The 55,944-nt window shown below is 65.3% G+C and carries 50 protein-coding genes (1 of these 50 running past the window's edge); 28 read left to right on the plus strand and 22 right to left on the minus strand.

Annotated features, from left to right (window positions below; genetic code table 11):
- Both cyoC and cyoD read left to right on the plus strand, forming a co-directional pair.
- Positions 1 to 51, plus strand: the 3' end of a protein-coding gene (gene cyoC, locus U5760_RS23725) for a cytochrome o ubiquinol oxidase subunit III (protein WP_322014734.1). 561 nt of this gene lie to the left of the window's left edge; the window shows 51 of its 612 coding nt (coding positions 562-612); the start codon falls outside the window, past its left edge; the stop codon is at positions 49 to 51.
- Positions 52 to 381 (plus strand): cytochrome o ubiquinol oxidase subunit IV, encoded by a 330-nt coding sequence (gene cyoD, locus U5760_RS23730; RefSeq protein WP_322014735.1) that lies wholly within the window; start codon positions 52 to 54, stop codon positions 379 to 381.
- A 134-nt stretch (positions 382 to 515) separates the two neighbouring features.
- Here the strand turns inward: cyoD and U5760_RS23735 are convergent, their stop codons facing one another.
- Entirely contained in the window at positions 516 to 1,166 is a 651-nt protein-coding gene (locus U5760_RS23735) for an SGNH/GDSL hydrolase family protein (protein WP_322014736.1), read from the minus strand.
- A 135-nt stretch (positions 1,167 to 1,301) separates the two neighbouring features.
- Here U5760_RS23735 and U5760_RS23740 point away from each other — a divergent pair, with 135 nt between their 5' ends.
- The 4 genes from U5760_RS23740 to U5760_RS23755 all read left to right on the plus strand — a co-directional run bounded on the left by U5760_RS23740 (position 1,302) and on the right by U5760_RS23755 (position 4,462).
- A complete protein-coding gene (locus tag U5760_RS23740; protein ID WP_322014737.1) occupies positions 1,302 to 1,904 on the plus strand; it encodes a TetR/AcrR family transcriptional regulator in 603 nt (200 codons plus the stop codon).
- Positions 1,905 to 2,085: 181 nt separating this feature from the next.
- Positions 2,086 to 2,769: a type 1 glutamine amidotransferase domain-containing protein gene (locus U5760_RS23745; RefSeq protein WP_322014738.1), complete on the plus strand. Its 684-nt coding sequence runs from the start codon at positions 2,086 to 2,088 to the stop codon at positions 2,767 to 2,769.
- Positions 2,770 to 3,017: 248 nt separating this feature from the next.
- Positions 3,018 to 4,115, plus strand: a complete 1,098-nt coding sequence (locus tag U5760_RS23750) for an NADH:flavin oxidoreductase/NADH oxidase (protein ID WP_322014739.1) — start codon at positions 3,018 to 3,020, stop codon at positions 4,113 to 4,115.
- Positions 4,116 to 4,156: 41 nt separating this feature from the next.
- Entirely contained in the window at positions 4,157 to 4,462 is a 306-nt protein-coding gene (locus U5760_RS23755; protein ID WP_322014740.1) for a putative quinol monooxygenase, read from the plus strand.
- 110 nt (positions 4,463 to 4,572) lie between these two features.
- Here U5760_RS23755 and adhP read toward each other — a convergent pair whose 3' ends face one another.
- A complete protein-coding gene (adhP, locus tag U5760_RS23760; RefSeq protein ID WP_322014741.1) occupies positions 4,573 to 5,601 on the minus strand; it encodes an alcohol dehydrogenase AdhP in 1,029 nt (342 codons plus the stop codon).
- 298 nt (positions 5,602 to 5,899) lie between these two features.
- Here adhP and U5760_RS23765 point away from each other — a divergent pair, with 298 nt between their 5' ends.
- The 4 genes from U5760_RS23765 to U5760_RS23780 all read left to right on the plus strand — a co-directional run bounded on the left by U5760_RS23765 (position 5,900) and on the right by U5760_RS23780 (position 15,827).
- Positions 5,900 to 8,275, plus strand: a complete 2,376-nt coding sequence (locus U5760_RS23765) for a tetratricopeptide repeat protein (RefSeq protein ID WP_322014742.1) — start codon at positions 5,900 to 5,902, stop codon at positions 8,273 to 8,275.
- 222 nt (positions 8,276 to 8,497) lie between these two features.
- On the plus strand, positions 8,498 to 14,410 hold the full coding sequence (gene uvrA, locus U5760_RS23770; protein ID WP_322014743.1) for an excinuclease ABC subunit UvrA: 5,913 nt from the start codon (positions 8,498 to 8,500) through the stop codon (positions 14,408 to 14,410).
- A gap of 307 nt (positions 14,411 to 14,717) precedes the next feature.
- Positions 14,718 to 14,948 carry an H-NS histone family protein gene (locus U5760_RS23775; protein ID WP_322014744.1) on the plus strand — a complete coding sequence of 77 codons (231 nt, stop codon included), beginning with the start codon at positions 14,718 to 14,720 and terminating at the stop codon, positions 14,946 to 14,948.
- A 300-nt stretch (positions 14,949 to 15,248) separates the two neighbouring features.
- The gene (locus U5760_RS23780; protein ID WP_322014817.1) at positions 15,249 to 15,827 is read left to right on the plus strand and encodes an NnrU family protein; all 579 of its coding nucleotides are present in this window, start codon (positions 15,249 to 15,251) and stop codon (positions 15,825 to 15,827) included.
- 158 nt (positions 15,828 to 15,985) lie between these two features.
- Here the strand turns inward: U5760_RS23780 and pcaG are convergent, their stop codons facing one another.
- Together pcaG and pcaH are read right to left on the minus strand one after the other, a co-directional pair.
- Entirely contained in the window at positions 15,986 to 16,573 is a 588-nt protein-coding gene (gene pcaG / locus U5760_RS23785; RefSeq protein ID WP_322014745.1) for a protocatechuate 3,4-dioxygenase subunit alpha, read from the minus strand.
- A 3-nt stretch (positions 16,574 to 16,576) separates the two neighbouring features.
- Positions 16,577 to 17,281 carry a protocatechuate 3,4-dioxygenase subunit beta gene (gene pcaH / locus U5760_RS23790; RefSeq protein ID WP_322014746.1) on the minus strand — a complete coding sequence of 235 codons (705 nt, stop codon included), beginning with the start codon at positions 17,279 to 17,281 and terminating at the stop codon, positions 16,577 to 16,579.
- A gap of 125 nt (positions 17,282 to 17,406) precedes the next feature.
- On the opposite strand from pcaH, the gene pcaQ reads away from it, so the two are divergent.
- The gene (pcaQ, locus tag U5760_RS23795; protein WP_322014747.1) at positions 17,407 to 18,435 is read left to right on the plus strand and encodes a pca operon transcription factor PcaQ; all 1,029 of its coding nucleotides are present in this window, start codon (positions 17,407 to 17,409) and stop codon (positions 18,433 to 18,435) included.
- 22 nt (positions 18,436 to 18,457) lie between these two features.
- On the opposite strand, the gene U5760_RS23800 is transcribed toward pcaQ, so the two are convergent.
- A complete protein-coding gene (locus U5760_RS23800; RefSeq protein ID WP_322014748.1) occupies positions 18,458 to 19,123 on the minus strand; it encodes an XRE family transcriptional regulator in 666 nt (221 codons plus the stop codon).
- A gap of 350 nt (positions 19,124 to 19,473) precedes the next feature.
- Here U5760_RS23800 and U5760_RS23805 point away from each other — a divergent pair, with 350 nt between their 5' ends.
- Both U5760_RS23805 and U5760_RS23810 read left to right on the plus strand, forming a co-directional pair.
- The gene (locus tag U5760_RS23805) at positions 19,474 to 19,677 is read left to right on the plus strand and encodes a DUF6900 domain-containing protein (protein ID WP_322014749.1); all 204 of its coding nucleotides are present in this window, start codon (positions 19,474 to 19,476) and stop codon (positions 19,675 to 19,677) included.
- 252 nt (positions 19,678 to 19,929) lie between these two features.
- A complete protein-coding gene (locus tag U5760_RS23810) occupies positions 19,930 to 21,429 on the plus strand; it encodes an aldehyde dehydrogenase family protein (RefSeq protein ID WP_322014750.1) in 1,500 nt (499 codons plus the stop codon).
- Positions 21,430 to 21,484: 55 nt separating this feature from the next.
- Here the strand turns inward: U5760_RS23810 and U5760_RS23815 are convergent, their stop codons facing one another.
- The 3 genes from U5760_RS23815 to U5760_RS23825 form a co-directional block, all read right to left on the minus strand.
- Positions 21,485 to 21,994 (minus strand): metal-dependent hydrolase, encoded by a 510-nt coding sequence (locus tag U5760_RS23815; protein ID WP_322014751.1) that lies wholly within the window; start codon positions 21,992 to 21,994, stop codon positions 21,485 to 21,487.
- A 149-nt stretch (positions 21,995 to 22,143) separates the two neighbouring features.
- A complete protein-coding gene (locus U5760_RS23820) occupies positions 22,144 to 22,500 on the minus strand; it encodes a sugar ABC transporter ATPase (protein WP_322014752.1) in 357 nt (118 codons plus the stop codon).
- 211 nt (positions 22,501 to 22,711) lie between these two features.
- On the minus strand, positions 22,712 to 23,875 hold the full coding sequence (locus U5760_RS23825) for a porin (protein ID WP_322014753.1): 1,164 nt from the start codon (positions 23,873 to 23,875) through the stop codon (positions 22,712 to 22,714).
- 704 nt (positions 23,876 to 24,579) lie between these two features.
- Between U5760_RS23825 and U5760_RS23830 the strand changes: the two genes are divergently transcribed.
- Positions 24,580 to 25,089 (plus strand): hypothetical protein, encoded by a 510-nt coding sequence (locus U5760_RS23830; RefSeq protein ID WP_322014754.1) that lies wholly within the window; start codon positions 24,580 to 24,582, stop codon positions 25,087 to 25,089.
- Between the two features lie 28 nt (positions 25,090 to 25,117).
- On the opposite strand, the gene U5760_RS23835 is transcribed toward U5760_RS23830, so the two are convergent.
- A complete protein-coding gene (locus U5760_RS23835; protein WP_322014755.1) occupies positions 25,118 to 25,561 on the minus strand; it encodes a hypothetical protein in 444 nt (147 codons plus the stop codon).
- A 237-nt stretch (positions 25,562 to 25,798) separates the two neighbouring features.
- On the opposite strand from U5760_RS23835, the gene U5760_RS23840 reads away from it, so the two are divergent.
- The 6 genes from U5760_RS23840 to ggt all read left to right on the plus strand — a co-directional run bounded on the left by U5760_RS23840 (position 25,799) and on the right by ggt (position 32,567).
- Positions 25,799 to 26,506, plus strand: a complete 708-nt coding sequence (locus U5760_RS23840; RefSeq protein WP_322014756.1) for a CDP-alcohol phosphatidyltransferase family protein — start codon at positions 25,799 to 25,801, stop codon at positions 26,504 to 26,506.
- Positions 26,503 to 27,345: a 2OG-Fe(II) oxygenase gene (locus U5760_RS23845; protein WP_322014757.1), complete on the plus strand. Its 843-nt coding sequence runs from the start codon at positions 26,503 to 26,505 to the stop codon at positions 27,343 to 27,345. The genes U5760_RS23840 and U5760_RS23845 overlap by 4 nt, the downstream gene beginning before the upstream one ends.
- Positions 27,342 to 28,352: a flippase-like domain-containing protein gene (locus U5760_RS23850; RefSeq protein ID WP_322014758.1), complete on the plus strand. Its 1,011-nt coding sequence runs from the start codon at positions 27,342 to 27,344 to the stop codon at positions 28,350 to 28,352. The genes U5760_RS23845 and U5760_RS23850 overlap by 4 nt, the downstream gene beginning before the upstream one ends.
- Before the next feature lie 52 nt (positions 28,353 to 28,404).
- Positions 28,405 to 29,184, plus strand: a complete 780-nt coding sequence (locus U5760_RS23855; RefSeq protein WP_322014759.1) for a phosphocholine cytidylyltransferase family protein — start codon at positions 28,405 to 28,407, stop codon at positions 29,182 to 29,184.
- Between the two features lie 116 nt (positions 29,185 to 29,300).
- Positions 29,301 to 30,704 (plus strand): MFS transporter, encoded by a 1,404-nt coding sequence (locus U5760_RS23860; RefSeq protein ID WP_322014761.1) that lies wholly within the window; start codon positions 29,301 to 29,303, stop codon positions 30,702 to 30,704.
- A 135-nt stretch (positions 30,705 to 30,839) separates the two neighbouring features.
- Positions 30,840 to 32,567 carry a gamma-glutamyltransferase gene (gene ggt / locus U5760_RS23865; protein ID WP_322014762.1) on the plus strand — a complete coding sequence of 576 codons (1,728 nt, stop codon included), beginning with the start codon at positions 30,840 to 30,842 and terminating at the stop codon, positions 32,565 to 32,567.
- A 56-nt stretch (positions 32,568 to 32,623) separates the two neighbouring features.
- Here ggt and U5760_RS23870 read toward each other — a convergent pair whose 3' ends face one another.
- The 3 genes from U5760_RS23870 to U5760_RS23880 form a co-directional block, all read right to left on the minus strand.
- Positions 32,624 to 32,821 (minus strand): hypothetical protein, encoded by a 198-nt coding sequence (locus U5760_RS23870; protein ID WP_322014818.1) that lies wholly within the window; start codon positions 32,819 to 32,821, stop codon positions 32,624 to 32,626.
- A 30-nt stretch (positions 32,822 to 32,851) separates the two neighbouring features.
- A complete protein-coding gene (locus U5760_RS23875) occupies positions 32,852 to 34,558 on the minus strand; it encodes an FAD-dependent oxidoreductase (RefSeq protein WP_322014763.1) in 1,707 nt (568 codons plus the stop codon).
- Between the two features lie 192 nt (positions 34,559 to 34,750).
- Positions 34,751 to 35,569: a helix-turn-helix transcriptional regulator gene (locus tag U5760_RS23880; protein ID WP_322014764.1), complete on the minus strand. Its 819-nt coding sequence runs from the start codon at positions 35,567 to 35,569 to the stop codon at positions 34,751 to 34,753.
- A gap of 262 nt (positions 35,570 to 35,831) precedes the next feature.
- Between U5760_RS23880 and U5760_RS23885 the strand changes: the two genes are divergently transcribed.
- Complete coding sequence (locus U5760_RS23885; RefSeq protein WP_322014765.1) at positions 35,832 to 36,857, plus strand: VTT domain-containing protein; 1,026 nt, start codon at positions 35,832 to 35,834, stop codon at positions 36,855 to 36,857.
- Positions 36,858 to 36,911: 54 nt separating this feature from the next.
- Here U5760_RS23885 and U5760_RS23890 read toward each other — a convergent pair whose 3' ends face one another.
- Entirely contained in the window at positions 36,912 to 38,339 is a 1,428-nt protein-coding gene (locus U5760_RS23890; RefSeq protein WP_322014766.1) for a DHA2 family efflux MFS transporter permease subunit, read from the minus strand.
- Between the two features lie 316 nt (positions 38,340 to 38,655).
- Here U5760_RS23890 and U5760_RS23895 point away from each other — a divergent pair, with 316 nt between their 5' ends.
- On the plus strand, positions 38,656 to 39,681 hold the full coding sequence (locus U5760_RS23895; RefSeq protein ID WP_322014767.1) for an aldo/keto reductase: 1,026 nt from the start codon (positions 38,656 to 38,658) through the stop codon (positions 39,679 to 39,681).
- Between the two features lie 83 nt (positions 39,682 to 39,764).
- Here the strand turns inward: U5760_RS23895 and U5760_RS23900 are convergent, their stop codons facing one another.
- The 7 genes from U5760_RS23900 to U5760_RS23930 all read right to left on the minus strand — a co-directional run bounded on the left by U5760_RS23900 (position 39,765) and on the right by U5760_RS23930 (position 46,730).
- Positions 39,765 to 39,944, minus strand: coding sequence for a hypothetical protein (locus tag U5760_RS23900; protein WP_028224313.1), 180 nt, complete (start codon positions 39,942 to 39,944; stop codon positions 39,765 to 39,767).
- Between the two features lie 557 nt (positions 39,945 to 40,501).
- Positions 40,502 to 41,209, minus strand: a complete 708-nt coding sequence (locus U5760_RS23905) for a carbonic anhydrase (RefSeq protein ID WP_322014768.1) — start codon at positions 41,207 to 41,209, stop codon at positions 40,502 to 40,504.
- Between the two features lie 289 nt (positions 41,210 to 41,498).
- Positions 41,499 to 42,338: an ABC transporter ATP-binding protein gene (locus U5760_RS23910; RefSeq protein WP_322014769.1), complete on the minus strand. Its 840-nt coding sequence runs from the start codon at positions 42,336 to 42,338 to the stop codon at positions 41,499 to 41,501.
- A gap of 42 nt (positions 42,339 to 42,380) precedes the next feature.
- Positions 42,381 to 43,214, minus strand: a complete 834-nt coding sequence (locus U5760_RS23915; RefSeq protein WP_322014770.1) for an ABC transporter permease — start codon at positions 43,212 to 43,214, stop codon at positions 42,381 to 42,383.
- Between the two features lie 40 nt (positions 43,215 to 43,254).
- Positions 43,255 to 44,112: an ABC transporter permease gene (locus tag U5760_RS23920; RefSeq protein ID WP_322014771.1), complete on the minus strand. Its 858-nt coding sequence runs from the start codon at positions 44,110 to 44,112 to the stop codon at positions 43,255 to 43,257.
- Between the two features lie 19 nt (positions 44,113 to 44,131).
- Entirely contained in the window at positions 44,132 to 45,208 is a 1,077-nt protein-coding gene (locus U5760_RS23925) for an ABC transporter substrate-binding protein (protein ID WP_322014772.1), read from the minus strand.
- Between the two features lie 277 nt (positions 45,209 to 45,485).
- Positions 45,486 to 46,730, minus strand: a complete 1,245-nt coding sequence (locus U5760_RS23930; RefSeq protein WP_322014773.1) for an MFS transporter — start codon at positions 46,728 to 46,730, stop codon at positions 45,486 to 45,488.
- Positions 46,731 to 46,843: 113 nt separating this feature from the next.
- On the opposite strand from U5760_RS23930, the gene U5760_RS23935 reads away from it, so the two are divergent.
- Together U5760_RS23935 and U5760_RS23940 are read left to right on the plus strand one after the other, a co-directional pair.
- The gene (locus U5760_RS23935) at positions 46,844 to 47,725 is read left to right on the plus strand and encodes a LysR substrate-binding domain-containing protein (RefSeq protein WP_322014774.1); all 882 of its coding nucleotides are present in this window, start codon (positions 46,844 to 46,846) and stop codon (positions 47,723 to 47,725) included.
- Between the two features lie 676 nt (positions 47,726 to 48,401).
- Positions 48,402 to 48,797, plus strand: coding sequence for a BON domain-containing protein (locus tag U5760_RS23940; protein WP_322014775.1), 396 nt, complete (start codon positions 48,402 to 48,404; stop codon positions 48,795 to 48,797).
- 115 nt (positions 48,798 to 48,912) lie between these two features.
- Here U5760_RS23940 and U5760_RS23945 read toward each other — a convergent pair whose 3' ends face one another.
- On the minus strand, positions 48,913 to 49,866 hold the full coding sequence (locus U5760_RS23945) for a LysR family transcriptional regulator (RefSeq protein WP_322014776.1): 954 nt from the start codon (positions 49,864 to 49,866) through the stop codon (positions 48,913 to 48,915).
- Between the two features lie 127 nt (positions 49,867 to 49,993).
- Between U5760_RS23945 and U5760_RS23950 the strand changes: the two genes are divergently transcribed.
- The 3 genes from U5760_RS23950 (at position 49,994) to mmsB (ending at position 53,849) form a co-directional block, all read left to right on the plus strand.
- A complete protein-coding gene (locus tag U5760_RS23950) occupies positions 49,994 to 51,307 on the plus strand; it encodes an MFS transporter (RefSeq protein ID WP_322014777.1) in 1,314 nt (437 codons plus the stop codon).
- A 106-nt stretch (positions 51,308 to 51,413) separates the two neighbouring features.
- Positions 51,414 to 52,940, plus strand: a complete 1,527-nt coding sequence (locus tag U5760_RS23955; RefSeq protein ID WP_322014778.1) for a CoA-acylating methylmalonate-semialdehyde dehydrogenase — start codon at positions 51,414 to 51,416, stop codon at positions 52,938 to 52,940.
- An 18-nt stretch (positions 52,941 to 52,958) separates the two neighbouring features.
- Positions 52,959 to 53,849: a 3-hydroxyisobutyrate dehydrogenase gene (gene mmsB / locus U5760_RS23960; protein ID WP_322014779.1), complete on the plus strand. Its 891-nt coding sequence runs from the start codon at positions 52,959 to 52,961 to the stop codon at positions 53,847 to 53,849.
- 77 nt (positions 53,850 to 53,926) lie between these two features.
- Here the strand turns inward: mmsB and U5760_RS23965 are convergent, their stop codons facing one another.
- A complete protein-coding gene (locus U5760_RS23965) occupies positions 53,927 to 54,982 on the minus strand; it encodes a phytoene/squalene synthase family protein (protein WP_322014780.1) in 1,056 nt (351 codons plus the stop codon).
- Positions 54,983 to 55,055: 73 nt separating this feature from the next.
- Between U5760_RS23965 and U5760_RS23970 the strand changes: the two genes are divergently transcribed.
- On the plus strand, positions 55,056 to 55,772 hold the full coding sequence (locus tag U5760_RS23970) for a hypothetical protein (RefSeq protein ID WP_322014781.1): 717 nt from the start codon (positions 55,056 to 55,058) through the stop codon (positions 55,770 to 55,772).
- Positions 55,773 to 55,944 lie beyond the last annotated feature (172 nt).

Here is a 55,944-nt window from a genome sequence, read left to right on the forward strand (position 1 = left end):
ATCGTCTGGATCTGCGTGTTCTCCTTTGTTTATCTTGCGAGCGTGATCTAAATGAGTGCTCATCCCATCCACGAAGAAGAAAGCCACGGCAGCTTCGGCGGCTATCTGGCCGGTTTCATCCTGGCGGTGGTGCTCACGGCCGCTTCGTTCTGGCTCGTCCTGCATGGCGGCTTCCCGCGTGAAACCGCGCTGCTCGGCCTCGCCGTGCTGGCCGCGGTGCAGATCGTGGTCCACCTCGTGTTCTTCCTGCACATGAACACGTCGTCGGGCCAGCGCTGGAACGTGACCGCGTTCGGCTTTACCGTGATGACGGTGCTGATCGTGATCGTCGGCACGCTGTGGGTCATGCACAACGTCAGCATGAACATGATGTCGCGTTAAGCGTCATCGCTTTCGTTCGTGCGCCACGCTTCGCGGCGCGCACGAACGGCAAACGCCGCCGGCCTTCCAGGTCGGCGGCGTTTTTCATTTGCGTCGCGGTTTCGCTTTGGAAAACGGGAAAACTTGTGTGCTGCTCAGGCGCCGAAGCGCTGGCGGACGACTTCGGCTACGGCCTTGCCGAGGTGGTGATGCTGGTCGGCCTCGTAATGGACGCCATCGGTAGGGCTGACCTTGACGATGTCGCCTGCGTCGAGGAACGCCGAACCGTACTTCACCGCTACGCGCTCGTAGAGCGGGGCGAGCAGCCGCGACTTGGCGGCGCCGCCCGTGAAGATCTCGCCCAGAAAACCCACTTCGTCGATCGGTACGGGCGCCATCAGCAGCACGTGCGGGGTCGCGCCGCCGGGGCCCGCATGACAGGCGACGACCGTTTCGAGTAGCACGTCGACCGAGTTGGCGATGTCGGCGGGCGTGACGGCAAAGCGCGCCTTGAGGTCGTTGGTGCCGAGCATGAGGACGACCACATCAACGGGCAGCTGGCTTTCGAGGCAGGGGCGCAGATAGGCGAGCCCGTTCTTGTGACGGCCTTCGATGGGGTCGTCGTGGACCGTGGTGCGCGCGGGCAGGCCTTCCTCGACCACGGTCCAGCCGTCGCCGAGCGCCGTGCGCAAGACGCCTGGCCAGCGGTCGGCCGGGCCGAAGCGTTCGAGCACGCCGGGCAGGTTCAGCGGCTTGGTGCCGTGCGTGTTGGAGTCGCCATAACAAAGCAGGGTGCGGGTCGCCATGTGTGTCCTCTCGTGCGAATGAGTTTCCGATGCGAAATCCCGGCGGCACACGTCGACGCCGGGCGCTGCAATGCCACTACCGATCATGGGAGATTACTAGACGACTGGTCTAATCGGTCTGTAACATGCCAATCCATGAATGCAACGCCTGCCGTCGAAGTGCGGCAACACATCCTCGACACGGCCATGCCCATTTTGCTGGGCAAGGGCTTCTCGGCGGTCGGCCTCAACGAAATCCTGGCGGCGGCCGGCGTTCCCAAGGGCTCGTTCTATCATTATTTCGGCTCGAAGGAGGCGTTCGGCGAAGCGCTGCTCACGTCTTACTTCACCGACTACATCGAGCGGCTGGACGACCTGCTGGTACGCCAGCCGGGCACGGCAGCCGAGAAACTGATGCGCTACTGGGACGACTGGCGCTCCACGCAATGCGCCGACGATCCGGCCGGCAAGTGCCTGGCGGTGAAGCTGGGCGCCGAGGTGTGCGATTTGTCCGAGCCGATGCGCGTGGTTTTGCAGCACGGCACCGAGCAGATCGTGGCGCGGCTTGCCGCGTGCATCGAGGCGGGACACGAGGATGGGTCGCTTGCCGGTGCGAGCGACGCGGCGGGGACGGCGGCGACGCTCTACGAGTTGTGGCTGGGCGCCACGTTGCTGGAAAAGATCCGGCGCGATGGCCGGCCGCTCGAGGCCGCCATGGTGACGACGCGCCGCCTGCTAGGCCTGCCGCCGGCAGCATGAGGTAAGACAAGCGCAAGGGCGCGCCGCCGGCTGCCTCGCGTTCCGGGCGCACCTTCGCAGCACGGGCCTGCATGTATCGATACACTAGACGACCGGTCTAATAGGTTGCGAATCGACCTGTGACGGACCGGTTCCCACGACGGCGCGCGAGCGCCGGGATGCCATCGAGAAAGGAATTCCGATGAAGGTACTGATCGTTTTGACCTCGCATGAGGACCTCGGCAACACGGGCAAGAAGACGGGCTTCTGGCTCGAGGAGTTCGCGGCGCCGTACTACGCGCTGCGCGATGCCGGGGCACAGTTGACGCTCGCCTCGCCCAAGGGCGGCCAGCCGCCGCTCGACCCGAAGAGCGATGATCCGTCCGCGCAGACCGATGCCACGCGCCGCTTCGCAGCCGATGCGGCCGCGCGCGCGGAGCTTGCCGATACGAAACGCCTGGCCGATGTGGATGCCGGCGACTTCGACGCGGTGTTCTACCCGGGCGGCCACGGTCCGCTATGGGATCTGGCCGAAGATCCCGCCTCGATCGCCCTGATCGAGAAGACGATCGCGGCCGGCAAGCCGGTTGCGGCCGTGTGCCATGCGCCGGGGGTGCTGCGGCATGTGAAGGGCGCGGACGGCAAGCCGCTCGTCGCCGAGAAGTCGGTGACCGGCTTTTCCAATGCGGAAGAAGCAGCCGTGGGCCTCACCGAGGTCGTGCCGTTCCTCGTCGAGGACATGCTGAAGGCGAGCGGCGGCCGCTATACGAAGGCCGCCGACTGGCAGCCGCATGTGGCTGTCGATGGCCTGCTGATCACGGGGCAGAATCCGGCCTCGTCCGAGCCGGTGGCCGAGGCGTTGCTCAAGGCGCTGCGTCGCGCCTGACGTCTGTCTGGACTGACTGCGCGCGGCGAAGGGCCGCGGCTTGCAGCCTTCGGTGCGCGCAGCAGTCCAACCTGAGTCCCGTCCGGCGAGACGTCTTGTCTCGCCCTTATCTCCGATTCGCTTTGGCAACACGCCGCGACCGTCGCGGCGCGGCGCAGCCGCATTGCGTTGCCGATCCGGAATCCCGTTTCTTAACCGGGCATGGGCGTCGCGAAGGCCGCGGCCCGTGCCAACCCGGAGAGCAGTAGATGTCTGCATTGTTCGAACCGTTCAAACTCAAGGATGTATCCCTGCGCAATCGCATCGCTGTGCCGCCGATGTGCCAGTACATGGCCGTCGATGGCGTGATCAACGACTGGCACCACGTCCATCTCGCGCAGATCGCGCGCGGCGGCGCGGGCCTCGTGATCGTCGAAGCCACTGCCGTCTCGCCTGAAGGCCGCATCACGCCGGGCTGCACGGGCTTGTGGAACGACGCGCAGGCGCAGGCCTTCGCGCCGGCCGTTGCGGCCATCAAGGCCGCCGGCGCCGTGCCCGGCATCCAGATCGCGCACGCGGGCCGCAAGGCCAGCGCGAATCGTCCGTGGGAAGGCGACGACCATATTCCCGAGGGCGATCCGCGCGGCTGGCAGACGATCGCCCCGTCGGCGATTCCGTTTGGCGCCCATCTGCCGAAGGTGCCGAAGGCGATGACGCTGGACGACATTGCCCGCGTACGCGAGGACTTCGTCGCGGCGGCGAAGCGCGCGCTCGACGCGGGCTTCGAGTGGCTCGAACTCCACTTTGCCCACGGCTACCTCGGGCAGAGCTTCTTCTCGCCGCACTCGAACCAGCGCGACGACGCTTACGGCGGCAGCCTCGAAAACCGCAGCCGTTTCCTGCTGGAAACGCTGGCCGCCGTGCGCAAGGTCTGGCCGGAGCATCTGCCGCTGACTGCGCGCTTCGGCGTGATCGAATACGATGGCCGCGATGAAGAGACGCTGGCCGAGTCGATCGAACTCGCTAAGGGTTTCAAGCGGGAAGGGCTCGACATGCTGAGCGTGAGCGTGGGCTTCTCCACGCCCACTGCGCAGATTCCGTGGGCGCCCGCGTTTCTCGCGCCGATCGCCCAGAAGGTGCGCCGCGCGACCGGGCTGCCTGTGGCCTCGGCATGGGGCATCGATACGCCGGCGCTGGCCGAGCGCTCGGTGGCCACCGAGCAGCTGGATCTGGTGATGGTGGGCCGCGCGCATCTCGCGAATCCGCACTGGCCGTATTACGCGGCCCGCGAGCTGGGTGTGGAGCGCGCCGCGTGGACGTTGCCGGCGCCGTACGCGCACTGGCTGGAACGCTACAAGGTGGCTTGAGTTTGCCGATCGGAAAATACGTTGACTACAAGGAGTGAACGATGAGTGTGTACCTGATTGCGAGCCTCGCGCCGAGGCCTGAGCATGTCGCGGAACTCGAAGCCGCATTGCGCGAGCTGGTCGCCGCTTCGCGCAACGAACCGGGCAACCTGCGCTATGACCTGCTGCGCCGCGCCGACGGCCAGCCGGGTTTCCACGTGTACGAGATCTATGCGGACGACGCGGCTGTCGAAGCACATCGCCAGAGCGCGCACTATGCCGCCTTCGGCGCGAAGGTAAAGGCCAACGACTGGCTTGCCGGGGCACCCGACATCCTGGTGCTGAAGGGCGCCGACGTCGCCGCCTGACCGGGCGGCGGCATCATTCGGCCCGCCTGTTCGCGGGCTATCCCCAACCACAAGGGCTCGCCGCAGCGAGCCCTTGTGGTTTCCGATCGGCAAGAATCTCCGCTTTGACGTTAGCTGGCCATGTCGAGCACGACCCGGCCCTCTATCGCGCCGCGTTCCATGCGCGCGAATATGTCGTTGATGTTCTCCAGCTTGTCCGTGCTGACCGTCGCCTTGACCTTGCCTTCCGCCGCGAACATCAGCGACTCTTCGAGGTCGAGCCGCGTGCCGACGATCGACCCACGCACCGTGATGCCGCTCAGCACCATGTCGAAGATCGACAGTGGAAAGTCGCCGGGCGGCAGGCCATTGAGGGACACGGTGCCGCCACGACGCACCATGCCGAGCGCCTGCGAGAAAGCGATCGGAGAAACCGCGGTGACGAGCACGCCATGTGCGCCGCCGATTTCCTTCTTGAGGTAGGCCGCGGGATCCGTCGTCTTCGCATTGACGGTGACGGTTGCGCCGAGGCGCTTCGCCAGTTCGAGTTTCGTATCGTCAATGTCCACCGCTGCGACGTTCAACCCCATGGCGCGCGCGTATTGAACGGCCATGTGGCCGAGACCGCCCACGCCGGATATCACTACCCAGTTGCCGGGGCGCGTGTCGGTGACCTTCAGTCCCTTGTACACCGTGACGCCCGCGCAGAGCACCGGCGCCACTTCGATGAAATCCACGTCCTTCGGCAACAGGCCCACGTAGTTCGCGTCGGCTTTCGCATATTGCGCAAAGCCGCCGTTGACCGAATAGCCCGTATTTTGCTGCTGCTCGCACAGCGTTTCCCAGCCGCCGAGACAATGTTCGCAATGACCGCAGGCCGAATAGAGCCAGGGGATGCCGACGCGGTCGCCTTCCTTCACGTGCGTGACGCCGCGGCCAACCCCCACGACATAACCCACGCCTTCGTGCCCCGGAATGAACGGCGGTTGCGGTTTCACGGGCCAGTCGCCGTGCGCGGCATGCAGGTCCGTATGGCAGACACCGCAGGCTTCGATCTTCACGAGGAGTTCACCCGGCCCCGGCGTGGGGATGGCGACTTCTTCTAGAACGAGGGGTTGGCCAAAGGCACGAACTACCGCGGCTTGCATCGACTTGCTCATCGTAGGGCTCCTTATCGACCTGGCAGCGCGCGGCCGGATGCAACACGCATCGCGGATTCGCAGCGCGGCCGTCACTACCTTTCAAGTGTGAAGGAAAGCGAATGCGAGTGCGATGAAGGTGCGCACGGGATATGTGTCTGGCAGCGATTTCGAATCTCGCGATAACGCTTCCGTAAGCCACGGTAAAGGACGGTAAACGCAGGAAACATCGTGAACGCTATGCTCCTACGGCGCTTGATGCGCGACGAAGCCAGCCACACAGCCCGCTACGCATTCCATCGCATGTGGCACTCATTGCATGAATCCGATGCACGACAACGCACTATTCGAGCGCGCTAACGAGAGGCATCTTGCGGGTGACTTGCCTGCTGCGCGCCAGTTGTATCTCGAGTCGCTGGAGCAGGACGCATCGCACGCAGATGCGATCTTCAGGCTGGCCGTGCTCGATTTGCAGGAAGGTAGTCCCACCGGCGCGATTGCATGGCTGCAGAGGGCGCTTGAACTTCGTCCCGAACATCGCCGCTATCGCGAGGCGTTGGGCCAGGCTTACGCGATGAGCGAGCGGCATGCCGAGGCGGCGGAAGTCTTTCTTGGTCTGCTCGCCGACGACGCATCCTCCGCCGAACTCTGGTTCGCACTGGCTACGGCGTTGCAGGCGCAGGGTCAACTGGGCGAAGCGGCCGACGCCTGGCGGGCCGCGTTGCAGCGCGATCCGCATTCGGCCGATGCCTGGAACAATCTGGGCAACACGCTTCGCTTGCTCGGTGTTGCCGGCGAGGCGCAGACGGCATATCGCGAGGCATTGGCGGTACGGCCCAACGACGCCAATGCCCTCACTAATCTCGGCACGCTGCTGCAGGAGCAGGGGCGTTACGACGAAGCGCTTGCGTTGCTGCGCGCGGCACTGAATGCGGCGCCCGATGCGCCCGCGGCGATGGTCAATCTGGGCGTCTTGCTGACATTGCTAAGGCATCCAGAAGAAGCCGCGGATCTACTGAAGCGGGCCGTTGCCCGCGATCCCGATTCTGCCCACGCGGCGTATAACTACGGAAACGCGCTCCATGCGCTCGGTCGCCTGCGCGAAGCCGAGACCCAGTATCTTCGCGCGCGATCGCTCGATTCGGCACATGCGGAGGCGGCGAACAACCTCGGCAACGTCTATCGCGAGCTTGGTGAGCACCGCGCGGCGCAGGGGGCATTCGAAGCGGCCATAGCGGCGCGTCCTGATTTCATCGACGCTTATAACAACGCGGCCACCCTCATGCGGACGCTGGGCCGCCTGGACGAAGCGCACGCGCTGCTGCGTCTGGCACTCGATCTCGATCCGGCTCATTCGGCCACGCTCAACAATCTTGGCAACGTGCTCAAGGACAGCGGCGATCTGGACGAGGGCGTCGAGTGTTTCCGCCGGGCGCTGGCGAGCGATCCCGACAATGTAATCGCACACAGCAATCTGGTGTATGCGCTCTCGTTCCAGTCGTTCGATGCCAACGCGATACGCGAAGCGGCGCGTGCGTGGTCCGCGCAGCATGAGAAAGCCGTTCAGCCTTTGCCTGCGCCCGCGACCGTCGCGCACAATCCGGCGCGCCGCCTGCGCATCGGCTACGTATCGGCTGATTTTCGTGAGCATTGCCAGGCATTGTTCATGACGCCTCTGCTCGCGCACCATGACCGGACTCGCTTCGAGATCCATGCTTATTCGAGCGTAGCGAGGCCCGATGCCACCACCGCGCGGCTCGCCGCCTGCGTGGATGCCTGGCACGACGTGCGCACGCTCGACGACGCGGCGCTGGCAGAGCGGATTCGCGCGGATGGCATCGACATCCTCGTCGATCTCGCGATGCATATGGCCGATGGCCGGCCGTTGTTGTTCGCACGCAAGCCTGCACCCGTGCAGGTCGCGTGGCTCGCTTATCCGGGGACGACGGGGATCGCAGCGATCGACTGGCGACTGACCGATCCGCATCTCGATCCAGCGGGGCAAGATGGCCACTACAGCGAGCGGTCCTGGCGCTTGCCGGATACGTTCTGGTGTTACGACCCGCGTGGAACGGGGGGCGAGGCCGGTCCCGAAGTCGGCGCGCTGCCGGCGGCAAGTGCCGGTCACGTCACGTTCGGCAGCCTGAACAATCCCTGCAAACTCACCGCGGCGACGCTGGCACTTTGGGCCCCCGTTTTCGCGCATCTGCCGTCCGCGCGCCTCGTGCTCATGGCGCAGGAGGGCGACGCGCGGCGCCGCATCGCCGGACGGCTGGCCCAGGCGGGCATCGATCCGGCGCGCGTGCGCTTCGTACCGTTCAGGGCGCGTGAAGCTTATCTGCGCGGCTACCACGAGATCGACATCGGGCTCGATTCGCTGCCGTACAACGGCCATACCACTTCGCTCGACGCGCTCTGGATGGGCGTACCGGTGGTCACGCGGGTCGGCCCGACGGTGGCGGGACGCGCCGGTTTGAGCCAGTTGGCGAACCTCGGGCTCGACGCGCTCGCCGCCGAATCCGACGCAGCCTGTGTCGCCACGGCCGTCGATCTGGCGAGCGATCTGGCCCGGCTCGCGGATCTGCGCGCGGGCCTGCGCGCCCGCATGGAACGCTCGGCGCTCATGGACGGCGAGCGCTTCGCGCGCGGTCTCGAAGCGGCTTACGAAGGCATGTGGGAGCAACGGGTCCGCTAGCCCCTGGCCAGATGGCCAGACCGTCCGGACGGCTTGCGGCAGATCTGCGCCGCGCCTGGCGCGGCTTTCCTGGCGCACCGTCAGCGTGCTGTATAAATATACAGTAGAATCTGATCCCGTCAGCGTGGAGCGGGCCGGACGATATCGGGCCGCATGAGCGCTGCAAGCCGCCGGGCGTTTCCGCCCGGTCCCCGCCCGTGATCAGCCGGAATGCCAGCGCAAGTGAGCGAAAACCGAACCATCCGCATCCGCGGTGCCCGCCAGCACAACCTGAAGAATCTCGACCTCGACCTGCGCACCGGCGAAATGACCGTGGTGACCGGGCCTTCGGGTTCGGGCAAGTCCAGCCTCGTCTTCGACACGCTCTATGCGGAGGGCCAGCGCCGTTACGTCGAGACGTTCAGCGCCTATGCGCGCCAGTTTCTCGACCGCATGGACCGTCCGCAGGTTGATCGGGTGGACGGCGTGCCGCCCGCCATCGCCATCGACCAGACCAATCCGGTGCGCAGTTCGCGTTCGACGGTCGGCACGATGACCGAATTGAACGATCACCTGAAGCTGCTTTACGCGCGTGCAGCGAACCTGTTCGACCGCGTGACGGCGCAGCCCGTGCGCCACGACACACCCGAGACGATCTACGCGGAACTCAAGGCCCGCACGGCGGCCGGCGATCCGCGCCTCGTCGTGACGTTTCCCGTCGAGCTGCCGGACACCACCACCGACGAGGAAGTCACGCAGTGGCTTTCGGCGAGCGGCTACACGCGTGTGCAGGCGCAGCGCGAAGTGAAGACGGCCGAGGGCACGCGCAAGGTGCTCGACGTGGTGGCCGACCGCTTCCGTTTGCAGAACGCCGAGAAGAGCCGCGTAGTCGAGGCCATCGAGGCTTCGCTCAAGCGCGGCGCCGGGCGCGTGAATGTCTACGTGATGGCGGATACCGATGGCGATGCGCAGACGGATCCGCAGATCTGGCGTTTTTCGACCGGCCTCCATTGCCCGGACAGCGATCTGCGTTATGCCGATCCGCAACCCGCGCTGTTCTCCTTCAATTCGGCCTATGGCGCGTGCGACGCTTGCCGCGGCTTTGGCCGCGTGATCGGCGTGGACTGGGGCCTCGTGATTCCCGACGAGCGCAAGACGCTGCGCGGCGGCGCGATCAAGCCGCTGCAGACGCCCGCCTGGAAGGAGTGCCAGGACGACCTGATGCGTTATGCCGCGAAGGCGGACATTCCGCGCGATACGCCGTGGTCGGAGCTTACTCAGGCGCAGCGCGACTGGGTGCTGAATGGCGCGCCGGACTGGCGCGGCAACTGGCAGGCGCAGTGGTACGGCGTGAAGCGTTTCTTCCAGTATCTGGAGTCCAAAGCGTACAAGATGCACATTCGTGTGCTGCTTTCGAAGTACCGCAGCTACACGCCGTGCGAGACCTGCGGCGGCGCGCGCCTGAAAACCGAGGCCTTGCAGTGGCGCCTCGGCACGCAGCAGAACGCCGACGAAGTGCTCGCGCCCGCCGCGCGTTTCCTGCCGCATGGCGTGGAGTGGACGCGCGCGCAACTCGAAGCGCTGCCCGGCCTCACGCTGCACGACGTAATGCTGCTGCCGATCGAGCGCATTCGCCGGTTCTTCGACAATCTTTCGCTCTCGTCGGCGCTGCTCGACGACGCGCTGAAACTGCTGCTCGCCGAAGTGCGCACGCGCCTCAAGTACCTGTGCGACGTGGGCCTCGGCTACCTCACGCTGGACCGGCAGAGCCGCACGCTCTCGGGCGGCGAGGTACAGCGGATCAACCTCACCACGGCGCTCGGTACCTCGCTCACGAAAACCTTGTTCGTGCTCGACGAGCCGAGCATCGGCCTGCATCCGCGCGACCTGAACCGCATCGTCGAAGCCATGCAGCGGCTGCGCGACGCGGGCAATACGCTCGTCGTCGTCGAGCACGATCCTTCGGTGATGCTCGCGGCCGACCGTCTCATCGACATGGGCCCCGGGCCGGGCGAGCGCGGCGGCACGATCGTCTATGACGGCACGCCCGACGACATCCGCAAGTCCGGAACGCTGACCGGGGAATATCTGGGCGGCCATCGTGCCGTTGCGGACGCATCGAACTGGGCGCGGCGCCCCGTCGACGCGTCCACGCCGAACCTGCTGCTCGAAGGCGCGAGCGAGCATAATCTGCGCGACGTGACGGTGCAGATTCCGCTGCAGCGCCTTGTTGTGGTGACCGGCGTTTCCGGCTCGGGTAAATCGACGCTCGTGCAGGACGTGCTGTATCCCGCGCTCGCGCGTCACCTCGGCAAGGCGACCGAGGCGCCTGGCGTCTATCGCAAGCTGTCCGGCGCGGAGAAGATCAGCGACGCCGTGTTCGTGGACCAGTCGCCGATCGGCAAGACCGCGCGTTCGAACCCGGCCAGCTACGTGGGCGCATTCGACGAGATCCGCAAGCTGTTCGCCAAGGCGTCGCTGGCCAAAGAGCGCGGCTACACGGCCGGCATGTTCAGCTTCAACTCGGGCGAGGGCCGTTGCCCGACATGCGGCGGTTCGGGTTTCGAGCACATCGAAATGCAGTTCCTGAGCGACGTGTACCTGCGCTGCCCCGACTGCGACGGCCGCCGCTATCGCCCCGAAGTGCTGGAAGTGAAGATCGAGCGCGCGGGCCATCTGCTGTCGGTGGCTGACGTGCTCGACCTCACCGTGAGCGAAGCGGTGCAGTGCTTCAGTGAGGATGCCGAAGTATTGCGTGTGCTCCAGCCTATCGTCGACGTGGGCCTCGAATACGTCAAGCTCGGGCAGCCGGTGCCCACGCTTTCGGGTGGCGAGGCGCAGCGTCTCAAGCTCGCGGGCTATCTGGCCGAAACCGCGCAGTCGCGCGGCAAGGATAGCCCGGCTGGCGGCCGTCTTTTCATGTTCGACGAACCGACCACGGGCCTGCACTTCGACGACATTGCGAAGCTCATGCGTGCATTCGGCAAGCTGCTGGCGGGCGGCCATTCGCTGCTCGTCATCGAACACAATCTCGACGTGATCCGAGCGGCCGACTGGCTGATCGACCTCGGCCCGGAAGGCGGCGATGCGGGCGGCGAGGTGGTGTGCGTGGGCACGCCCGAGGACGTGATTGCCTGCCCGCGCTCGCATACGGGCGCAGCGCTCGAGCGTTACGAGGCGGCGCTCGGCAGCGCGGTGGGGCCGCTCGTTGCGGAAGAAGAGGGCGTAGCGCTCCAGACCGCGTTGCGTGCGTCGCAGGCGCGCCGCGAGGTGCAGGGCGAGGACGTCGTGCGCATCGTGAATGCGCGCGAACACAACCTCAAGGCGCTCGACGTGGATATTCCGCACGGGCGCTTCAACGTGATCACGGGGGTTTCGGGTTCGGGCAAATCGACGCTCGCCTTCGATATCCTCTTTCACGAGGGGCAGCGCCGCTATCTGGAATCGCTGAACGCGTATGCCCGTTCCATCGTTCAGCCCGCGGGGCGTCCCGAAGTGGACGCCGTTTACGGCATTCCGCCGACCGTCGCGATCGAGCAGCGTCTTTCGCGCGGCGGCCGCAAGAGTACCGTGGCCACCACGTCGGAAGTGTGGCACTTTCTGCGCCTGCTCTACGTGAAGCTCGGCGTGCAGCATTGCGTCCATGACGGCACGCCCGTCACGTCGCAAAGCGTCGATGCCATCGTCGCGCAACTGTTGCGCGAGCATCGCGGACAGCACGTCGGCCTGCTCGCGCCGCTCGTCGTGAACCGCAAGGGCGTTTATACCGACCTCGCGAAATGGGCCAAGGCGCGCGGCAATACGCATCTGCGCGTGGACGGCGAGTTCGTGCCGGTGGCGCCGTGGCCGAAGCTCGACCGTTTCCGTGAGCACACGATCGAACTGCCGGTGGGCGATATCGTGATCGAGCCCGAAAACGAGGCGCAGTTGCGCCAGTTGCTCGACACGACGCTCGAAGCAGGCAAGGGTGTCGTCCATCTGCTCGCGCCGCTCGACGGTCTCGACAAGGCGCTCGGCAACGGCAGTTCGACGGCGCGCGTCGGCACGGTCAAGGTGCTTTCGACGCGGCGCGCGTGTCCGGAGTGCGGCACGAGTTATCCCGAACTCGATCCGCGCATGTTCTCGTACAACAGCAAGCATGGCTGGTGCACTTCGTGCGTGGGTACGGGGCTTGCACTCACGCGCGAACAGCGCGCGGTCTACGACGACACCGTGGTGGCCGAAGACGGCCGCGGCCGCGAGCAGACCTTGCCTTCGGAAGAGCAGGAGCCGGAGGGCATGGGCGAAACGCCGTGCCCCGATTGCGGCGGCACACGCCTCAATCCGGTGGCGCGTGCGGTGACGTTCGACGAGCAGGCCATCGTCGATGTCGCGCAATGGACCGTTGCCGATACGCGGCGCTGGATCGACGCGCTGGAGCTCAATGGCCGCGATGCGCAGATCGCGCGCGACGTGGTGAGCGAAATCCGCAGCCGGCTGCAGTTTCTCGAGGAAGTAGGGCTCGGCTATCTGAGTCTCGACCGTGCCGCACCGAGTCTTTCGGGCGGCGAGGCACAGCGCATCCGTCTCGCGGCGCAGCTCGGCAGCAATCTGCAGGGCGTGTGCTACGTGCTCGACGAACCGACCATCGGCCTGCATCCGCGCGACAACCAGATTCTGCTGAACGCGCTGCGCAGCCTCGGCGAGAAGGGCAATACGCTCGTCGTGGTCGAGCACGACGAGGATACGATCCGGCGCGCGGATCACATCATCGATATCGGGCCGAGCGCGGGCAAACGCGGTGGCCGCGTGGTCGCGCAGGGCAGCGTCGCCGATCTGGCTGCGCAGCCCGATTCGCTCACCGGGCGCTATCTGGCCCAGCCGATCGTGCATCCGCTGCAGCCGCGCCGCGAGGTGAAGCCGGCGCGCGGGACGCGCGAGGCGGTGCCCGCGCAGTGGCTCACCGTGCACGGCGGCAACCTGCACAACCTGCGCAACGTGACGGCGCAGATTCCGCTTGGCCGCCTCGTGGCGATCACGGGTGTGAGCGGCTCGGGCAAATCCACGCTTGCGCGCGACGTGCTGCTCTCCAATCTGCTCGACGCCGTGGGCCGTTCGGTGCTGTCCTCGCCGGCGGTGCGCCGCGCGCGCAAGGCCGCGCAGAGCGATGCGCTCTCGGCCGCCGCGAAGCGTTCGAGTGTGATCGCACGCACGGCGGCGAAGCCGAAGCTCGAGGTCGCGCACACGTGGCAGGGTTGCGATTCAATCACGGGTTGGGGCAGCATCGATCGCGTGCTCGAAGTCGACCAGACGCCGATCGGCAAGACGCCGCGCTCGTGTCCGGCTACCTATATCGGCGTGTGGGACGCCATTCGCCGGCTCTTTGCCGATACGCTCGAAGCGCGCGCGCGCGGCTATAGCGCCTCGCGCTTCTCGTTCAATACCGGCGATGGGCGTTGCCCCGCGTGCGAGGGCCAGGGCGTGCGCACGATCGGCATGAGCTTCCTGCCGGACGTGAAGGTGCCCTGCGATGTCTGCCACGGCCAGCGTTTCAATCCGGAAACGCTGGCGGTGACGTGGCGCGGCCGGAACATCGGCGAGGTGCTCACGATGGAGATCGACGAGGCCGTGGAATTCTTCGCCTCGATCACGAGCATCGCGCATCCGCTGCAGTTGATGAAGGACGTGGGCCTCGGCTATCTCACGCTGGGTCAGCCTTCACCGACGCTCTCCGGCGGCGAGGCGCAGCGTATCAAGCTCGTGACCGAACTGAGCAAGGTACGCGACGACATCACGCGTCGCGGACAGAAGGCGCCGCATACGCTCTACGTGCTCGACGAACCCACCGTCGGCCTGCATATGGCCGACGTCGCGCTGCTCATTCGCGTGCTGCACCGTCTGGCCGACGCGGGCCATAGCGTGGTCGTGATCGAACACGACCTCGACGTGATCGCGGAAGCCGACTGGATCATCGACCTCGGCCCCGAGGGCGGCGTGGGCGGCGGCACGATCGTCGCTGCTGCGGATCCGGAGGGGCTCGTGCGTGTGGCGGCGAGCCATACGGGCGCGGCGCTTGCTCCGGTGCTCGCGCGCAAGCCGCAGGCGGCGGCCAGCGCAGCCGTGGGCGAGGCGCCGGGTTCGGATCGGCGCGCGGCGCGCACTGCGATCCAGAGCTGAAAAAGCGCGGCGGCGTGCTGCCAATTCGGCGCGCGCCGCCATGAAACCGCTTGATCTGTGCGGCGCGCACACGGTATGATGGGCTCCGCTTGCAGCAAACGGCCGCTCACTTGCGGCGGCCAGTGCCTGGCGAGCGGAGCAGCGGACCAACAGATCCCCTCCGTCCCGGCCGCGGGTTCGACACCCGGGCCACTTCATCAGTGCAGCAAGGCTTCGCAGATAGGCGCGAAGCCTTTGTCTTTTCGGGGCAGACGAACCGATTTTAAAATCGACGGCTCGCCTTTGACGAAGCGAGAGGAATTATCCGATGTTCGACCTCGATGGAGAGGCGCGCGAACGGCTCATCGTGTGGATTCGACGCCGCATGGAAGAGTACGGCATTACGCTCGAAGATCTAGAAACGTCGATTGCCGAAAGCGAAAAACAGCCGAAGTATCGCGATGCCTATGGCAATACGTGGAATGGGGAAGGCGAGACGCCTGCCTGGCTTTTGCGTTACATACACGCAGGTCAGGATATTGAGCATTTTCGCTGTTAATTATGTGGGGCTGTGACGCCGCTCACGCGAAGCCGGCGTGGCGTCTGACGGTCGCCCCCATTGAAAGCGTTATTCCGTGCGCATGTCAACCTTTTAAGTATTTTTCAGCCCTTCTTTAAATGCATTGCTACGGGCGATCAGGCTGATTATTTCTGCGATACGCACAATCGGTCAATTGGCATCCTTGCGCCGCTTAAGCACGGCGTAATGGCCCGTTTTTGCGTCAGACCATTTGGCCCGGCGCACGAGTTGCGCGACAATCTTCGCCATTTCAGTTGTGCTTCGTGCAAGGGAGCGGCAATGGCGATTCTGGTGTTGGGCCTGATTTTGTTTATCGGCGTGCATTCCGTCCGGATTGTCGCTGCGCCGTGGCGTGCCGCGCAGATTGCGCGTTTCGGAAAACAGGGCTGGCGCATGGCATTTGCCGTGCTCTCCCTTTTGGGCATCGCACTCATTGCGTACGGTTATGGCCTCGCGCGTCGCGAGCCGGTGCCAATCTGGGCCCCGCCGTTCTGGATGGCGCATGTCACGGCGTTGCTCACGGCTGTCGCCTTCGTCTTCATCACCGCGGCTTTCGTGCCCGGCAATCACTTCAAGCAGACGCTGGGCCACCCGTTTCTTTGCGGCGTGGCGTTGTGGGCTTTTGCGCATCTGCTGGCCAATGGCACGCTCAACGCCATCCTGCTGTTTGGCGCCTTCCTCGTGTGGGCGTCGCTCGATCTGCGCAGCGAGCGCCGGCGCGATCGCGAGGCGGGTGTGGTCTATCCGCAAGGCACCGTGTCGCGCGACGTGTGCGTGGTGGCGATCGGGCTCTTGGCGTGGACCGTTTTCGTGTTCTGGCTACACGGCTTGTTGATCGGCGTGCGTCCGCTCGGCTGAGTCGCGGCGCAAACGCGGCGCAAAAAAAGAAGCCTGCTTTTCAGCAGGCTTCGGAAGTACAGCTCGGAGTTCCGCGATCAGATCGCAGGCAGGATCTTAGGGTCCGTTCGTGAAAGGACCGTGAAAGTCCGCGCGATTCGCCGCATCGCGTTCCATTCTCAGAGATCGAAGAACACCGTTTCGTCCGCGCCCTGCATGCGGATGTCGAAGCGATAAGTCACGCTGCCGGCCTGCTCGCTGCGTTGCGCGATCAGCGTCGCGCGCCGCGATTCGGGCACCGAGGCGAGCACGGCATCGCGTTCGTTCGCGGCGGCTTCGTCGTCGAAGTAGATGCGCGTGAACGTGTGCGTGAGCATGCCCCGCATCGTGACGATCACGTTCAGGTGCGGCGCTTCGTCTGCGTGCGCGCGTCCCGGTTTGACGGTGCGCACGATGAAGCGATGCTGCGCATCGGTGCCCGTGCCGACGCGCGCGAAACCGCGAAAGCCGCTACGCGCGATATCTTCGCGCGAGGCCGGGTAATGGCCGTCTGCGTCCACCTGCGAAAACTCCAGCATGGCATCGTGCACGCGCTTGCCGTCGCCGTCGTACACGTGACCGATCAGCGTGATGTGCTCGCCCGGCGTTTCCGGGGCGGCGAGTTCCGGGGTGAAGAGGCTCTTGAGATCGAAGTCGTATTGCTGCGGGCAAAGGCCGTAGGCAAAGTACGGGCCGACGGTTTGCGAGGGCGTTTCCTTGAGTGTCATGGTTCAACGCTCCGTGGGGGTCTGGTCCGGGCCGCGCAGCACGATGTCGAATTCGTAGCCGAGCGCATAGCCTTCTTCAGTGGTGTCGATCGAGAAGCGCGAGATCAGCCGGTCGCGCGCATGTTCGGGCGTGCCCTGGAAGATGGGGTCGAGGGCGAGCAGCGGGTCGCCGGGGAAGTACATCTGCGTCACGATGCGCGAGCCGAAGTAATCCCCGAAGAGCGAGAAGTGAATGTGATTCGGCCGCCACGCGTTGGGGTGATTGCCCCAGGGATACGCGCCCGGCTTGATCGTGAGAAAGCGGTAACGGCCTTCGTTGTCGGTGAGGCAGCGGCCTGCGCCGAGGAAGTTCGGATCGAGCGGCGCGTCGTGCTGATCCTGCTTGTGGACGTATCGGCCGGCGGCGTTCGCCTGCCAGATTTCGACGAGCGAGTTACGCACCGGCTTGCCGCCCACGTCGAGAACGCGTCCTGTGACGATGATGCGCTCGCCGAGCGGCGCGCCGTTGCGTGCCGCATTGCGCGTGAGGTCGTGGTCGAGGGGGCCGAGATCTTCGGCGCCGTAGACGGGCGCGTGCTGGTTGCGCAGTTTTTCCTTTAGTGGAATCAGCGGCCGCGTGGGCCCGCGCTTGACCGACGAGCGGTATTCCGGGTGAAGGTACGCGGGATGCGAGTCGAAGTCGCGCGGCGACAGGATGGACTCGTCCATGGGTGTCTCCTGGCAGGATTGTGGGGAGGCGGCAATGCGGATGCCGTGTGCCGTTGTGGGGACTTTATCCAATCGGGAAAGTTATGCAAAATGATGTTTTTTCGCATTTCGTATAACGGATTGTTATGCAAACCCGGCTTGCGGATACCCGCGTCAAGTTTCGGCATCTCCAGTGTTTTCTGGCGGTCGCGCAGTTCGGCAGCGTGCAGCAGGCGGCCGAAAGCCTGTCGATCACGCAGCCTGCCGTGTCCAAGACCATCGCCGAGCTCGAATCGGTGCTGGGCGTGCGGCTCTTCGAGCGTGGCCGGCATGGCGCCGTGCCCACGCGCGAGGGGCAGCTTTTCATGCCGCACGCAAGCGCGTGCGTGAGCGCGTTGCGCCAGGGCGTGGAATTGCTTGCGCGAGACGAAGGCGCCGTGGCGGCGACGCTCGATGTGGGAGTGCTGCCGACCGTGGCTACCGACGTGTTGTCGGGCGCGCTGCGACGGTTTGCCGAACAGTGGCCGCGCGTGAGCGTGCGACTCACGACGGCTGCCAACGCCGAATTGCTGGAGCGCCTGAAGTCCGGTGCGATCAGCTTCGCGATTGGCCGTCTGGCCGACCCCGAGCGCATGGTGGGGCTGAGCTTCGAACTGCTGTACAACGAGCCGCTCGCGGTCGTGGTGCGTGCGGGACATCCGCTCTCGCGTGGCGCCGCGCTGCCCGCGGAACTCGCCCGCTTTCCGCTCGTGCTGCCGCCGTTTGGCACGCTGATCCGGCAGGCGGCAGACAGCCTGCTTGCCGCATGGGGGACGCCTACCTTGGCGGCGTTCGTGGAAATGCTCTCGGTATCGGTCGGGCGTGCGCTCGCGCTCGAGAACGACGCGGTCTGGTTCGTTCCGGCGGGCGCCGTCGAATACGATCTGCGGCAAGGCACGCTCGTGCGTTTGCCATTGCCCCCGGGAGGGGGCGAGGAGCCGGTGGGCCTCGTTTTGCGCACCGATACCCAGCCTTCGCCCGCCGGCCGTGCGTTGATCGACGCGGTGAAGGACGCCGCGCGCGAGCGTGTCGCAAGGATGGCAAGCGAACGGGATGCGACCCGCACGCGCCGCAAGCGCGGTGCTGGCGGCGCGGCGGAAGAGGGGCAGGCGGTGCGCCGCGCGCGCCGACGCTAGCGGGCAGCCGCCCCGTTCAAGCTCAGATGGCGGAGGGTTTGGATTTGCCGCGCGGCGGCTTCGCGGGCGGTGCCGGGTCCGGCACGGCGCCCGGTGCGGTGGCGCTGGTGGCCATCCACAGTACTTCGGCGTCTTCCTTGCTCGTGGAGATGGCTGCGTGACCCGTCCGGCTGTCGAAGTAGAGGCTGTCTCCGGCTTCGAGATGCGTCGGCGCGTACAGCTCCGAATAGAGGCAGACGCTGCCGCTGATCACATAAAGAAACTCTTCGCCTTCGTGGCGGCCCCAGTCGTCGAATGCATCGAGCGAATGCGCCGTGATGCGGATGCGAAACGGCAGCATGGCCTTGTGCGCCAGATCCGTGGCGAGCAGTTCCATCTGGTAGCCGCGATAGGCGTGGCGCTGCCCGGCGCCCCGGCGCGTGAGCGCCCGGCGGCCGCCGGCGTTGAGCCTCGGCACCGAGCCGAATAGCTCGCCGAGATCGATCTTGAGACCCACGACGATCTTCTGGAGCACGTCGAAAGTGGGCGACATGATGCCGTTCTCGATCTTCGACAGCGTGGAGCGCGAGACGCCGCATAGTCGGCTTGCGGTGTCGAGCGTGAGGTCGTGAGCGAGACGCGCGGCGCGCACGCGGCGGCCAAGGTCGGCAGCGGTGGATCCGGCAGGTTGGCTGATCGTGGTATCCATGAGGAGCACTTCGGGAGCGCATCGGAAACGCCAGGATGGCGCGAGTGTTTCCGATCTTACCAAACCAGTGACTTTCAGAAACCTCGTCCGTTCGGCCAACGCGTGCGGAGCGCGCGCCAGCAGTCTCATCAGGCGATATCGGCGCAATTTTCGGAGTGATTTTTCAATGACTCGCTATTGAATTAACGCTATTTAAACCTTGGTCTGGATCTTTAAATGATTCGCCGTAAGTTCCAGGGATTCGCGCTTTTCGAATAGTCCTTCAATATGCGTCGGAGCGTCACGGGACAGGGTTGAAAGCTTTCTGTATGATTTATATCAACTGATATGGATCATCTGAGGAGCGAATCATGCATGACGAACGCCTCGAATTATTGCTTGCCATCTCGCGTAAAACGCTGGGTATTGAAAGTTTCGAATTGACCGGCAAACAGACGCTGGACCTTCACATCGTCAACGCCGAGGATATCGGGTCGGCGCTCGAGTCGGCCTACGACGCCGGGCTGCTCGTGGGGCACCGGATCGGGCGCGCAGAACGCACCGAGAGGGCCTGATCTCCCGGCGCATTGATGTGTTCATAAAGCGGCGGCCCACGACCACGGCTTCCGTCCTTTCCCGGAAAATTTCTGAAAGGAAATTTTCCCCCCAGCAATCCCCATCCGGCAATGGCCTGGTACCCCTCCGGCCCGATCCACGCAAACCGCATCCTGCCCGCAGATGGGCGTTCCCCGGCTTGTCGCCCCCGCAGGCCGCGTGTATAGTCGGCGAACCTGAGTATGTTTCTTATCGGAAATAAAGGGCTCGCTATGGACGCATCACGGATTCTCGCCGATCTCGGCATTCTCGAACACGCTAACAAGGGCGACATCGAAGTCCGCTCTCCCATTTCAGGGGAGGTGATTGGCCGCGTCGCGAGCCATACGGTCGCCGACGTCGATGCGGCGCTGGCCCGCGCACACAACGCGTTTCTCGCATGGCGCAACGTCCCGGCGCCGCGCCGCGGCGAACTGGTGCGGCTGCTCGGCGAGCGCCTGCGGGCGCACAAGCAGGCGCTCGGCAGCCTGGTGTCGCTGGAGGCCGGCAAGATCCTGCAGGAGGGCCTCGGCGAAGTGCAGGAGATGATCGATATCTGCGATTTCGCGGTTGGTCTCTCGCGGCAGCTCTACGGCCTGACGATCGCCTCGGAACGCCCGGGCCACCGCATGGCCGAAAGCTGGCATCCGATGGGCGTGTGCGCCGTCATTTCCGCGTTCAATTTCCCGGTTGCCGTGTGGTCGTGGAATGCCGCGCTGGCGCTCGTCTGCGGCGATCCCGTGATCTGGAAGCCGTCCGAAAAGACGCCCCTCACCGCGCTCGCCGTCCATCGCCTGATGGAGGAGACGTTGCGTGAGTTCGGCGATGCCCCTGAAGGTCTCGTTGCACTCGTCATCGGCGGGCGCGAAGCGGGCGCGCAACTGGTGGCCGATCCGCGCGCCGCTATCGTGAGCGCGACCGGCAGCACCGGCATGGGTCGGGCGGTGGGCCTCGGCGTCGCGCAGCGCTTTGGCCGTGCGATTCTCGAACTGGGCGGCAACAACGCCGGCATCGTGACGCCGAGCGCGGACCGCGAGCTCGCGCTGCGCGCGATCCTGTTTTCGGCAGTGGGCACAGCCGGGCAGCGGTGCACCTCGCTGCGGCGACTCTTCGTGCACGAGAGCGTGTATGAGGACACCGTGAGCCGGCTCAAGCAGCTCTACGCCAAGGTTCCGATTGGAAACCCGCTCGAGCCGCGCACACTCATGGGACCGCTGATCGACCGCCAGGCGTTCGACCGCATGCAGGAAGCGCTACAGCGTGCCCGTGCCGAGGGCGGAGCGGTAACGGGCGGTGCTCGCGTGAACGTGGCGGGTCTTGCGAACGGCTATTACGTCGAACCTGCGCTCGTCGAGATGCCTGCGCAGACCGATATCGTCCTCGAGGAAACGTTCGCGCCGATTCTCTACGTGATGAAGTACCGCGACTTCGACGAAGCCATTGCGGCCAACAATCGTGCGTCGCACGGTCTCTCGTCGTGCGTGTTCACGACCGACCTGCGCGAAGCGGAGCGTTTCGTTTCGGCGTCCGGCAGCGATTGCGGGATCGCGAACGTCAACATCGGGCCAAGCGGCGCGGAGATTGGCGGCGCGTTCGGCGGCGAAAAGGAAACCGGCGGCGGCCGCGAGTCGGGTTCTGATGCGTGGAAGGGCTATATGCGGCGCGCGACGAACACGGTCAACTATTCGTCGGCGCTCCCGCTGGCGCAAGGCATCGATTTCAAGCTCGACTGAGCGGCGGTTTCGTATCGGAAATGGCGCCGCCTTCTTGCGCGGCGCTCGCTGCCAATCACGAAACCAGCTTTCGCAAGGGCGCCATCGGCCAGCCGTGCGGCATGCCATGCACGGCGAAGAACCATGCCGCCACCCATGACGCTGCGACCACGATCAGGTCGCAGTGTCCGCTCTTCCACCAGTTCAACGAATGCCGCTGGATCACCCAGGGCACGCCGAGCGGATTGGGCCAGTCGGCCAGCAGATGAATCACGCCGCCGCACGCGAAGCCGAACGCAGGCGCGGCGAGCGGCAGATGCCCCAGTTTCTGATAAGACCACACGAGCAACGCGATCCAGCCCACGCCCCAGTGCGTGAGCGTGCGATGCGTGATCCACAGCTTGCGCTTCTTGCGCCACCATGCGACCTCCAGCCAGTCGGGCGCCGATCCGCCCGCTACGCCCGCGATGAACGCGAGCGCGGCATAGAGATGCCAGGGGCCGTCCGTGTGCTGGTGCGTGACGATGGCCGCGGCGATGACGCCGGCTGCCCAGCCGGTCGCGTGATGTGCGGTGCCTGATGCCATGAAGCGGGTGCGCGAAGTCGAAAGGGCGCAATCTTCGCAGATGTGACGGCGTCGTGACAGGGGTATGCGAGACGATGCGCGCGCTTACGCGCAGTCGTGTGCAGTCACGCGCTCGCGCAAGCGGTAGCGTGTGTGCGTGTATTGGCGTGTCAGGTCGCGCAGCGTGCCACGTCGAAGCGTAGTTCGGGTTCCGGCGGATCGTCGGAGGACGAAGCGCCGTGCGTCACACGCACGACCGAACCGTAACCCGAAGGCGTGAGCGTCACGAAGTACGACGCGTCCGATCCCGAGCCGACGCTGAGTTCCGTCGCGCCCGCGTTGGTCGATTCGCGCGCGCTCGGCAGTTTGTCCTCGAGGCAGGTTGCGATCGACGAAGGCGGACGCGCGGACGAGACGTAGATCATCGTCTCGCCGTTCGCCGTGGCGCTCTGCGGCGGCGTCGATCCGCAGGCGGCGAGGAGTGCGAGCGGCACGGCGGCGATGAGTGGGCGAAGGAGTGTATTCATAGGCGGGTCGGGAGAGGATGCAGCGGCTTATGCAAAGCAGTATAAGCAGCCTGCGTGACGAAACCCGTAAAAAGATGCAACAGCGAGATGCGGCAGTATTTCGTAAAGGAAACGCGCGAAAAAAAACGCACATGCGCTCGTGCCGCATGTGCGTTGCGTGAAGCACGGACCAGACGGCGGTTCGCGCCGTCGGTCCGTATCGCCGGAGCGATTAGAAGCGGTGACGCAGGCCGACCGTTGCGGCAACCTGGTTGTTGGTCGACGACGGCGACAGCATGTTGATCGACGCGACGTTCGCGATCGGCGAGCCGTTGCTGTTGTAGCCGAGCGAACCCGAAGCGTGCTGGTACACGCCGGCCAGGTACACGTCGGTACGCTTGCTGAGCGAGTAGTCCGTGCCCAGCATGAACGTGTGCCACTTCGGCGAGTTGTTGTCGCCCGTGCCCGTGACCGTGCCGTCGGTGAACGTGTACGAGCCCATGAACGCGAGAGCCGGCGTGAGGCTGTACTTGCCGTTGATCTCGTAGTTGTCCATGTGCAGGTTCATGCCGCCGAGGCCGCCGAGTGCCGTGCCGCCGCTCGACAGGCTCGAGATGCCGTCGATCTGCGAGTGCGTCCACACGAGGCCAACCTGTGCCGGGCCGTACGTGTAGTTCGCGCCCACGCCGTAGGTGCGCTGCAGGGCGGCTGCGATGTTCTGGTCGTTCGCAGCGGCTGCGCCCGTCGAGTTGTTGATGCCGCCCGAGTTGTTGAGCTGCGAGTAGCCTGCCGCGACGTTCAGCGGGCCATTGCCGTACGAAGCGCCGACGCTCCATGCGCGGCCGTTCGAGAAGTTGCCGGCTTCGTTGCTGAAGCCGTACTGGCCGCCGAACTGGAAGCCCGAGTAGTTCGCGCTCTGGTACTTGACCGCGTTGTTGATCGAGAACGACTGCGCGAGGTTGTCATTGTCGAACGGGTGGCCGGCGAGGTTGTTGCCGTAGCCTGCGCCTGCTGCGGACACCGGCGACAGGTAATCCACCACGGAGTCGTATTGACGGCCGAGGGTCACCGTGCCGTACTGGTCGCTCTGCAGACCGACGTAAGCCTGGCGGTTGAAGATGCCCTGGTTGTTGTTGAAGCCGCCGTTGTTCAGGTTGAAGCCGCTCTCCAACTTGAAGATCGCCTTCAGGCCGCCGCCCAGGTCTTCAGCACCCTTCAGGCCAAAGTAGTTGTACGAGAGGCCGTTGCTGCTCTGATTCCACGTGCTGTGGCCGCCGGCGTTATTGGCGTACAGAATGCCAGCGTCGAGCGAGCCGTACAGGGTGACGCTGCTTTGCGCATGAGCGCTCATTGCGAATGCACCGAGAACGCCAGCGAGGATAAGGGTTTTTTTCATGGTTTCTAACTCCGAACAGTACTGGGGAATCTCACGACCGCAAATAAAACGGTTGCGGTTCGTGGTCTGACGATTCGGAGCAGAGTTTATTCTGGTATTCCCGAACATTCGCGCCAAATGGCACAACAATATTTTCTTAATATTGTGCCAGTCGAGTTAATCCGCGTAAGTCGCTGCATATAAAGGGATTTTTCGCGAAGAAATAATCAGTAAAATCGTGTGTCAACCGCTGTTTTGTTGCGCGAGTGCCACGCGCCGGAGAGCCTTGCCCAGAAAGCCTTGTACGGCAACGCCATGTTGACGCTGGCGATTCACCTCATTTTATGCAAGGTACTCTTCCAGATTATGCACTCAACGCCCGCACCCTGCGGCGTTACAATTCGTCTGCCCCTTGACCAAGGGTGGTCTTTTTTCATCTGTTTTATGCGGCCCTCGGGCCGCATTTTTTTCGCCTGTCGATATTGAACCATTTTTAGTTCAATCGAAACGTGAAATTCAGTATTGCGAAAATCGAAATGCGGCGGGTTGCCGCAGTTTACCGGAAATTATATTAATAGCCTGGATGAATCGGGTTTTGAATCGGCCGGCAAATCGGTGGGCATAGGGTGCGGCGTTGACCGGAGCGCTCGGGCCTCGCGCGCTTGCGGGTAAAATCCTGTCCCTGCCCCTTTGGGGTAGCGTGCAAGAACCCGACCGAACCCGCCATGACCGATTCTTCCTCCGCAGACTCTTCCGACTCTCTCCACGACGGCACCGAAACGTGCGAGGACCCGCGCCTGTGGCGCCGGGACGGCTGGACTGCGCGCGTGATCAAGAACGAAGACGACGAAGGCTGGGCCGTCGAGATGATCAAGGACGGCGAGCCGGAGCCGGCGCTGGTCGGGCCCTGGACCATGGGCCGCGACAAGAAGAATCCCAAGCCGCTCGATGCGGGCGCGTTCAATACGCTGGTCAAGACCGCTTCGGAGGTGCTGCGCCGTCACGAGCAGCAGTTGCACGCCATGCTGCACAAGCGCGTGAGCGTCAGCGTCGACGAGGGCGATGTCGACGTCACGCTCGCGATCGTGCCCGACGAATACGAGCCGTACGCCGTGCTGACGGCGCTCGACGCATTCGGCGAGCAGCTGGGCCAGCAGCGCGTGGCCCCCAACTTCAAGCTCACGCGCGAGCGCGCGCAAGCCTGGGCCGGCAGCGGTTTCGGGCGGATCGAATAGAACGATAGAGCGCAGCGTGCGCCGCCGCTTAATCCTGCTTGCAGAAGATCGCGGTCAGCATCGGCCCTGCATGGTGGACGATAGCCGTGTTGCCCGCCTCGGTGAGCGCGGCCTGGACCTTGGCCTCGCTGCCGAACACCACGGCGCCGTAGGCCGAACGTGCGATCGGCTTGCCGTCGCCGGTGCGAAAGAGCGGGTCGTCCTGCTGATAGCCGACGATCGCGAACACCGTGAACCCATAAGCCGTCATGTGCTGGCCGCGCGCCGGCCAGAACGCGTTGATCGAATTGCTCTCGACCCGCGAAGGCGTGGGCTGGATCAGCTTCTGGTCGATCAGGCCCGAGACGAAGTCGTGCGCGGACTCGCTGCAGGTCAGCGATTCGTCGAGCGTGGCCGCGTGGCCGGTGAGCGGCAAAACCGCGAGCAGAAGGGCGAAGGGGGCGAAGGTGGCGAAGGACAGGAACCGTTTCATTGGAATTCTGGCGAATGGGCGGCGACGGCGCGGGCGACGCCGGCCGCACCGGGCGCGGCGCGGCAAAGGGTTGCACTGTACGCGTGTTCGCGCGATCCCGCTCGCGGCACCGCGTCAAGCTTTGCCATCTGGCTCCCGGTCGATTGTTGCGAAAAACGCGCATTCCTGCGGCTAATGCGGGCTTTCGACTGTCAGAATCCCTGCAAGTTTTTTGGAAGACGTATATATTTCGCTGCTATGACTGGAAAAGACCAACCTGAAAAAACGGTCCCGCGGGCGGTGCCGTTGCCGCGCACCTGGGACGCGCGAGCTGCGCGCTGGCTCGTGACGCCGCTCGTCCCCACCCGCGTCACACCGAACCATCTCACCACGCTGCGCCTGCTGATCGGCCTTGCTGGCGCCTTCTATCTGGCGCGCGGGGACTTTCTGCACGTCAATCTTGGCGCATTTTTGATTGTTTTGTCGAATTTTGTTGATCATACCGATGGCGAGCTAGCGCGAATCAGCGGTAAAACCAGCCGGATCGGCCATTTCTACGATCTCGCGGCAGATGCCCTCGTCACGGTCCTGCTGTTTCTCGGCATGGGCTGGGGACTCGGGGTCGAAGCGGCGGCAGCAGGGGCGGGCGCCGGGTGGCGCGTGCCGCCGGCCGTGCTGGGCGGCATCGCGGGTATCGCGGTCGCCGTGATTTTCTTCCTGCGCATGCGCATCGAGGAAATGGCCGGCAAGGCGGGCACGCAGCAGGCGTTCGTCGGCGGCTTCGAGACGGAGGATGTCCTCTATCTGTTGCCGCTCGTCACGCTGACGGGTGTGACCTCGCCGTTCGTTCTGGCGGCTTCCATCGGTGCGCCGGTGTTTGCCCTGTGGGTCGTGCTCGATTACTGGCGCGTTTCGCGCCGCAACCGGCCCGCAAAAGAGACAAGTGAGTTCGGGATCAGTCGATGAGTGAGCAGGCAGAACAGGATCTGGTCGTGGCGGCATCCGTTCACGGCGAGGGGGACGGCCGGGGGGCGGTGGCGTCGGGCAATCCGGATGGGGCGATCGCACGTGCCCTGCGTCCGCTGGGCAACGCCCAGTTGCGCGACGAATACGTGCAGCAGGGTTCCTTCCTCTATCTCTCCGAGTTCCTGCCCGCGGACGCCACGCAGAAGCTCATCGACGCGGCCAACGCGCTGCTCCCCGAAGTCAACCGCAATTACCTGCCGGGCCACAAGGCCGGCGGCAGCGTGAGCCGCCACACGATCGACCGCCTCGCGCCGTACATCGCCGAACTCTACCGCTCGCCGAAGCTGATCGCGTGGCTCGAGAAAGTCACGGGCGATCGCCTGCAGCTCTCGCCGCAAGACGATCCGCACGCTTACGCGCTGTACTACTACATGCGCGCGGGCGACCATATCGGCTGGCACTACGACACCTCGTATTACGACGGCCGCCGCTACACGGTGCTGCTCGGCGTGATCGACGATTCGTCCTGCCGCCTCGACTACGAACTGCACACGCGCGACGAGGGCCGGCCCGACCAGCCCGGCTCGGTGCAATATCCGCCGGGCGCGCTCGTGCTGTTCGACGGCGACAAGCTGCGCCACCGCGTCACGCCGAGCGCCGAAGGCGAGTTCCGCGTCTCGCTGACGTTCGAGTACGTGACGAATCCGAACATGCGTCCGTGGCGGCGCTTCATCTCGAACATGAAGGACGCGATCGCGTACTTCGGTTTCCGCCAGGTGTTCCGCAGGGCTTTCATGGGCGCGGGCGCCGCCGGCGGCAAAGCGGGAGATCCGGTGTGAACCGGGTTGCCCTCCTGCTGCTGTCGATCGGCACGGCACTTTTCATCGCGCTGCTCGCGTGGCAGGGGCTCGGCTCGGTGACGGGCGCCCTGGCGGCCGCAGGGTGGGGCCTCGTGCTGGTGGCTGCGTTCCACGTCGTGCCGCTCGCGCTCGATGCCGCGGCGATCGCCGTGCTGTTCCGCAAGGGCGAGAGCGTCGACCCGCGCGACGCGCTGCTCGCGCGCTGGAGCGGCGAATCGGTGAACAGTCTGCTGCCGGCCGGCCAGATCGGTGGCCCGGTGGCCATGGTGCGTCAGCTCAATCAGCGCGGCATGGCCATGCGCGACGCGGCGGCGGCCATCACGGTCAGCACCACGCTGCAGGCGGTTGCGCAGATCGTCTTCGCGGTGTTCGGCATCGTGCTCTTTTCCGCGTATGCCGCGAATGGCGCGCCGCGCGATCTCGGCGTGGCGGCGCTGATCGCGACCGTCGTGCTGGCGGCTCTCATCGCGTTGTTCTATATCGCCCAGCGCCGCGGGCTGTTCGGCCGCGTCCTGCGTCTCGCCTCGAAGGTGTTCGGCAAGCGCGACTGGTCGTCGCTCGCCACGCGCGCGGACGCCGTCGATGCCGCCGTCAAGTCGCTCTATGAGCAGCGCGGCCGGGTGGCGGCGAGCTTTGCGATCAGCCTCGTCGGCTGGCTCGTCGGTACGGTCGAAGTGTGGCTCGCGCTGCGTTTTCTCGGTCATCCCGTGGGCTGGATCGATGCGCTGCTGCTCGAGAGCATCGGCCAGGCCATCCGCGGTGCGGCCTTCGCGATTCCGGGTTCGCTCGGCGTGCAGGAGGGCGGTTATCTGCTGCTGGCTCCGCTCGTCGGGCTGCCGCCCGAAGCCGCGCTCGCGCTCTCGCTCGCCAAGCGCGCGCGCGAAATCCTGCTCGGCCTGCCGGGCCTGCTGTATCTGCATTTCAGCGAGAGAAGCTGGCAACGCCGGCGCGCCGTGAGCGTGCCCGCCGTCGAAATCGCCGACTGACCTCGCAGTTTGACTCCGCAGTTTGACTCTCTTCTCCCAAGGAACGTCGCGCATGCGCGCCATCATTCTCGCGGCAGGCCTCGGCCTGCGCCTTCAGCAAAGCGCTGGAGAACAGTTTCCGAAATGCCTGCTGCAATTCGAGGGCGTGACGCTGCTCGAGCGCCATTTGCAACTGCTCGAAAGCGCAGGCATTACCGAAGTCGTGCTCGCGCTCGGCTTCCAGCCCGAACTGGTCGAGGCTGAGTTGAAGCGCATCGGCTGGCCGCACGACATCGAGATCGTGCTGAATCCGCGTTTCGATCTGGGCAGCGTGCTGACCGTGCATCGCACGGCCGAAGCGCTCACGCGCGGCGACGACGTGCTGCTGATGGATGCCGACGTGCTGTACGACGAACGCGTGTTCGCCCCGCTCGTCGCAGGCGAGGCATCGGCGAACCGTCTCCTGATCGACCGCGATTTCGAAGCCGGCGACGAACCCGTGAAGCTGTGCCTGCGCGATGGCGTGCCCGTCGAGCTGCGCAAGCAACTGGCCGTGGGCCTGCAGTACGACACCATTGGCGAATCGGTGGGTTTTTTCCGCCTGAACGAAGCGACGGCGCGCCGTTTTGCGCAGATCGTGGAAGGCTACGTGGATACGGGCCGCGCCAACCTGCCGCACGAAGAAGCGCTGCGCGATCTGCTGCTGGAGCGCGGCAGCGAATTCGAAACGGCCGACGTCACGGGCGCGCCCTGGATCGAAATCGATTTCCCCAACGACGTGAAGCGCGCGGCCGAAGAAGTGCTGCCGCAACTGCGTCCCGTAGTGAGCCGGGTGAAGCAGGCCGCGGTCTGAAGCGCGGCGCTCCTCGCGAGCGCCGCTTCATCTGTTGCAAACTCAACCGTTTTTCGCAACACGGTGACATAATGGGGTCTTGTCGCCATCAGCCGCGCTGACTGTCGTTCCTGCCCATGCCTCTTGCTCTTGGTGCCTTCATCGTCCCGCTCATCGTCGCATGCGCGATGTTCATGGAGAATGTGGACGGGACGGTCATCGTCACCTCGCTTCCCGCACTGGCCCGCGATCTCGGCCAGGACCCCATCACACTGAAGCTGGCCGTCACGAGTTACGTGATCGGCCTCGGTGTGTTCATTCCGATCTGCGGCTGGGTGGCCGACCGCTTCGGCTCGCGCAACGTGTTTCGCACGGCCATCGGCATCTTCATGGCGGGCTCGCTGCTGTGCGCCGCGTCCACCTCGCTCGGAATGTTCGTGGCCGCGCGTTTCGTGCAGGGCATCGGCGGCGCGATGATGGTGCCGGTGGGGCGCATCATCATCTTCCGTTCGCTGCCGAAGTCGGATTTCATTCGCGCCGTCAACTACCTCACGGTGCCCGCGCTGCTCGGGCCCGTGGTCGGGCCTCCGCTCGGCGGTTTCATCACGACCTATCTGCACTGGCGCCTGATCTTCTTCGTCAACATTCCGATTGGCGTGCTCGGCATCTGGCTCGCGAACCGGCACATTGCCAACATGCACGAAGAAGATCCGGGCCGGCTAGACTGGTTCGGTTTCGTTCTTTCGGCGGGCGGGGCCTCGCTGTTCATGCTCGGGCTCTCGCTCGTAGGCAGCGAATTCGTGTCGTTTGGGACGGCCCTCGCGATGTGCGCGATCGGCGCCGTGCTGCTGGCGGCGTACTGGTTCTACGCGCAACGCGTCGAGCGGCCCGTGCTCGATCTGCGTTTCCTGCGCATTCCCACTTTCAACGCAAGCGTGGCGGGCGGTTCGCTCTTTCGCATCGGGCTTGGCGCCGTGCCGTTTCTCCTGCCGCTCACGTTGCAGGAGGGGCTCGGCATGACCGCGTTCCTCTCGGGCTCGATCACCTGCGCTTCGGCGTTCGGCTCGATCTTCATGAAGACGATCGTCTCGCGCGTGCTCGGCCACTTCGGCTTTCGCCGCACGCTGATCGTCAACGCGTTGCTGGCGGGCGCCTCGATTGCCGTGTGCGGGCTCTTTTTTCCCGGCATGCCGCACTGGCTCATCTGGCTCGTCGTGCTGTTCGGCGGCCTCTTTCCTTCGTTGCAGTTCACGGGCCTCAATTCGCTCGCCTACGCGGATATCCCCACGCGCGACATAGGCCGCGCGACGAGCGTCGCGAGCGTGATCCAGCAGGTTTCGCTCGGGCTCGGTGTGACGATTGCGGGGATCGTGCTGCAGATTTCGCACAAGCTGCAAGGTCATCCCACGATCGTCTGGTCCGACTTCTGGCCCGCATTCCTCGTGGTGGGCCTCTTTTCGGTAGCGTCGATTCCGGTGACCATGCGCCTGCCTGCCAATGCAGGCGACGAAATCGCGCGCGGGCGCCGCGGCAAGGCCTGAGCGGCGGCGGATCGCTTGCCGGGTGGTGGATGGCCGGATCGCAATCGTTTTGTCAGCATGCTATAAGGCGAAAGGCAGGCCAGAACAGGTCCAGGCAGGCCGAAAGTTGATGAACCGCATCATGGAGGACACCCAATGAAGTTGGTCGACAGAACGAAAATATCCGCTGCCGCGGTGGCGCTTCTCTCGCTGAGCACGCTTTCGGCAGGTTTTCTCGAAGCGTCTCCCGCCTTCGGCAAGGACACCCAGCAGCCGGTGCTGACCGCCTCGGCGGTGGCCGTCGCGGACAAGTACGCCGCCGATGCGGCCGAGCAGATTTTCAAGGAAGGCGGCAACGCCGTAGACGCGGCGGTGGCGATCGCGTTCTCGCTGGCCGTGACCTATCCGGAAGCGGGCAATATCGGCGGCGGCGGGTTCATGACGCTGTACGTGAACGGCAAACCGTACTTCCTCGACTATCGCGAGCGCGCGCCGCTTGCTGCCACGCGCACGATGTACCAGGACGACAAGGGCAACGTGATTCCCGGCAAGAGCCTGTACGGCTGGGACGCCGTGGGCGTGCCGGGCACCGTGGAGGGCATGTGGGAAGCGCAGCGCCGCTTCGGCAAGCTCAAGTGGAAGCAGGTGCTCGCGCCGGCCATCCAGTATGCGCGCGATGGTTTCGTCGTCGACGAACAACTGGCGAAGCGCGGCGAAGAGGCGTCGAAGGAATTCGGCGGCAAGACCAATTTCGACCAGTATTTCAGCGACATGAAGGCGGGCACGACGTTCAGGCAACCTGATCTTGCCGCCGTGCTCACGCGCATTGCGAACGACGGCGCGAAGGACTTCTACGACGGCAAGACGGCCGACCTGATCGCCGCCGCGATGAAGCAGGGCGGCGGCCTCATTACGAAGCGCGATCTTCAGGAGTACAAGGCGATCTGGCGCCAGCCTGTCGAGGCGAGCTGGAACGGCTACGAGGTCATCACGGCGCCGCCTCCGAGTTCGGGCGGCGTGGGCCTCGTGCAGCTGCTCAAGATGAAAGCGATGCTCGCGCCGCAGTTCAAGGACGTGTCGCTCAATTCGCCGCAATACATTCACCTGATCGCCGAAATCGAGAAACGCGTGTTCGCGGATCGCGCGCAGTATCTCGGCGACCCGGACTTCTACAAGGTGCCGGTTGCGCAACTGACCGACGACGCCTACCTCGCGAAGCGCGTTGCCGAAGTCGATCCCGACAAGCCCTCGGACACGAAGAGCGTGCAGCCGGGTCTCGGCACCTCGATGCCCGAGAAGGCCGAGACCACGCACTTCTCGGTGGTGGACAAGTGGGGTAACGCCGTGTCGAATACGTACACGATCAACGGCTACTTCGGTTCGGGCGAGGTCGTGCCGGGGGCGGGCATCGTGCTCAACGACGAGATGGACGACTTCTCTTCGAAGCCGGGCGTGCCGAACATGTTCGGCGTGGTGGGCAGCGACGCCAACGCGATCGCGCCGAAGAAGCGTCCGCTTTCGTCGATGACGCCCACGATCCTCACGAAGGACGGCAAGGTCGCGCTCGTGATCGGCACGCCGGGCGGTTCGCGCATCTTCACGTCGATCTTCCAGGTCATCAACAACATCTATGACTTCAAGATGCCGTTGAAGGACGCCGTGGCTGCGATGCGCTTCCACCATCAACTGCTGCCGCCCAACACGATCTTCTGGGAACCCTACCAGCCGATCGACGGCGATCTTGCGAAGCAGGTGCAAGCGAAGGGTTATGTGCTGAAGGGGCAAGACTTCAGCGGCGATATCCAGGCGATCCGCATCGACGGCGATACGCCTGAAGCCGCCGCCGATCCGCGCGGCCGCGGTGTGACGCGCGTGATTCAGTGAGGTAGACGGTCTGGCGCGGCCATCGGGGATCGGTGGCCGCGCTTTTTTGTTTGCGCTTAACTGGCAGCGGCAGCAGGCGCGGGCAGCGACTCTCCCGCAGCGGCGATCAGGTCGAGCGCTACGTCCGCGTTTCCGATCCGCTCGATGGCGAGCAGCGCGAAGCGCGCGAGGAAGAGAGGCGCCTGCGCTTCGCCCAGCCCGGTCATGGTGGTGCACAGCCGCGTATAGACAGTGTCGCGTTCGCTGTCGGTCATGGTCATGGTGATTTCCTCTGATGCCGTGGGTCAGGCCCGTAGCGTGTGATCGAGTGCGGCGAGGGCCTGCGCCGCGAGGGTGTTGGCGTCGCCGTGCCAGCGGCCGAGCACGTGGCCGTCCGGCCGCACCAGATACAGGGCGTTCGTTTCGACTCCGTACATGGGGAACAGACGGCCCGTGTGATCCCAGCCGCTCGTGCGGGGGGCGTCGGCCGGTGCACTGGCCGCAAGCGGGACGACGGCGAACGGCAGGTTGCGCGCGGCGAGCGTGCTCTCCAGTTCGAGCAACGCGGCCGGCACCGAACCCTCGGCGCTGAACCAGAGCGCGGTGAAGCGCGGTCCGACGAGATCGGTGAGATGGCCCTCGCGCGATATGCCAGCGACTGCGATCGTGAGCGGACATTCGGGCAGCACGGTGCCGGGTGCCGGACCTTGGGCGAAAGCCGTTGATGTCCTGGCATTCAGCGGCGACGCGCGGTATGCGATGGCCGAAGTCTGGCGCGGATTGATGAGCGATCGCACGAACGGATGCTCGCGCGCGAGGCTCAGGACCGCCGTGCGCATCAGGTCGAAAGCGAACGAAGGCGGTGCCATGAATTCGGTGCTCTTCGTGCCGTAGCTCAGGTTCTCGTGGGCCGCATACACGCGCTCGTCCGAATAGCTGTCTAGCAGCGTATCCGTTGCGAGGCCCTGCACGACGAAGGCGAGTTTCCAGGCGAGATTGTCGGCGTCGTCGATGCCGGAATTCGCGCCGCGCACGCCGAAGATCGGCACCAGGTGTGCCGCGTCGCCCGCGAACAATACGCGGCCATGACGATAGCGTTCCAGCGTCAGCGCGTTGGCCTTGTAGATCGTGATCCAGATGGGCGACCACGGCGCCGTTTCGCCCATCATGTCGAGCAGGCTCTGCACACGCGGCATCACGTTTTCGGGCTTGATCGCAGCCTCGGCGTCTTCGCCGTCGCGCAGTTGATAGTCGATGCGCCAGACGTTGTCGGGCTGCTTGTGGACGAGCACGGTCGAACCCGGATTCGAGGCAGGATCGAAGTAAGCGAGACGTTCGGTTGGGCGCGCGCTCTTAAGCAGGATGTCGACGATCACGTAGCGGCCTTCGTAGCTCGTGCCCTGCAGTTTCAGGCCGAGCGCTTCGCGGATCGTGCTGCGGCCGCCGTCCGCGGCGACCAGCCAGTCGGTTTGCATGACGTAGCTGCCGTCGGGCGTCGAGAGCGTGAGCGTCGCGCCAGTGGCATCGGCCTGCATGGCGGTGACGGTCGTGCGCCAGCGGATGTCGATCAGGTCGGCTTGGGCCTCGGCGGCGTCCAGCAGGAACTGCTCGATGTGGTATTGGGCGAGATTGACCATCGGCGGCAGCTTCTGGTTTTCGTCCTGCGGCATGTGGAAATGCAGCACTTCGTCGTTGCGGTAGTAGCTGCGTCCGCCGGTCCACGGCAGGCCCTTTGCGAGAAATCCATCGAGCGCGCCGAGCCGTTCGATGATTTCGAGGCTGCGGCGCGAGATGCAGATGGCGCGGCTACCGTAGCACACCGATTCGTCGGCTTCGATCAGGACCGAGCGCACGCCGTGGCGGGCGAGGCCCAGTGCCAAGGCAAGACCGACGGGGCCGCCGCCGACGATCGCAACGGGGTGGCGCTGGGTTTCGCGGCTTGCGTCGAGTTCGGGTAGCCGGGCGGCGTACTGCTTCGCTTCGAACGGATAGGGCTGGAATGCTGCGCTCATCGTGGGGTCCTGTCGCAGACGGCGCGCACGCCGTCGTCGGGAGAGAGGGCGAGGTGGGGCACGGGTAAGCTGTCTCCAATCGGAAATTCTTTTGTCGAAGCGAGTATGGCGCGTAGCCGGACGCGCGCTGTCCTCAATTTGGGTACAGCGTGCTCGTATCGGAAACCCGTGCGGGCGAGAGGGGGATGGCGCTCAGGCCTTCCCGGCCGAGAGGCAGAGCGCGAACAGTTGGCGCTGGCTGGAGATGCCGAGCCGCTGGTAAGCGCGTTTCTGGTAGGTGACGACACTCGTGGGCTTGATGCCCATCTGCTCCGCGATTTCCACCGCGCTATGGCCTTCGAGCACGCCGCGCAGCACGTCGAGTTCGCGTTTGGAAAGCGCGGGACACTGGCTGCGAAGGCGCGCGAGCATCATCTGCGGAATGCCCATCTGACTCTGGCCGTGCAGTGCGTAATGATGCCGGCTGGCTTCGCCGATCAGCGGCGCGAGCGATTCGACCAGCTCGATCTCGCCGGGCCGGAAATTGCCGGCGTCGCGCTCGCGATAGAGATTCACGGAAAGCCAGATATCGGCGGCCGGCTGGAGCAGGAGCGAAAGCCGGTCGGACACGTTGGGCGTGGCGTAGCAGGTTTCCCGGTAGCCCTCGTGCGCGATGTCGGCGCTCGTTTGCCAGTGCAGCACCAGCGAGGAACCGGGCTTGTCCGCGGCCGTGCCGGCAACGACCTGCTGGTTGCCGTCGAGCGCGTAGAAGAGGCGGGCGTAAGTGTCGGCGACGTCGCGCAGGAAGCGGCCGCCGCGATGATCCGCGACCGAAACCGTGCGTGGCCGGTTGCCGAACTCGTAGGCAAAGACCGTGCACTGCGAAACCGATGCCGCGGGGCCCAGCATGTTCAGCACTTCGGCGGCGAGCGCATTTGCGTCGTCACGGCCGATGGCCGAGACGAGGCTCGTGACGCGCGACAGGTCGAATTGCCCTGTCTGCCTCGGCCGGTCGAGACGCCAGTAACGCATGTTTCGTAACGGAAAACCGTGGAAAAGAAAGCACTTTCGCGAGATTAGCACCGAACACCGATTGTACTGCCGATGTACCGACGACTCGATGCGCGGCAGGAAAGGGTCCGATCGTGGCCACCCGTTGCCGGTGTGCAAAAGACCCTTCTGGCGGCAATGCGAGCAGAAGTTCACATGTTTGCGGTAATCTCACCACTCGGCCCGCGCGAGCGAGCCATTTTTATTGTTCTCACCCGCCAGGCTTTGTGCAGGAACCTCAGCAATGTGGACTCTCCCGACCGCCATTCCGCCCGACTTCGGCGCCGGGGTGGTCTTTCTCAGCGTGCTCGTGACGCAACTCGGCGTGCCGGTGCCGGCGGCGCCGGTGCTCGTCCTCGCGGGGACGATGGCGGCGGGCGGCGAGGCGTCCTATGTGCATCTGCTGGCGGCGGCGGTTGCCGCCACGCTGCTGGCCGACTCGCTGTGGTTCACGGCGGGCAGGTTGCGCGGGCGGCGTCTGCTGAACGGTCTCGTGCGTTTCTCGCTGTCGCTCGACACGACCATCCGCGTGGCGCGCAACGTGTTCGAACGCTATGGCGCGCCGATTCTCTCGGTGGCGAAGTTCGTGCCGGGGCTGGGCCTGATTTCCGCGCCGCTCCTTGGAACGACCACGGTCGACGTGCGCATCTTTCTGTTCTGGGACGCGCTGGGTGCGGTGCTGTGGGCGGCCACCTGGCTCCTGGGCGGCGCGGCGCTCAATACGGAAATCGTGCACTTCGTGATGTTCGTGCGTGCCAACGGCGGCACGATTTTCGACGTGCTCGCCGTCGCGTTCGCGCTCTTTCTCGCGTGGCGCTGGCTGCGCCGCTGGCAGTTTCGCCGCTGGCTGGCCACGCATCGCATCTCGCCTGATCAGCTCGACGAGATGATGAAGTCTTCGGCGCCGCCGATCGTGCTGGACGCGCGTCCGCAGAGCGTGCGCGACAAGGAGTCGTATCGCATTCCAGGAGCGCGGCCGCTCAATCTGGACTCGAACGAGGCGCTTGCGCCCGAACTGCTCGAAAGGCCCATCGTGGTGTATTGCGTGTGCCCGAACGAGGCCACGGCCAAGCGCATCGTCAATCAGTTGCGCACCAAGAATATCTATCACGCCCATGCGCTCAAGGGGGGGCTCGACGCGTGGGAGCGCCACGGTTATCCGGTCGAGCCGCTCTCCTCGGAGTTTCATGCCGCGCACGTGCGCGATAGCGAACCGCCGGAGCCCGGTGCGGAAGAAGAGTTCACCGTGCGCGCGAGTCTTTCGAAGTAGTTTCCGAAGTGATGCACGGCCGGCGTCGCGCACGCGAGGCCGGTCTCCGCGGTTTCAGGCACGCTGGCGCCGCGAGCCGCCGCCCACGTTTTGCCCCGCATCGCGCGCCAGTTGCGCGTAGCCCCAGATCGAAGCCAGCGTCAGCAAGCCGGCCAGCAGGAAGGCGATGCGAAAGTCGTCGAGTGTGAACGCGTGGCCGGTCGTCTCGCCGTTGAAGGTCGCGGCTGCACGCAGCGCCACCGCGCCGAACGCAATCCCTAGCCCGTTCGTCATCTGCGCCGCCGCGCTCCAGAGTGTGCTGGCGGCGCTCATCTGCGGCTGCGCGACGTCGGCATAGGCGAGCGTCGCCAGCGTGGAAAACTGCATCGAACGCGTGACGCCATAGACGAACACGACGATCAGCACCACCACCAGCGGGATTTCGGGCGTGAGCAGCCCGCATGCGATCGTCGCGATGCCGGCGATCGCAACGTCGACGATCGCAACCTGCCTGAAGCCCCAGCGTTCGAGAATCCGCGTGGTGAGCGCTTTCATGCCGAGGTTGCCGAGTGCGCTCGCGAGCAGCAGCAGGCCCGACTTGAACGCCGAGAGGCCGAAGCCGATCTGGAACAGAAGCGGCATCAGATAAGGCGCGGCGCCGATGCCGATGCGCGTGAAAGAACCGGTGACGACCGTCACCGAAAACGTCGGAATTTTCAAAGTGGAAACATCGATCAGCGGATGCGGACGGCGTTTCGCATGGGCAACCGCAATGAAGCCCAGCACGAGGCCCGCTGCGACGATGCCGCCCGCGATCCAGGGATTCTCGCCGGGCTGGCTCGCGAGTTCGGCCCCGTAGAGAATGGCGGTGAGCGTCGCGCCGCTCAGCACGAGGCCCACGAGATCGAGCGGCCGGCGCGATTCGCCGCGCAGGTTCGGCACGAGAGCGACCACGGCGGCAAGCACGGCAATGCCGAACGGCACGTTCAACAGGAAGATCCAGCGCCACGACGCGTAGGTGGTGATAAAGCCGCCGACGGGCGGCCCGACCACGGGGGCGGCGATCGCAGGCCAGGTGATGGTGGAGATGGCCTGCATGAGCCGGCTCTTGTCGGTGCTGCGCACGACGATCATGCGTCCGACCGGCACCATCATCGCGCCGCCCATGCCCTGCAGCACGCGCGCGGCGATGAACTCGTCCACGTTCTGCGCCAGTCCGCACAGCACCGAGGCCACGGTGAACGTCACCACGGCGCCGAAGAATACGGTGCGCGAGCCGCAGCGATCGGCGACCCAGCCACTCGCCGGGATGAAGATGGCGAGCGCGAGCATATAGGCCGTGACGCCGAGGCTCAGACTGTTCGGGCCGATGCCGAACGAGCGGGCCATCTGCGGGAGCGCCGTCGCGATCACGGTGGTGTCGAGGTACTCCATGAAGAAGGTTGCTGCCACAACGTACGGCAGCCAGCCGACCGACGGGCCGCGCGTGGAGCCGCCGCTCACGGGGCCTCCACGTGCGTGGCCGGATTCATGGCGGGCAAAGGGGAGGGCGGGGTGCAACGGGGCGCAAAGAGGTGGGACATGGTCGGTCTGCTTGCGTGGTGCGGGCCAGCGGCGGTTCGCATCGGAAACGCCGGGGCGTTGCGCCGATTCCCATCGGAAACATGGGGCGTGTGCACGAGGCATATCGCTTGCGGCCCATCGGCGGAAGGCGACAGTGTACAGCGCCACCGCCGCAGGCTCGTTCCAGGCAGGCAGAGCCCGAGGCGCGTACACTCGATCGCTGTTCCTCAACCACTTGTTTCGTGGAGGCTAAGCAATGGAATACCGCTTTCTGGGCGCATCGGGCTTCAAGGTGCCGGTGCTGAGTTTCGGGACCGGCACGTTTGGCGGCAAGGGAGAATTCTTCGAAGCCTGGGGCGCGACCGACGTCGCCGAAGCGCGCCGTCTCATCGACATCTGCCTCGACGCCGGCGTTTCGATGTTCGACAGTGCCGACATCTACTCGAGCGGCGCGTCGGAGTCGGTGCTGGGCGAGGCGCTCAAGGGGCGCCGCGACAAGGCTATCATCTCGACCAAGGCCACCTTTCGTTTCGATGACGGACCGAACAGCGTAGGTTCGTCGCGGGTGCATCTGCGGCGCGCGGTGGACAGCGCGCTCAAGCGTTTGCAGACCGACTACATCGATCTTTTCCAGCTCCATGGCTTCGATGCGAAAACGCCCGCGGAGGAAGTCCTCTCCACGCTCGACGATCTGGTGCGCGCCGGCAAGATTCTCTACACCGGCGTTTCGAACTTCTCGGGCTGGCATCTCATGAAGTCGCTCGACGTGGCCGACCGCTACGGGTATCCGCGTTATGTCGCGAACCAGACTTATTACTCGCTGATCGGCCGCGACTACGAATGGGAGCTCATGCCGCTGGGCCTGGATCAGGGCGTGGGCGCCGTGGTGTGGAGCCCGCTCGGCTGGGGGCGTCTGACCGGCAAGATCCGCCGCGGTCAGCCGCTGCCGGAGAAGAGCCGCCTGCACAAGACGGCGGACATGGGGCCGCCGGTGCCGGACGAGTACCTCTTTCGCGTGATCGATGCGATCGACGAGATTGCGCAGGAAACCGGCAAGACCATTCCGCAGGTCGCGCTGAACTGGCTGCTGCAACGGCCCACCGTCTCGACGGTGCTGATCGGTGCGCGCGACGAAGCGCAACTGCGCCAGAACCTGGGCGCCGTGGGCTGGAATCTCACGTCGGAGCAGGTCGCGAAGCTGGACGCCGCGAGCGCGGTACGGCCTGCGTATCCGTACTGGCATCAGGAGGGTTTCGCCGAGCGCAATCCGTCGCCGGTCTGAAGCGGCGCGGGTAGCGATCGTCGCTTGAAAGGCGCGCGGCATGCCGCGCGCCTTTTGCGTTTCTGGGCCTCGCTGTGTGCGGATTATTGCGGCGTGTCGGCGCCGCGCAGGATCTGCGCCGCGCCCAGATGGATAGCGAGCGCAAAGAAGTCGCGTTCCGCCAGATTGGCGGCCTTGGCGATGGCGAGTGCGCGGTGATGGTCGTTCGGGTGGAGCTGCAGCTTCACTTCGACTTTGGCGGGCGGTTTCGGCAGGTATTCCATGGACGGTTTTCCTCGGTTTTCGGGTTCGCTGCCCTTGTGGGGCGAAGAGCCCATTGCCGAGCGTCGGCGCGCAAGCGATGCGCGGGCGGATGGCTGCGCTTCATGCGCGTAGCGGTCCGGCCGGTGACGTGGAGTGGGCTTGATTTGCCCGCCTGCGCCGATGCGATGGCGCAAACGAACCCCGCGTGCCACGAACGGATGTTGCGCGGCTCGACGCGGTATTGCCTGTTTATTACCTGGTGGTGCCTGGATGGTGCTGGGTGCAGCTGGATAGTGCCGATAAAGCAGAAAGCGAACGGCTGGGCAGATTTGTTCTTCTGCTGCGGCAACGGGGCCGCATGTATGTAGTACGGGGCGCAGTATAGCCGTGTTAAATCCTAGGGTAAATACCTATTTGGAAAATAACTGCTGCAAAACGGGGGAGATGGACGGGAACGCCCGGCTGGCGGGGAGAAGGGGGCAATGCAGCACGGGTGGCGTCGCGTTGCGACGCCACCCGTGCTGATGCCTAGTGGATCAGACAAGCATCCGGCCCGGGGCGCGCAGCCCCGGCGGAGTTAGCCCGCGGTTTGCTTGCGCAGCCGGGCGCGCGCCTCGGCGAGGGTGAGGAACTGCCCGTTTGCCTCGTCGAGCACTGCAACCTTGCCGTGCCCGATGTCGTACACCCAGCCCTGCAGGGCGAGCTGCCCCTGGGCGACGCGTGCCGCGACGGCCGGGTGCGTGCGCAGGTGGGTCAGCTGGAGCCGCACGTTTTCCTCGACGAGCGCCTGCACGATCTGGTTTTCGTCCAGTCCGCGCGTCTGCACGACGCTGCGCGCGGCTTCCGCATTGCGCAGCCAGGCATGCACCGTGGGCATGTTGGCCGTGGCGGCGCCGCCGGCGGCAAGGCCCTTCATCGCGCCGCAGTCGGTATGGCCGCACACGACGATCTGGCGCACATTGAGCGCCAGCACCGCGAATTCGACCACGGCCGACACGCCGCCGAGCATCTCGCCGTAGGCCGGCACGATGTTGCCGATGTTGCGGCAGACGAAGAGTTCGCCGGGGCGCGTCTGCGTGACCATGTCGGGCGAGACCCGCGAGTCGGCGCAGGTGATGAACAGCGTATGCGGCGCCTGGCTATGGGCGAGGCTGTGGAACAGCTCCTTGTTGCCCGGGAACACGCGATGAGTGAACTCGTCCACGCCGTCGAGCAGGTGAAGCAGGTCGCAGCCGCACGAGTCGGAATGTTCGTCGTGCTCGTGCGAGTGAGGTTGTTCTGGCATGGATGTTTCTCTCTTGGTCATGAATCGGCACATACGAATGGCAACAGCGTTAGTTTACGCTGCCATGACGGCGTGCGGATCGGAAACGTGCCGTTTCCGCCGCTGCGCCATCGCATTCGCGGTCGCATTCTCTCATGCCATAAACGCATTGCCCTATACGCGTTCGCGCTACTTCCCAGGCGGGAGTTTCCGATGGGATACGGCGTGGCCGCCGCTGGCGGGCCCGGCCGACCGGCCAGCCGGTCGATAAAGCGTGCCGGATGGCGCTAGCGCGTGCCTCGGGCCCGGCTTACCACGCCAGGCGCCAGGCGGAGAAGGGCGGGTCGATTTCGCGCGGCGGTGCTGGCGGCGCACCCTCGTCGACGGCGGTTTCGCCGGTGAAGTCGGCGAGGATCGCATCGCGCAAGGCCACGAAGCGCGGATCGCTGCGTTCGCGCGGTCGAGGTAGCGCGACGTCCACGACGCGGCGGATGCGTCCCGGCCGCGGCGCCATCGTGACCACGCGCTCGCCCAGATAGACGGCCTCGTCCACGTCGTGCGTCACGAGGATCATGGTGATGCGTTCGCGCTCCCAGATACGCTGGAGCTCGTTTTGCAGGCGGCCGCGGGTCAGCGCGTCGAGCGCGCCGAACGGTTCGTCGAGCAGCAGCACGCGCGGACGGTTCACGAGACCGCGCGCGATCGCCACGCGCTGTGCCATGCCGCCCGAGAGCTGATGCGGATAAGCGTCTGCGAAGCCCTCCAGGCCCACGAGCGCGATGTGCTCCGCCACGGCCTCCCGCTTCTGCCGCTGGGACAGCGGAGCATTGCGCAAGGCCGCGAAGATATTCTGCGCCGCGGTCAGCCACGGAAAGAGCCGGTGATCCTGAAACACGATGCCGCGATCGAGCGAGGTGTCGCGCACGCGTTCGCCGGCCGCCATGATCGCACCGCTATATCCCGCATCGAGGCCCGCAATCAGGCGCAGCAACGTGGACTTGCCGCAGCCGCTCGCGCCCAGCACGCTCACGAACTCGCCGGGGCGCACCCGCAGGGTCACGTCGTCGAGTACGACGAGGGCGTCGTCGCCGGTGCCGTAGCGCTTGCTGACGTGGAGAATGTCGATGCCTTCGGGTTGCGGCGCGGTCATGGCGTCTTCCTGGTTGCGCATTTGAGAAGGATTGCGAATCAATCAGCCGGCGAGGCCGGTGCGTTTCTGGAACACCGCGCGCTCTACGCGGCGGGCGACGGCATTGAGCGCCCAGCCCGTCGCGCCGACCACGACGATGCCGAACAGCACGAGGTCCATGCGGAACTGCTCGCTGCCGTCGATCAGCGTATTGCCGATACCGCTGCCCGCCACCAGTAGATATTCGGCGCCTAGCGTCGCGAGCCACGAATAGATCAGCGCGAGATAGATGCCGGTGAAGATCGACGGCAGCGCGGCGGGCAGGATCACGTAGCGTATCAGCTGGAATTTCGAGTAGCGCAGCGCACGCGCGACCTCCACGTATCGAGGCGGCACGGCGTGGATGCCGTCGCAGGTGTGCGCGGCCACCGGCAGCAGGGCGGCGAGCGAGAGGAACACGACTTTCGCGGCATCCCCGAGGCCGAACCACACGGAAATGAGCGGGATCCACGCGAACAGCGAGATCTGCTTGAAGGTGTCGAAGCTCGGGCCGACGAGCCGCGCGGCGATACGCGAGAAGCCGAGCGCGCCGCCCAGCAGCAGCCCGGCGAGCGAGCCGATCACGAAGCCGCTTGCTTCGCGCGCGAGCGAAGCGGACAGCGCACGCAACAGGGCGCCGCTCGTGATCTGATCCCACGCGGTATGCAGAACGTCGGCGGGGCTCACGAGCAGGCCGCTCTTCACGAGGTGCAGCGCGCTCACGGCCCACCAGAGCGCGAGCGCAACGAGCGGCAGCACGGCTCCGCGCAGGTCGAGGCGGCGCGTTTGCCTGGGCTCGGGCGCGTCGCAGGTGCAGGCCGGAGGGCGGGCGGAACGTCGGAACGGGTTGTGGGGCATGAGCTTTCCTCGGGCACCAGAGAGGCGATTCAGGAGCGTGTCACTCGCGGAACGCAGAGGGCAGGCCCCGGCGCAGCCGCTTTTCGAGCGCGTCCAGCAGACGGTTGATGACGAGGCCGATGGCGCCCACCACGACCACGGAGGCCATCACGAGATCGAGCTGGAAGAGCTGGCGTCCGTACACGATCAGATAGCCGAGCCCTTCCGACGAAGCGACGAGCTCCACCACGACGAGCGCGAGCCACGCCTTGGTGAACGCGAGCCGCACGCCGGTGGCGAGTGTGGGCACGGCGGCGGGCAGCACGACATGCACGATGCGCTGCCAGCGCGAATAGCGAAACACACGCGCGGCTTCGTCGAGTGCAGGGGGTGTCTGCCGGAATCCCTGCAGCGTCGAAAGCGTCACGGGCACGAGCGCGGCGTGCCCGATCAGCAGGTATTTGAGCGGCTCGCCCACGCCGACGAGAAGCAGCAGGAACGGCAGCCAGCCCAGCACCGGAATCTGCACGAGCGCGTTGAAGCTTGGCAGTACATAAGCTTCGAGCGTGCGCGAGAGCCCAAGCGCCGCGCCGATGACGAAGCCGAGCAGCGCGCCGCCGGCGAAACCCAGCAGGACGCGTTGCAGGCTGATGAGCGTATTGCGCGCGAGATCGCCGCTCGTTGCGAGATCGACGAAGGTTTCGTATACGCGTTGCGGCGGTGGCAGGATTTGCGGCGCGATCCAGCCGCGTTCGCAGCCGACGCTCCAGAGCACGTAGAGCAGCGCAGGGAGCAGCCACGGCGCGAGGTGCCATGCAACGGTGCGCAACCAGGCCGGAAGCGGCGTGCGTGCGTGGGTTTCGGTTGCCGCCGGCGCGGCCGCGCGATCGGACGCGAGAGGAAGGGCGGTATCGGGCATGGGCGGCTCCGTGACGCGCTTAGCCGAGCGGCTTGCCGTTCGCGTCGTAACGCGTCCAGTAGTGCTCCAGCTTCTGGTCGCGCAAGGCGTTGTCGAGATAGCGCGGCTCGAACCACGAATCGACGTCGACGCTCTGGCGGATCAGCTTCAGGCGCAGCGCATCGTCTGCGACGGCCTTGTAGCGCGCGACGATGAACGGATCGATGAGCGGCGAGTTGCGCTGCTTGAGACTTTGCGGCGGGTACTCCGCCTGCCACGAGGCGTAGCTCACGCCGCTCTTTGCCCAGAGCTTGAAGAGCGCGTCGCGGTTCGCCTCGTCGGACGACCAGCGCGCATCCTTCACGAACACGTTCACCACGCGCTGCACGATGTCCGGATGCGCTTTGTCGAAATCGTCCACGACGAGCAGATGGGCCTGACGCGTGAACTGCGCTCCGTCGTTCTGCGATTCGTACACGATGCGCGCAAGGCCCTGGTCGCGCAGGCGGTAGAGGTGATAATCGTTGATCGAAGCGTCGATGCCCTTCGAAGCCAATGCGGCGAGCGAGCTTGCGACGTCGAGGTTGATCACGCGAAGATCGCGCTCGTCGAGCTGGTTCGCGGCCAGCGCATTGTCGGCCACGAGTTGCAGGTTCGTGCCGCGAAAGATCGAAACGCGCTTGCCTTTGAGGTCCTTGATCGTATGAATGTCCGAGTCGGGCGGCACGCCGACCTTCACGCCCGAGCGCACGCCCGACTCCAGCAGGATGTGCGTTTTCAGGCCGTTCGCGCGGGCGAGCACGGCGGGCAGGTCGCCCTGGTACGCGAAGTCGAGCGACTTGTCGGCAATCGCCTCGTTCACCGCGGGCCCGGCGCCCTTGAAGAAGACCCATTCCACCTTGATACCGTCCGGCGCGAACTCTTTTTCGAGCGATTGCTGGATCTGGACCGTCGCCGCAGGAGAGCCGCCGAAGGTCGGCGGATCGCCCGAGCCCTGCTGCGCGACGCCGATGCGGATCACGGCGGGCTTGTCGGCATGAGCGTTGACGGCTGCGAATGCGAGTCCTGAGGCAAGCGCTGCGGCGAAAAGGGGCTGCAGAAGACGGTGTAAGCGCATGAACGTGGTCGTAAGCGTGCGGGGTCAGTACGTTAGTACAACAAAGGAATGAATGCTGGTATAGGGTGATGCGAAGTCGGTATCGCGCTGCATGGTTGCTTCCGACGCAGGCAGTGAAGCGCCGTGTGCTTCAGTCGCGACGAGTCCCCATGGTAGTGGCGGCAGGAGCGCCGCCGAAGCGAGAAATCGTGCTAACGATCTGAACGGCAGAGGGAAACGGCGCTATCGCGTCGAATGCGTTGCGATAGCGCGTTTTTTTGGAGGGATTCGTGGAGGATCAGGACCCGGCCGCGTGCGTCGCGGTGCCCGTGCGGCGTGCGGGCATGAAGTACCAGATGCCGCCCGCGATCTGCAGCACGACGAGGCCGGCCCAGACCGTCTGATGCGCGATGGCGGGATAGTGCCCGTCGACCGCCGTCCAGTGGCCGAGTGCCGCGCCCACGGCAATCTGCGCGAGGAAAATGCCGACGAAGATCACGAGCGTGAAGGTGGTATTGACGCGTCCGATCAGGCGCGGCGGGAAGTACTCGGCGAGCACCGCGTAGGTGAGGATGCCGGTGCCCCCGAGCGCGCCGTATGCGGCCCACAGCACGGGCGCGGGCAGCGGCGCGCGGGCGGCCAGCAGGGCCTGCACGATCACGAAGAGCACCATCGTTACGCCGGAAAAGAGCTGCACGCTCACGCCGCGGCGCTCGAACGCGCGGGCGAGGGCCCCGAAGCCGATGTTGCCGGCAATGAACGCGGCGCCGAGCACGGAGACGAGCGAGGCGGCGCGCGCGGCGGCATCGGGGGTGCCGGCGGGCACGACGTCGCGCAGGAACGCGCCCACCCACAGCGACTGCATGGCGTAGAACACGGTCTGGGTGAGCGCGGAGAAGGTCGCGGTCTTCCAGAACGCGTGGCTGCGCAGAATATGGGCGGTGCCCTTGAACTGTTCGAGCACGCTGGCCTGGTGGTGCGTATCGCGCGTGCGCGGGCCGCCTATCCAGATGATCGCGGCGACCGCGGCGGTGAGCGCGGCGAGGCCGAGACTCACGCCGCGCCATGGCGCGACGGAAAGCAGCCACGTGAGCGGCGCGCCCACGGCCACGCCGCCCAGGCCGCCCACGGCCATCACGAGCCCGTTGACGAGCGTGAGCTGCGCCACGGGGAAGTGCTGCGCCGTAGCCTTGAATGCACCGCCGAGACACACGGAAACGCCGATGCCGATCAGGAGCCGCCCGATCATCATCATGCCGATGCTGTGCGAGAGCCCGAAGATCAGCGCGCCGGCGGCGGCGATCAGCATGACGCAGGCCGTGACGCGGCGTGGTCCGAAGTGGTCGAGCAGGACGCCGCCGGGGATCTGGGCGCCCGCGAAGCCGAGGAAATACAGGCTCGTGAGGGTGCCGAGGTCCGTGGCGGTCATGCCCATTTCGTGCGACAAAAACGGTGCAAAGCCGAGATTGACGCCGCGAAAGAGATAGGAAACGAAGTAGCCGAGCGCAAAAACGGCGAATACGCGCAATCTGAGTGAAGTCATGATGCCGGGAGGCGCGAAAGCGGATTGAATGCCTGGGTGTCGATTATTGGCGAAAAGCCGCGTCGGCCGCCAGCGAGAGATTTCGGACGGGATTGTGAGTAGAATTTGACGTCATGTCCCGACCGCTACCTCCTCTCCAGGCCCTGCGCGCGCTAGAAGCCGCGGCGCGGCGGCGCAGCTTCAGCCGTGCCGCGGAAGAATTGCATTTGACGCACAGCGCCGTGAGCCACCATTTGCGCGGGCTCGAAAACGAGCTGGGTGTCGAGCTTTTCCGCCGCGCGGGCAGCCGCATGATTCCCACCGCTGCGGGCGCGCAACTGGCCGAACGCGTGCGGCGCAGCCTCGACGAACTGCGCAGCGCGCTCGACGCGACGCGCCCGGGCGTGAGCGGCGTCACCCGGCTGGAGCTGAGCGTGATGTCCGATTTCGCTTCGGTGTGGCTGATTCCGAGGTTAGGCGATTTCTACGACCGCCATCCCGACGTGGATCTCTCGCTGCGCATGCACGCCGACGTCACGCCGCCCGATCCGTATCCGTTCGATATCGGGATCTGGCATCGCCGTGTGGACGAGCCCGGTTTCCAGTTCCGCAAGCTGCTCGACGACCAGGTCGTGGCCGTGTGCAGCCCGGCGCTGCTCGCCCGCTATCCCGGCTTTCGCGTGGAAGACCTTGTGAAAATGCCGCTGCTGCGCTTTACGCGGCGCTCGTGGCGCGATTTCTTCGAGGCAGCAGGCGTAGCCGGCGACGAGCCCGAGCGCGGCCCGGTATTCGACGACGCCGGGCTCTTGCTGCAGGCCACGGTGGCCGGGCAGGGCGCGGCGACGGCGCGCCTCCAGCTCGCGCGTGGTTTCATCGAGCGCGGCGAACTGGTGCAGCTGAGCCAGGTGCGCATTCCCGCTTCGCTCGACTATTACTTTTCCTGGCGCGAAGGGCACCCGCGCGAGGCGGCCATTCAGCAGTTTTATCGGTGGATCAAGTCCCAGCTCGCGAATTGAGCGCGAGCGCGGGACAGGGGCGTCATTCGGGTAATACCGTATGCTGCGCTGTCAACGCCGCGTGAATGCCATACGTTGATGGTCGATAAAGGGATTGCATTACGTGCATGACGCAACGGCACCCGAATGCGACGGGAAAAGCCGTATTGAATCGATTGCGTTATTCGTCTGGCATGCACCAACGCGGAACATGGCAATCACCGCATTCAAGGCATTAAGGTTTGCGTGAATGGATTGCAAATGTGAATTCGTGCTAATGGCAAACCCGCTTTTCCCGAATTGAAGCCGTTTTTTGTATCGGGGCAGCGACAGTGCGATTACACGCTCATGACAAGGCGGTGCGGAAAACGGCACAATGCCCCTTGCCTGCACCGGCCCGTGCGCCTTCGGGTCGGCGGCCGATGTAGCAGGAATAAGGCGCGGGCAGCACGATTGGCATCATCGTTCAAACATTTGGAGTATCGTTACTCCGCAATGCAGTGAAGGCATCCCGAATGGTTCGGGCCAGCCTCGGCTCCACAGATGGCGTTGAAGCCGTACCAGCCCGGAAAGGTACGTACCGGGTCCATACCGGCTTTGATGCAGGTTTTTTTTGGCAGTGGTGGGTAGTTCACGGGTCCATTTCGTATTTCGTGGACCGTCAATTCAAGAAAACTGTGACAACAGGAGAAACTGCATGAAGGCAATTCAGGCATTCAAACTGGCTGCCGGCGCGATGCTGGTCGCCGCTTCGCTCCAGGCCTATGCTCAGGACGCATCGGCACCCGCCGCTGCTACCGCAGCGAGCGGTCCGACGACTGCCGCCAAGCAGCAATACAACGAGTCGAAGGCGCAATACAAGTCGGCGAAGGCCGCCAATCGTGCGCTTGGCCGCAAGGTGCGCGCCGCGCTCGCGAAGGACAAGGACATCAGCGTGGCCAACATCACCGTGCGTGCGAAGGACGGCGCCGTGATCCTGCAAGGCACCGTGCCGGAGCAAACGCAGATCGATCGCGCCACGGAAGTCGCCAAGGGCGTTGCCGGCGTGACCTCCGTGAAGAACGCGCTGACGATCCGCCCGGTCGGGACCTGATCGCCCGCTCGCAAGGTAGATACCCTGCGGGGTATCTTCAGGCCGCACAGGCAGTCCGTTTTCGGGCTACCTGTGCGGCCTTTTCGCATGTTTCCTTTCGTCAAATTTTTCTACTTCAAGGCTCGATGTAGTGCATCTGCGACGATTCGCCGAGCAATAGCGGCTGGTTCGCATCGGCGGCGGCGCGCAGATAATCCCATAGCGACGTGATGCGCCGCAGCTTGCGCAGGTCTTCGCGGCTGCAAAGCCAGAAGCGTCGCGTCACCACGATCTCGTCGGGCAGGACCGTGACGAGGCGCGGGTCCGGCTCGGCCATGAAGCAGGGCAGAATGGCGAGCGCGCTGCCTTGCAGCGCAGCATGGTACTGCGCGATGACGCTCGTGCTGCACAGGCTCGCCATCACATTTGGCGCCGTGCGCTCCAGATAGAGCAGTTCGTGGCTGAACGCGAGATCGGCGACATAGCTGATGAATGCGTGGTGCCGCAGATCGGCCGCCGTGCGGATGCGCGGATGCTGCGCCAGATAGTCGGGTGTCCCATACAGTTTGAGCCGGTAGTCGGTGAGTTTCGTATAGACGTACTGGCCGCGCTCGGGCCGCTCCAGCATGATCGCGAGATCGGCTTCGCGCTTCGAGAGACTCACGAAATGCGGCACCGGCAGCAGATCGATCGACATGTCCGGGTGCTTGCCCGAGAAGCGCGCCAGTTGCGGCGCGAGAAAGAAGCACCCGAAGCCCTCCGTCGACCCCACCCGCACATGCCCCGATAACGACTGCGCTCCCAGCGCGAACTGCTCGCTCGCCGATTGAACCGTCGTTTCGATCGTGTCCGCATAGGCCAGCAGCTTTTGTCCTTCCGCGGTCAGCACGAAGCCGCCCGAGCGCGACTTGTCGAACAGCACCGTGCCAAGCGCTGTTTCCAGTTCGCGCACGCGGCGCGCGACCGTGGTGTGGTCCACCCCCAGCCGCTTCGCCGCCGCGCTCGCGCGCTGCGTGCGGGCTACCTCCAGGAAGTAGCGCAGGTCGTCCCAGTTGAGTGTCTCCAGCCTGCTCGTTGTGTTTTTTTGCATATCGGATGGGCTTTTTCGTCTCTATACCGTGGATATTCGAATAAATATACTCGTTCGCAGACGTCGGGACAGCCCCAGGACAGCCCTCCTGGCAGGCGCCCGGCTACAACAAGGACGGAGACAGACGATGCACATGCAGTCCACCCCCCAGAGGGCGGCAGTGGCCGCTCCCGTTGCCCGGCGCGCGCGCGACTATCTGCTGGCAGGCTGGGCCAGCATGGCCGGCACGACGATCGAGTGGTACGACTTTTTCCTCTACGGCACCGCCGCCGCACTCGTTTTCAACAAGATCTTCTTTCCCACGCTCGACCCCATCCTCGGCACGCTCGCGGCGTTCGCCACCTATGGCGTGGGTTTCATCGGCCGGCCGATGGGCGGCATCGTGTTCGGCCACTTCGGCGACCGTATCGGGCGCAAGTCCATGCTGCTCGCCACGCTCCTGTTGATGGGCATTCCCAGCATGGCGATCGGGCTGATTCCTTCGTACCAGAGCATCGGCTACTGGGCCGCTGCGCTGCTCGTCGCGATGCGCTTCCTGCAGGGCATGGCCGTGGGCGGCGAGTGGGGCGGCGCGGTACTGATGGCCGTCGAGCATGCGCCGCGCGGCCGCAAGGGTTTTTTCGGCAGCCTGCCGCAAACGGGGGTGGGCTTCGGCCTGATTCTTTCCTCGCTCGCGATGGCGGCCGTCACGGCGCTGCCCGAAGCCGATCTGCTGGCCTGGGGCTGGCGTGTGCCGTTTCTCGCCAGCATCCTGCTCGTGCTGATCGGCTGGGTGATCCGCGTGCGCGTGCCCGAGTCGCCCGATTTCGAACGCATGAAGCAAAGCGGCCGCCCTGTGAACGCGCCGGTGCTCGAAGTGCTGCGCCGCCAGCCGCGCGAGCTGCTCATCATCATCGGCGCGCGCACCGCGGAGAACACCTGGTTTTATCTGGTGGTGGCGTTCGCGCTCGCCTATGCTGCTAATCAGCTGAAGATCCCGAAAGCCGAGATTCTGCACGCCATCACCGCCGGCGCCGTGCTCTCGCTCGCGACAATGCCGTTCTGCGGCTGGCTGAGCGACCGTATCGGCCAGAAGCGTCTCTTTATTGCCGGTCTCGTGATCATGGGGCTGTTCGTGGCGCCGTTTTTCTCGATGCTCGAAACGCTGCATCCCGCGACGGTGTGGTGGGCGATGGTGCTGGGCGTGGGCGTGGTGTTTCCGATTCTCTACGCGCCCGAATCGCAGCTTTTCGCCGCGCAGTTTCCCGCGCAGATCCGCTATAGCGGGATCTCGCTGTCCGTGCAGGTGGCGGGCGTGCTGGGAGGCGGCGTTGCGCCGATGATCGCGACCGCGCTGCTCGCATCCGGCGGCGGCAAGCCTCACTACGTGGTCGCCTACATGGTGGCGCTGGCAGTCGTCGCGCTCGTCTGCACGCTGCTCATGCGCTCGCATCACGACTGAAGATCGAATCGCATTCCTGATTATCGGGCGCGGCCCGCGCAGTTGTCCGCAGTTGTCCATAGTTGCCGTGCCCCGGACCCTTCCAACCCCTGCAAGAGAGCTCAAGATGAACGCAGTCACCCAGGCATCGAATGCCCATGTCCCCACCGTCAAGCTGCTGATCGACGGCGAGTTCGTCGAGTCGAAGACGACCGAATGGCGCGACATCGTCAATCCGGCCACTCAGGAGGTGCTGGCGCGCGTGCCCTTCGCCACCGTCGCCGAAGTCGACGCGGCCGTGCAGAGCGCACAGGCCGCCTTCGCGACCTGGAAGAACACGTCGATCGGCACGCGCCTGCGCATCATGCTGAAATTCCAGGCGCTGATTCGCGAGAACATGGGGCGCATTGCGAAGACGCTCACGGCCGAGCAGGGCAAAACGCTGCCTGACGCCGAAGGCGATATCTTCCGCGGCCTCGAAGTGGTCGAGCATGCCTGCTCGATCGGCACGCTGCAGCAGGGCGGTTTTGCCGAGAACGTGGCGGGCGGCGTGGACACCTATACGCTGCAGCAACCGCTGGGCGTTTGCGCCGGCATCACGCCGTTCAACTTCCCCGCCATGATCCCGCTCTGGATGTTCCCCATGGCGATCGTGTGCGGCAATACGTTCGTGCTCAAGCCTTCGGAGCAGGATCCGCTCTCGACGATGGAACTCGTCGAACTCGCGCTCGAGGCCGGCGTTCCGAAGGGCGTGCTCAACGTCGTGCACGGCGGCAAGGACGTGGTCGATGCGATCTGCTCGCACCCGCTCGTCAAGGCCATCTCGTTCGTCGGCTCGACCGCGGTGGGCACGCACGTTTATCGTCTCGGCAGCGAGCACGGCAAGCGCGTGCAGTCGATGATGGGCGCGAAGAACCACGCCGTGGTCCTGCCCGACGCGAACCGTGAGCAAGCCATCAACGCGCTCGTCGGTGCGGCGTTCGGTGCTGCGGGCCAGCGCTGCATGGCGACGTCGGTGGTCGTTCTCGTGGGCGCGGCGCAACAGTGGCTGCCCGATCTCGTCGACAAGGCGAAGACGCTGAAGGTCAACGCCGGGCACGAGGCGGGCACCGACGTGGGCCCGGTGGTCTCGCGCACGGCGAAGGCGCGCATACTCGGCCTGATCGAAGCGGGCGTGAAGCAGGGCGCCACGCTCGCGCTCGATGGGCGCGACGTGAAGGTGAAGGGCTACGAGGACGGCAACTTCGTCGGGCCGACGGTGTTCACGAACGTGAAGACCGATATGGACATCTACACGCAGGAGATCTTCGGGCCGGTGCTCGTGGTGCTCACCGCGGCGACGCTCGACGAGGCCATCGCGCTCGTCAACGCCAATCCGTTCGGCAACGGCGTGGGCCTCTTCACGCAGAGCGGCGCGGCGGCGCGTAAATTCCAGAGCGAGATCGATATCGGCCAGGTGGGTATCAACATTCCGATTCCGGTGCCGGTGCCGTATTTCAGCTTCACGGGCTCGCGCGGCTCGAAGCTCGGCGACCTTGGCCCGTACGGCAAGCAGGTCGTGCAGTTCTACACGCAGACGAAGACCGTCACGGCGCGCTGGTTCGACGACGCCACGGTGAGCGATGGCGTGAACACCACCATCAGCCTGCGCTGAACGAGAGGAGACACGCTTATGAAGATCGGTTTCATCGGGCTGGGTCATATGGGCGCGCCCATGGCGCTCAATCTGCTCAAGGCGGGGCATACGCTCGCCGTGTTCGATCTGAGCGAGACGGCCATGAAGACGCTCGCCGAAGCGGGCGCCACGTGCGCCGCTTCGCCGCAGGCGGCGGCTGCCGGTGCCGAATGGGTGGTGACGATGCTGCCCGCGGCGGCCCATGTGCGCCGCGTGCTGACGGCCGACGACGGTGTGCTCGCGGGTGTCGGACAGGGCGTGACCATCATCGACTCCAGCACAATCGATCCCGCGAGCGCCCGCGAATTCGCAGCGCTCGCGGCGGCGCACGGCAACACGTTCGTCGACGCGCCGGTGTCCGGCGGCACGGGCGGTGCGGTGGCGGGCACGCTCACCTTCATGGTGGGCGGCAGTGCCGCCGCCTACGAGAGCGTGAAGCCCGTGCTTTCGGGCATGGGCAAGAACATCGTCCACTGCGGCGACACGGGCACGGGGCAGGTGGCGAAGATCTGCAACAACCTCGTGCTCGGCGTCACGATGGCGGGCGTGGCGGAGGCGATGGCGCTCGGCGAGGCGCTCGGCATCGACCCCAAGGTGCTGGGCGGCATCATGAACACCTCGACCGGCCGCTGCTGGAGTTCGGACACCTACAATCCGTATCCGGGCGTGATCGAGACGGCTCCTTCGACGCGCGGCTATACGGGCGGTTTCGGCACCGATCTCATGCTCAAGGACCTGGGCCTCGCCACCGACGCCGCGAAGGGCGTGCATCAGCCGGCATTCATGGGCGCGATCGCACAGCAGCTGTATCAGGCGATGAGCAGCCGCGGCGACGGCAAGCTCGACTTTTCGGCCGTGATCAAGTTGTATCGCGGCGAGAAGGGCTAAGAAGACGCGGGCGGTCTGCAACGCAGGTTGCAGACCGCCCGTGAATTTGGAATGGCCACAAAAAATATTAAGCGATCCTAAACCTTGAGGCGCGCTTCGACGCGCGCGATGAGCCGCCGGAACCACCGCTCGAGCAGCGCGTTGGACGGGGCGAGCAGCGTGGAGCCGGCAAGGATGCGATAGACATCGTTGCGCGTCACCTTGGAGGTCTTCGCGGGATCGAGCCATGCCTCGTTCGCCACGAGCTTTTCGAGCGTTTCGAGTCCGATCAGGATGGGCCACAGGCAGGCGAGCCGCAGTCGCATCGAAAGGCGCGGCAGCGCGAACGTATAGTCGATCGCGGCGCGGAAGTGGTCGAGCGCAATGCGCACGAGCTCGAACAGAATGCCGCGCGAGCGTGCGGACGCGCCGGGTTCCAGTAGATCCCGGGCGGTGAGGCCAGCCTGCGCGAGCATCGATGCGGGCAGATAGCAGCGGCCGATGCGCAGGTCCTTGCCGCAGTCGCGCAGCACGTTCACCATCTGCAGGGCCTTGCCGAAGCGCACGCCGCGCCGGGACATCGTTTCCTGCAAGGCCGGATCGAGCGTGCCGGGCAGGTGCATGTAGGTCATCTTCGTCCAGAATTCGCCCACGCAGCCCGCAACCAGGTACGTATAGCGGTCGAGGTCGTCCCAGCGGGCGAGCGCCCGGATCTCGCCCGAACGTTCGTCGGGAAAGGTGCGCAGGTCGAATTCCATGCCTTCCGTGAGCGTGGTCACGATCTCGCGCACGGCGGCGCGGTCAGCGTCGTCGAGCTGCGCGAGCACCTCCAGTGCGCCGCCCAGCGACTCCAGCAGCAGCTTTTCGTCCGATTGGGTCTGCTGGCCCGCCACTTCGGCGGCGAGGCGCGCGAGCCCGGCGTCGTCGTCCGTGATGCCGTTCACGCGCTCGCGCAGCGTGAGCAGTTGCGCGAGGCGCTGGCTCGGCGGAATCAGCGCGGTGTCGGCGATCGTGTCCGCGGCACGGGCGAGCAGATACGCCTCGCCCACCGGATCGCGCATGCCCGCCGGCAGCACGCGCAGCGTCAGGTAGAACGAACGGGAAACGCCTTTGAGCAACGGGCCCAGCAGGAAGGCCCGGTTAGAATTCTGCATGTTGGAGACGCGGCGGCAAGGGACGGATCGAACGAGAGCCGCATTGTATCGTGGACCCAGGAGGCCAGCTCCCGTGCGCTTCGAGAAGGCGTTTTTCGATCTGCAGGTCCGTTTCGCCGAGGCTGCGGCGCGTCTCGCCGGTGTGCCGCTCGAACGCGCGCTTCTGGACTGGACCAATCTCTATGTGCGCTTTGGCGCCGGCCGCGAATTCGACCCGGCGCATCCGCTCTGGGCCGCCTATGCGCAGGGCGTGGGCGCGGCGCACGATGTTGCCGCCTGGACCTGGCAATATCTCCAGCATTGCCCCGTGCAACGGGGGGCGCCGCGCGTGGTCGCGTCGCGCGGCTGCTTTTCGTACGAGCCGGCGGGCGAGGGCGCGGTTCGCCTGCATTTCAATGGAGGGATTCCAGGCGATGTGTCGCCGCTGGCGGTCGCCCAGGCATCCGGGCGGCGCGGCGAACTGCGTGCGCTGTTCGCACATCTGCGCGAGCATGCGGGCGGCAGCGACCCGCTCGTGTACGGGACGTCGTGGCTTTACAACATCGAGGCTTACCGGCGCCTCTTTCCTTCGGCCTATCTTTCCACCGCCCGGCCCGTTGCGCGATTACGCGCGCTTTCGCTGTGGGGACAGTGCGTCGACCGGCACGGGCGGCTGCGCGCGGAGGTCGCCGGCGAGATCGTGCAGCGCGTCGCCCGGCTGGGCGAGGGCGACGGTCTGGAAGCCTGCTTTCCGTTACAGGCGCTGGCGGTCATGGCGCCGGCTTCGGTTTTTTATGAAGACCTGGTGTGATCGGGTGTGCAGCCAACCTTTCAATTCCGTTATTCACCAAGAGGCAGTTTGCTCGATGCGATAGAAAGCTATTTGTAATTATCTGTGCCCTCTATATTACAGAGTGTTTCTGGGCATCTGCGCAGCAGCAGGGGCTCCGGGCTGCGTTTCAAAAAAGAAATGCAAATGAATT

Source organism: Paraburkholderia sp. J12 (assembly GCF_905220215.1).
Lineage (GTDB): Bacteria > Pseudomonadota > Gammaproteobacteria > Burkholderiales > Burkholderiaceae > Paraburkholderia.

Excerpts from the sequence above, each read along its gene's own strand:
- U5760_RS23940 (WP_322014775.1), top strand. The coding sequence starts at position 48,402 with ATGAAGGCAATTCAGGCATTCAAACTGGCTGCCGGCGCGATGCTGGTC.
- mmsB (WP_322014779.1), top strand. The coding sequence starts at position 52,959 with ATGAAGATCGGTTTCATCGGGCTGGGTCATATGGGCGCGCCCATGGCG.
- U5760_RS23905 (WP_322014768.1), bottom strand. The coding sequence starts at position 41,209 with ATGCCAGAACAACCTCACTCGCACGAGCACGACGAACATTCCGACTCG.
- U5760_RS23835 (WP_322014755.1), bottom strand. The coding sequence starts at position 25,561 with ATGAAACGGTTCCTGTCCTTCGCCACCTTCGCCCCCTTCGCCCTTCTG.
- ggt (WP_322014762.1), top strand. The coding sequence starts at position 30,840 with ATGAAGTTGGTCGACAGAACGAAAATATCCGCTGCCGCGGTGGCGCTT.
- U5760_RS23885 (WP_322014765.1), top strand. The coding sequence starts at position 35,832 with ATGTGGACTCTCCCGACCGCCATTCCGCCCGACTTCGGCGCCGGGGTG.
- U5760_RS23855 (WP_322014759.1), top strand. The coding sequence starts at position 28,405 with ATGCGCGCCATCATTCTCGCGGCAGGCCTCGGCCTGCGCCTTCAGCAA.
- adhP (WP_322014741.1), bottom strand. The coding sequence starts at position 5,601 with ATGAGCAAGTCGATGCAAGCCGCGGTAGTTCGTGCCTTTGGCCAACCC.
- U5760_RS23765 (WP_322014742.1), top strand. The coding sequence starts at position 5,900 with ATGAATCCGATGCACGACAACGCACTATTCGAGCGCGCTAACGAGAGG.
- U5760_RS23775 (WP_322014744.1), top strand. The coding sequence starts at position 14,718 with ATGTTCGACCTCGATGGAGAGGCGCGCGAACGGCTCATCGTGTGGATT.
- U5760_RS23875 (WP_322014763.1), bottom strand. The coding sequence starts at position 34,558 with ATGAGCGCAGCATTCCAGCCCTATCCGTTCGAAGCGAAGCAGTACGCC.
- U5760_RS23840 (WP_322014756.1), top strand. The coding sequence starts at position 25,799 with ATGACTGGAAAAGACCAACCTGAAAAAACGGTCCCGCGGGCGGTGCCG.
- U5760_RS23925 (WP_322014772.1), bottom strand. The coding sequence starts at position 45,208 with ATGCGCTTACACCGTCTTCTGCAGCCCCTTTTCGCCGCAGCGCTTGCC.
- U5760_RS23825 (WP_322014753.1), bottom strand. The coding sequence starts at position 23,875 with ATGAAAAAAACCCTTATCCTCGCTGGCGTTCTCGGTGCATTCGCAATG.
- pcaG (WP_322014745.1), bottom strand. The coding sequence starts at position 16,573 with ATGACACTCAAGGAAACGCCCTCGCAAACCGTCGGCCCGTACTTTGCC.
- U5760_RS23930 (WP_322014773.1), bottom strand. The coding sequence starts at position 46,730 with ATGACTTCACTCAGATTGCGCGTATTCGCCGTTTTTGCGCTCGGCTAC.
- U5760_RS23915 (WP_322014770.1), bottom strand. The coding sequence starts at position 43,214 with ATGCCCCACAACCCGTTCCGACGTTCCGCCCGCCCTCCGGCCTGCACC.
- U5760_RS23830 (WP_322014754.1), top strand. The coding sequence starts at position 24,580 with ATGACCGATTCTTCCTCCGCAGACTCTTCCGACTCTCTCCACGACGGC.
- U5760_RS23745 (WP_322014738.1), top strand. The coding sequence starts at position 2,086 with ATGAAGGTACTGATCGTTTTGACCTCGCATGAGGACCTCGGCAACACG.
- U5760_RS23755 (WP_322014740.1), top strand. The coding sequence starts at position 4,157 with ATGAGTGTGTACCTGATTGCGAGCCTCGCGCCGAGGCCTGAGCATGTC.
- U5760_RS23895 (WP_322014767.1), top strand. The coding sequence starts at position 38,656 with ATGGAATACCGCTTTCTGGGCGCATCGGGCTTCAAGGTGCCGGTGCTG.
- U5760_RS23815 (WP_322014751.1), bottom strand. The coding sequence starts at position 21,994 with ATGGCATCAGGCACCGCACATCACGCGACCGGCTGGGCAGCCGGCGTC.
- U5760_RS23860 (WP_322014761.1), top strand. The coding sequence starts at position 29,301 with ATGCCTCTTGCTCTTGGTGCCTTCATCGTCCCGCTCATCGTCGCATGC.
- U5760_RS23740 (WP_322014737.1), top strand. The coding sequence starts at position 1,302 with ATGAATGCAACGCCTGCCGTCGAAGTGCGGCAACACATCCTCGACACG.
- U5760_RS23870 (WP_322014818.1), bottom strand. The coding sequence starts at position 32,821 with ATGACCGACAGCGAACGCGACACTGTCTATACGCGGCTGTGCACCACC.
- U5760_RS23955 (WP_322014778.1), top strand. The coding sequence starts at position 51,414 with ATGAACGCAGTCACCCAGGCATCGAATGCCCATGTCCCCACCGTCAAG.
- cyoD (WP_322014735.1), top strand. The coding sequence starts at position 52 with ATGAGTGCTCATCCCATCCACGAAGAAGAAAGCCACGGCAGCTTCGGC.
- U5760_RS23945 (WP_322014776.1), bottom strand. The coding sequence starts at position 49,866 with ATGCAAAAAAACACAACGAGCAGGCTGGAGACACTCAACTGGGACGAC.
- U5760_RS23820 (WP_322014752.1), bottom strand. The coding sequence starts at position 22,500 with ATGAATACACTCCTTCGCCCACTCATCGCCGCCGTGCCGCTCGCACTC.
- U5760_RS23735 (WP_322014736.1), bottom strand. The coding sequence starts at position 1,166 with ATGGCGACCCGCACCCTGCTTTGTTATGGCGACTCCAACACGCACGGC.
- U5760_RS23845 (WP_322014757.1), top strand. The coding sequence starts at position 26,503 with ATGAGTGAGCAGGCAGAACAGGATCTGGTCGTGGCGGCATCCGTTCAC.
- U5760_RS23920 (WP_322014771.1), bottom strand. The coding sequence starts at position 44,112 with ATGCCCGATACCGCCCTTCCTCTCGCGTCCGATCGCGCGGCCGCGCCG.
- U5760_RS23950 (WP_322014777.1), top strand. The coding sequence starts at position 49,994 with ATGCACATGCAGTCCACCCCCCAGAGGGCGGCAGTGGCCGCTCCCGTT.
- U5760_RS23780 (WP_322014817.1), top strand. The coding sequence starts at position 15,249 with ATGGCGATTCTGGTGTTGGGCCTGATTTTGTTTATCGGCGTGCATTCC.
- U5760_RS23750 (WP_322014739.1), top strand. The coding sequence starts at position 3,018 with ATGTCTGCATTGTTCGAACCGTTCAAACTCAAGGATGTATCCCTGCGC.
- U5760_RS23900 (WP_028224313.1), bottom strand. The coding sequence starts at position 39,944 with ATGGAATACCTGCCGAAACCGCCCGCCAAAGTCGAAGTGAAGCTGCAG.
- U5760_RS23935 (WP_322014774.1), top strand. The coding sequence starts at position 46,844 with ATGTCCCGACCGCTACCTCCTCTCCAGGCCCTGCGCGCGCTAGAAGCC.
- U5760_RS23800 (WP_322014748.1), bottom strand. The coding sequence starts at position 19,123 with ATGGATACCACGATCAGCCAACCTGCCGGATCCACCGCTGCCGACCTT.
- pcaQ (WP_322014747.1), top strand. The coding sequence starts at position 17,407 with ATGCAAACCCGGCTTGCGGATACCCGCGTCAAGTTTCGGCATCTCCAG.
- U5760_RS23880 (WP_322014764.1), bottom strand. The coding sequence starts at position 35,569 with ATGCGTTACTGGCGTCTCGACCGGCCGAGGCAGACAGGGCAATTCGAC.
- U5760_RS23810 (WP_322014750.1), top strand. The coding sequence starts at position 19,930 with ATGGACGCATCACGGATTCTCGCCGATCTCGGCATTCTCGAACACGCT.
- pcaH (WP_322014746.1), bottom strand. The coding sequence starts at position 17,281 with ATGGACGAGTCCATCCTGTCGCCGCGCGACTTCGACTCGCATCCCGCG.
- U5760_RS23965 (WP_322014780.1), bottom strand. The coding sequence starts at position 54,982 with ATGCAGAATTCTAACCGGGCCTTCCTGCTGGGCCCGTTGCTCAAAGGC.
- U5760_RS23805 (WP_322014749.1), top strand. The coding sequence starts at position 19,474 with ATGCATGACGAACGCCTCGAATTATTGCTTGCCATCTCGCGTAAAACG.
- U5760_RS23910 (WP_322014769.1), bottom strand. The coding sequence starts at position 42,338 with ATGACCGCGCCGCAACCCGAAGGCATCGACATTCTCCACGTCAGCAAG.